At 69.5% G+C, this 54,022-nt stretch carries 63 protein-coding genes, 2 tRNA genes and 1 pseudogene (2 of these 66 running past the window's edge); 28 read left to right on the forward strand and 38 right to left on the reverse strand.

Features of this window, described 5'->3' with window-relative positions; translation table 11 throughout:
* On the reverse strand, positions 1-1,043 hold the 5' portion of the coding sequence (locus FHX45_RS17305; protein ID WP_167102775.1) for an MFS transporter. Its footprint begins 313 nt before the window's first position; only the first 1,043 of its 1,356 coding nucleotides appear in the window; the start codon lies at positions 1,041-1,043; the stop codon falls past the left edge of the window.
* Positions 1,044-1,250: 207 nt separating this feature from the next.
* Here FHX45_RS17305 and FHX45_RS17310 point away from each other — a divergent pair, with 207 nt between their 5' ends.
* A complete protein-coding gene (locus tag FHX45_RS17310; RefSeq protein ID WP_167102779.1) occupies positions 1,251-1,514 on the forward strand; it encodes a DUF3040 domain-containing protein in 264 nt (87 codons plus the stop codon).
* A gap of 37 nt (positions 1,515-1,551) precedes the next feature.
* Here FHX45_RS17310 and FHX45_RS17315 read toward each other — a convergent pair whose 3' ends face one another.
* Both FHX45_RS17315 and FHX45_RS17320 read right to left on the reverse strand, forming a co-directional pair.
* Positions 1,552-2,079: a DUF305 domain-containing protein gene (locus tag FHX45_RS17315; protein WP_167102782.1), complete on the reverse strand. Its 528-nt coding sequence runs from the start codon at positions 2,077-2,079 to the stop codon at positions 1,552-1,554.
* A gap of 54 nt (positions 2,080-2,133) precedes the next feature.
* The gene (locus tag FHX45_RS17320; RefSeq protein ID WP_341771498.1) at positions 2,134-2,481 is read right to left on the reverse strand and encodes a hypothetical protein; all 348 of its coding nucleotides are present in this window, start codon (positions 2,479-2,481) and stop codon (positions 2,134-2,136) included.
* Positions 2,482-2,746: 265 nt separating this feature from the next.
* Here FHX45_RS17320 and FHX45_RS17325 point away from each other — a divergent pair, with 265 nt between their 5' ends.
* The 4 genes from FHX45_RS17325 (at position 2,747) to FHX45_RS17340 (ending at position 7,148) form a co-directional block, all read left to right on the forward strand.
* On the forward strand, positions 2,747-2,989 hold the full coding sequence (locus FHX45_RS17325; protein ID WP_424923814.1) for a hypothetical protein: 243 nt from the start codon (positions 2,747-2,749) through the stop codon (positions 2,987-2,989).
* A gap of 335 nt (positions 2,990-3,324) precedes the next feature.
* Entirely contained in the window at positions 3,325-5,160 is a 1,836-nt protein-coding gene (locus FHX45_RS17330; RefSeq protein ID WP_167102785.1) for a hypothetical protein, read from the forward strand.
* A gap of 90 nt (positions 5,161-5,250) precedes the next feature.
* Entirely contained in the window at positions 5,251-6,909 is a 1,659-nt protein-coding gene (locus FHX45_RS17335) for a hypothetical protein (RefSeq protein ID WP_167102789.1), read from the forward strand.
* 32 nt (positions 6,910-6,941) lie between these two features.
* The gene (locus FHX45_RS17340) at positions 6,942-7,148 is read left to right on the forward strand and encodes a hypothetical protein (protein ID WP_341771499.1); all 207 of its coding nucleotides are present in this window, start codon (positions 6,942-6,944) and stop codon (positions 7,146-7,148) included.
* Between the two features lie 62 nt (positions 7,149-7,210).
* On the opposite strand, the gene FHX45_RS17345 is transcribed toward FHX45_RS17340, so the two are convergent.
* The 7 genes from FHX45_RS17345 to crcB all read right to left on the reverse strand — a co-directional run bounded on the left by FHX45_RS17345 (position 7,211) and on the right by crcB (position 11,115).
* A complete protein-coding gene (locus tag FHX45_RS17345; protein WP_167102792.1) occupies positions 7,211-7,447 on the reverse strand; it encodes a hypothetical protein in 237 nt (78 codons plus the stop codon).
* 95 nt (positions 7,448-7,542) lie between these two features.
* Positions 7,543-8,814: a YeeE/YedE thiosulfate transporter family protein gene (locus FHX45_RS17350; RefSeq protein ID WP_167102795.1), complete on the reverse strand. Its 1,272-nt coding sequence runs from the start codon at positions 8,812-8,814 to the stop codon at positions 7,543-7,545.
* A gap of 71 nt (positions 8,815-8,885) precedes the next feature.
* Positions 8,886-9,269 (reverse strand): GNAT family N-acetyltransferase, encoded by a 384-nt coding sequence (locus tag FHX45_RS17355; RefSeq protein ID WP_341771500.1) that lies wholly within the window; start codon positions 9,267-9,269, stop codon positions 8,886-8,888.
* On the reverse strand, positions 9,266-9,544 hold the full coding sequence (locus FHX45_RS17360; RefSeq protein ID WP_167102798.1) for a DUF6295 family protein: 279 nt from the start codon (positions 9,542-9,544) through the stop codon (positions 9,266-9,268). Before FHX45_RS17360 ends, FHX45_RS17355 begins: the two co-directional genes overlap by 4 nt.
* An 11-nt stretch (positions 9,545-9,555) precedes the next feature.
* Positions 9,556-10,296 carry a dienelactone hydrolase family protein gene (locus FHX45_RS17365; protein ID WP_167102801.1) on the reverse strand — a complete coding sequence of 247 codons (741 nt, stop codon included), beginning with the start codon at positions 10,294-10,296 and terminating at the stop codon, positions 9,556-9,558.
* A 31-nt stretch (positions 10,297-10,327) separates the two neighbouring features.
* A complete protein-coding gene (locus FHX45_RS17370; RefSeq protein ID WP_167102803.1) occupies positions 10,328-10,693 on the reverse strand; it encodes a fluoride efflux transporter FluC in 366 nt (121 codons plus the stop codon).
* Positions 10,690-11,115 (reverse strand): fluoride efflux transporter CrcB, encoded by a 426-nt coding sequence (gene crcB, locus FHX45_RS17375; protein WP_341771501.1) that lies wholly within the window; start codon positions 11,113-11,115, stop codon positions 10,690-10,692. The genes FHX45_RS17370 and crcB overlap by 4 nt, the downstream gene beginning before the upstream one ends.
* Positions 11,116-11,475: 360 nt before the next feature.
* Here crcB and FHX45_RS17380 point away from each other — a divergent pair, with 360 nt between their 5' ends.
* On the forward strand, positions 11,476-11,760 hold the full coding sequence (locus FHX45_RS17380) for a DUF3040 domain-containing protein (RefSeq protein WP_208405966.1): 285 nt from the start codon (positions 11,476-11,478) through the stop codon (positions 11,758-11,760).
* 12 nt (positions 11,761-11,772) lie between these two features.
* Here the strand turns inward: FHX45_RS17380 and FHX45_RS17385 are convergent, their stop codons facing one another.
* The 10 genes from FHX45_RS17385 to FHX45_RS17430 all read right to left on the reverse strand — a co-directional run bounded on the left by FHX45_RS17385 (position 11,773) and on the right by FHX45_RS17430 (position 19,646).
* Positions 11,773-12,288: a DUF6328 family protein gene (locus tag FHX45_RS17385; protein WP_167102812.1), complete on the reverse strand. Its 516-nt coding sequence runs from the start codon at positions 12,286-12,288 to the stop codon at positions 11,773-11,775.
* Between the two features lie 70 nt (positions 12,289-12,358).
* The gene (locus FHX45_RS17390) at positions 12,359-12,871 is read right to left on the reverse strand and encodes a flavin reductase family protein (protein WP_167102815.1); all 513 of its coding nucleotides are present in this window, start codon (positions 12,869-12,871) and stop codon (positions 12,359-12,361) included.
* 13 nt (positions 12,872-12,884) lie between these two features.
* Positions 12,885-13,232, reverse strand: coding sequence for a cupin domain-containing protein (locus FHX45_RS17395; protein ID WP_208405967.1), 348 nt, complete (start codon positions 13,230-13,232; stop codon positions 12,885-12,887).
* Positions 13,232-14,677, reverse strand: a complete 1,446-nt coding sequence (locus FHX45_RS17400) for a 4-hydroxyphenylacetate 3-hydroxylase family protein (protein ID WP_167102821.1) — start codon at positions 14,675-14,677, stop codon at positions 13,232-13,234. The genes FHX45_RS17395 and FHX45_RS17400 overlap by 1 nt, the downstream gene beginning before the upstream one ends.
* Entirely contained in the window at positions 14,677-15,351 is a 675-nt protein-coding gene (locus tag FHX45_RS17405; RefSeq protein WP_167102824.1) for a DUF2848 family protein, read from the reverse strand. Before FHX45_RS17405 ends, FHX45_RS17400 begins: the two co-directional genes overlap by 1 nt.
* Positions 15,348-16,160, reverse strand: a complete 813-nt coding sequence (locus FHX45_RS17410; RefSeq protein WP_167102827.1) for a carbon-nitrogen family hydrolase — start codon at positions 16,158-16,160, stop codon at positions 15,348-15,350. Before FHX45_RS17410 ends, FHX45_RS17405 begins: the two co-directional genes overlap by 4 nt.
* A gap of 97 nt (positions 16,161-16,257) precedes the next feature.
* Positions 16,258-17,271: an AraC-like ligand-binding domain-containing protein gene (locus FHX45_RS17415; protein ID WP_167102830.1), complete on the reverse strand. Its 1,014-nt coding sequence runs from the start codon at positions 17,269-17,271 to the stop codon at positions 16,258-16,260.
* A 42-nt stretch (positions 17,272-17,313) separates the two neighbouring features.
* Entirely contained in the window at positions 17,314-18,060 is a 747-nt protein-coding gene (locus FHX45_RS17420) for an alpha/beta fold hydrolase (protein WP_167102834.1), read from the reverse strand.
* Entirely contained in the window at positions 18,057-18,500 is a 444-nt protein-coding gene (locus FHX45_RS17425; protein WP_167102837.1) for a nuclear transport factor 2 family protein, read from the reverse strand. Before FHX45_RS17425 ends, FHX45_RS17420 begins: the two co-directional genes overlap by 4 nt.
* 126 nt (positions 18,501-18,626) lie before the next feature.
* A complete protein-coding gene (locus FHX45_RS17430; protein ID WP_167102840.1) occupies positions 18,627-19,646 on the reverse strand; it encodes an AraC-like ligand-binding domain-containing protein in 1,020 nt (339 codons plus the stop codon).
* 199 nt (positions 19,647-19,845) lie between these two features.
* On the opposite strand from FHX45_RS17430, the gene FHX45_RS17435 reads away from it, so the two are divergent.
* From FHX45_RS17435 to FHX45_RS17460, 6 genes are all read left to right on the forward strand, one after another.
* The gene (locus FHX45_RS17435) at positions 19,846-20,097 is read left to right on the forward strand and encodes a hypothetical protein (RefSeq protein ID WP_167102844.1); all 252 of its coding nucleotides are present in this window, start codon (positions 19,846-19,848) and stop codon (positions 20,095-20,097) included.
* 139 nt (positions 20,098-20,236) lie between these two features.
* Positions 20,237-20,632, forward strand: coding sequence for a hypothetical protein (locus FHX45_RS17440; protein WP_167102847.1), 396 nt, complete (start codon positions 20,237-20,239; stop codon positions 20,630-20,632).
* Between the two features lie 29 nt (positions 20,633-20,661).
* Positions 20,662-21,807 carry a tRNA dihydrouridine synthase DusB gene (gene dusB / locus FHX45_RS17445; RefSeq protein WP_167102850.1) on the forward strand — a complete coding sequence of 382 codons (1,146 nt, stop codon included), beginning with the start codon at positions 20,662-20,664 and terminating at the stop codon, positions 21,805-21,807.
* 65 nt (positions 21,808-21,872) lie between these two features.
* A complete protein-coding gene (locus tag FHX45_RS17450; protein WP_167102853.1) occupies positions 21,873-23,105 on the forward strand; it encodes a hypothetical protein in 1,233 nt (410 codons plus the stop codon).
* Entirely contained in the window at positions 23,092-23,265 is a 174-nt protein-coding gene (locus tag FHX45_RS28125; RefSeq protein ID WP_243869083.1) for a hypothetical protein, read from the forward strand. The genes FHX45_RS17450 and FHX45_RS28125 overlap by 14 nt, the downstream gene beginning before the upstream one ends.
* A complete protein-coding gene (locus FHX45_RS17460) occupies positions 23,262-23,639 on the forward strand; it encodes a hypothetical protein (RefSeq protein ID WP_167102856.1) in 378 nt (125 codons plus the stop codon). Before FHX45_RS28125 ends, FHX45_RS17460 begins: the two co-directional genes overlap by 4 nt.
* A 273-nt stretch (positions 23,640-23,912) precedes the next feature.
* Here the strand turns inward: FHX45_RS17460 and FHX45_RS28130 are convergent.
* A pseudogene (locus tag FHX45_RS28130) lies at positions 23,913-24,314 on the reverse strand (nuclear transport factor 2 family protein).
* Positions 24,315-24,639: 325 nt separating this feature from the next.
* Here FHX45_RS28130 and FHX45_RS17470 point away from each other — a divergent pair.
* From FHX45_RS17470 to FHX45_RS17490, 5 genes are all read left to right on the forward strand, one after another.
* Positions 24,640-25,146, forward strand: coding sequence for a hypothetical protein (locus tag FHX45_RS17470; RefSeq protein WP_167102859.1), 507 nt, complete (start codon positions 24,640-24,642; stop codon positions 25,144-25,146).
* A gap of 61 nt (positions 25,147-25,207) precedes the next feature.
* Positions 25,208-25,564, forward strand: coding sequence for a tyrosine-type recombinase/integrase (locus tag FHX45_RS17475; protein ID WP_208405970.1), 357 nt, complete (start codon positions 25,208-25,210; stop codon positions 25,562-25,564).
* A 573-nt stretch (positions 25,565-26,137) separates the two neighbouring features.
* The gene (locus tag FHX45_RS17480) at positions 26,138-26,623 is read left to right on the forward strand and encodes a hypothetical protein (RefSeq protein WP_167102862.1); all 486 of its coding nucleotides are present in this window, start codon (positions 26,138-26,140) and stop codon (positions 26,621-26,623) included.
* A gap of 331 nt (positions 26,624-26,954) precedes the next feature.
* Positions 26,955-28,472, forward strand: a complete 1,518-nt coding sequence (locus tag FHX45_RS17485; protein WP_167102865.1) for a hypothetical protein — start codon at positions 26,955-26,957, stop codon at positions 28,470-28,472.
* The gene (locus FHX45_RS17490; protein WP_208405971.1) at positions 28,427-29,398 is read left to right on the forward strand and encodes a DNA adenine methylase; all 972 of its coding nucleotides are present in this window, start codon (positions 28,427-28,429) and stop codon (positions 29,396-29,398) included. The genes FHX45_RS17485 and FHX45_RS17490 overlap by 46 nt, the downstream gene beginning before the upstream one ends.
* Before the next feature lie 77 nt (positions 29,399-29,475).
* Here FHX45_RS17490 and FHX45_RS17495 read toward each other — a convergent pair whose 3' ends face one another.
* The 3 genes from FHX45_RS17495 to FHX45_RS17505 all read right to left on the reverse strand — a co-directional run bounded on the left by FHX45_RS17495 (position 29,476) and on the right by FHX45_RS17505 (position 31,657).
* Positions 29,476-30,288: a phosphotransferase gene (locus tag FHX45_RS17495; protein ID WP_243869086.1), complete on the reverse strand. Its 813-nt coding sequence runs from the start codon at positions 30,286-30,288 to the stop codon at positions 29,476-29,478.
* Positions 30,285-30,956: an HAD family hydrolase gene (locus FHX45_RS17500; RefSeq protein WP_167102868.1), complete on the reverse strand. Its 672-nt coding sequence runs from the start codon at positions 30,954-30,956 to the stop codon at positions 30,285-30,287. The genes FHX45_RS17495 and FHX45_RS17500 overlap by 4 nt, the downstream gene beginning before the upstream one ends.
* Before the next feature lie 630 nt (positions 30,957-31,586).
* Positions 31,587-31,657 (reverse strand) — tRNA-Gly (locus tag FHX45_RS17505).
* Between the two features lie 99 nt (positions 31,658-31,756).
* Here FHX45_RS17505 and FHX45_RS17510 point away from each other — a divergent pair.
* Both FHX45_RS17510 and dcd read left to right on the forward strand, forming a co-directional pair.
* Positions 31,757-32,974: an oxygenase MpaB family protein gene (locus FHX45_RS17510; protein WP_167102874.1), complete on the forward strand. Its 1,218-nt coding sequence runs from the start codon at positions 31,757-31,759 to the stop codon at positions 32,972-32,974.
* Positions 32,975-32,983: 9 nt separating this feature from the next.
* Positions 32,984-33,565 carry a dCTP deaminase gene (gene dcd, locus FHX45_RS17515; RefSeq protein WP_167102877.1) on the forward strand — a complete coding sequence of 194 codons (582 nt, stop codon included), beginning with the start codon at positions 32,984-32,986 and terminating at the stop codon, positions 33,563-33,565.
* Here dcd and FHX45_RS17520 read toward each other — a convergent pair.
* The 7 genes from FHX45_RS17520 to FHX45_RS17550 form a co-directional block, all read right to left on the reverse strand.
* A complete protein-coding gene (locus FHX45_RS17520; RefSeq protein WP_341771504.1) occupies positions 33,562-34,284 on the reverse strand; it encodes a nucleotidyltransferase domain-containing protein in 723 nt (240 codons plus the stop codon). The two genes, dcd and FHX45_RS17520, sit on opposite strands and share 4 nt — an antisense overlap.
* Before the next feature lie 154 nt (positions 34,285-34,438).
* The gene (locus tag FHX45_RS17525) at positions 34,439-36,052 is read right to left on the reverse strand and encodes an acyl-CoA dehydrogenase family protein (protein WP_167102881.1); all 1,614 of its coding nucleotides are present in this window, start codon (positions 36,050-36,052) and stop codon (positions 34,439-34,441) included.
* The gene (locus tag FHX45_RS17530) at positions 36,045-36,641 is read right to left on the reverse strand and encodes a TetR/AcrR family transcriptional regulator (protein WP_167102884.1); all 597 of its coding nucleotides are present in this window, start codon (positions 36,639-36,641) and stop codon (positions 36,045-36,047) included. The genes FHX45_RS17525 and FHX45_RS17530 overlap by 8 nt, the downstream gene beginning before the upstream one ends.
* A 28-nt stretch (positions 36,642-36,669) precedes the next feature.
* Entirely contained in the window at positions 36,670-37,554 is an 885-nt protein-coding gene (locus FHX45_RS17535; RefSeq protein ID WP_341771505.1) for a hypothetical protein, read from the reverse strand.
* A 42-nt stretch (positions 37,555-37,596) separates the two neighbouring features.
* Positions 37,597-38,607: a cation diffusion facilitator family transporter gene (locus FHX45_RS17540; RefSeq protein ID WP_167102887.1), complete on the reverse strand. Its 1,011-nt coding sequence runs from the start codon at positions 38,605-38,607 to the stop codon at positions 37,597-37,599.
* Between the two features lie 20 nt (positions 38,608-38,627).
* Positions 38,628-39,095, reverse strand: coding sequence for a DUF742 domain-containing protein (locus FHX45_RS28135; protein WP_341771506.1), 468 nt, complete (start codon positions 39,093-39,095; stop codon positions 38,628-38,630).
* A 541-nt stretch (positions 39,096-39,636) separates the two neighbouring features.
* The gene (locus FHX45_RS17550) at positions 39,637-39,933 is read right to left on the reverse strand and encodes a DUF7677 family protein (protein ID WP_208405972.1); all 297 of its coding nucleotides are present in this window, start codon (positions 39,931-39,933) and stop codon (positions 39,637-39,639) included.
* Positions 39,934-40,131: 198 nt separating this feature from the next.
* Between FHX45_RS17550 and FHX45_RS17555 the strand changes: the two genes are divergently transcribed.
* The gene (locus FHX45_RS17555) at positions 40,132-40,431 is read left to right on the forward strand and encodes a site-specific integrase (protein ID WP_208405973.1); all 300 of its coding nucleotides are present in this window, start codon (positions 40,132-40,134) and stop codon (positions 40,429-40,431) included.
* Between the two features lie 44 nt (positions 40,432-40,475).
* Here FHX45_RS17555 and FHX45_RS17560 read toward each other — a convergent pair.
* From FHX45_RS17560 to FHX45_RS17570, 3 genes are all read right to left on the reverse strand, one after another.
* Positions 40,476-40,548: transfer RNA gene (locus tag FHX45_RS17560), tRNA-Lys, on the reverse strand.
* A 184-nt stretch (positions 40,549-40,732) separates the two neighbouring features.
* Positions 40,733-41,158 (reverse strand): hypothetical protein, encoded by a 426-nt coding sequence (locus tag FHX45_RS17565; RefSeq protein ID WP_167102896.1) that lies wholly within the window; start codon positions 41,156-41,158, stop codon positions 40,733-40,735.
* On the reverse strand, positions 41,151-41,516 hold the full coding sequence (locus FHX45_RS17570) for a hypothetical protein (RefSeq protein ID WP_167102899.1): 366 nt from the start codon (positions 41,514-41,516) through the stop codon (positions 41,151-41,153). The genes FHX45_RS17565 and FHX45_RS17570 overlap by 8 nt, the downstream gene beginning before the upstream one ends.
* A 576-nt stretch (positions 41,517-42,092) precedes the next feature.
* Between FHX45_RS17570 and FHX45_RS17575 the strand changes: the two genes are divergently transcribed.
* The 6 genes from FHX45_RS17575 to FHX45_RS17600 all read left to right on the forward strand — a co-directional run bounded on the left by FHX45_RS17575 (position 42,093) and on the right by FHX45_RS17600 (position 49,752).
* A complete protein-coding gene (locus tag FHX45_RS17575) occupies positions 42,093-42,584 on the forward strand; it encodes a hypothetical protein (protein WP_167102902.1) in 492 nt (163 codons plus the stop codon).
* Positions 42,585-42,690: 106 nt separating this feature from the next.
* Entirely contained in the window at positions 42,691-44,355 is a 1,665-nt protein-coding gene (locus FHX45_RS17580; protein WP_481726033.1) for a thiamine pyrophosphate-binding protein, read from the forward strand.
* A 182-nt stretch (positions 44,356-44,537) separates the two neighbouring features.
* Positions 44,538-44,741 (forward strand): cold-shock protein, encoded by a 204-nt coding sequence (locus tag FHX45_RS17585; protein ID WP_017985575.1) that lies wholly within the window; start codon positions 44,538-44,540, stop codon positions 44,739-44,741.
* A 163-nt stretch (positions 44,742-44,904) separates the two neighbouring features.
* Positions 44,905-46,296, forward strand: coding sequence for a hypothetical protein (locus FHX45_RS17590; RefSeq protein WP_208405975.1), 1,392 nt, complete (start codon positions 44,905-44,907; stop codon positions 46,294-46,296).
* Complete coding sequence (locus FHX45_RS17595) at positions 46,296-47,252, forward strand: glutamate ABC transporter substrate-binding protein (protein ID WP_167102905.1); 957 nt, start codon at positions 46,296-46,298, stop codon at positions 47,250-47,252. Before FHX45_RS17590 ends, FHX45_RS17595 begins: the two co-directional genes overlap by 1 nt.
* Before the next feature lie 13 nt (positions 47,253-47,265).
* The gene (locus FHX45_RS17600; protein ID WP_167102908.1) at positions 47,266-49,752 is read left to right on the forward strand and encodes a tetratricopeptide repeat protein; all 2,487 of its coding nucleotides are present in this window, start codon (positions 47,266-47,268) and stop codon (positions 49,750-49,752) included.
* A gap of 85 nt (positions 49,753-49,837) precedes the next feature.
* Here FHX45_RS17600 and FHX45_RS17605 read toward each other — a convergent pair whose 3' ends face one another.
* Entirely contained in the window at positions 49,838-50,323 is a 486-nt protein-coding gene (locus FHX45_RS17605; RefSeq protein ID WP_167102911.1) for a PaaI family thioesterase, read from the reverse strand.
* 255 nt (positions 50,324-50,578) lie between these two features.
* Here FHX45_RS17605 and FHX45_RS17610 point away from each other — a divergent pair, with 255 nt between their 5' ends.
* Entirely contained in the window at positions 50,579-51,940 is a 1,362-nt protein-coding gene (locus FHX45_RS17610; RefSeq protein WP_208405976.1) for an MFS transporter, read from the forward strand.
* Between the two features lie 55 nt (positions 51,941-51,995).
* On the opposite strand, the gene FHX45_RS28430 is transcribed toward FHX45_RS17610, so the two are convergent.
* A complete protein-coding gene (locus tag FHX45_RS28430) occupies positions 51,996-52,118 on the reverse strand; it encodes a hypothetical protein (RefSeq protein WP_279588875.1) in 123 nt (40 codons plus the stop codon).
* Between the two features lie 197 nt (positions 52,119-52,315).
* Here FHX45_RS28430 and FHX45_RS17615 point away from each other — a divergent pair, with 197 nt between their 5' ends.
* Entirely contained in the window at positions 52,316-52,477 is a 162-nt protein-coding gene (locus FHX45_RS17615; protein ID WP_208405977.1) for a hypothetical protein, read from the forward strand.
* Between the two features lie 93 nt (positions 52,478-52,570).
* On the opposite strand, the gene FHX45_RS17620 is transcribed toward FHX45_RS17615, so the two are convergent.
* A complete protein-coding gene (locus tag FHX45_RS17620) occupies positions 52,571-53,770 on the reverse strand; it encodes an Ig-like domain-containing protein (protein ID WP_167102912.1) in 1,200 nt (399 codons plus the stop codon).
* 184 nt (positions 53,771-53,954) lie between these two features.
* Positions 53,955-54,022: the end of a hypothetical protein gene (locus tag FHX45_RS17625; RefSeq protein ID WP_167102915.1), read on the reverse strand. Its footprint extends 364 nt past the window's final position; only the last 68 of its 432 coding nucleotides appear in the window; the start codon falls outside the window, past its right edge; its stop codon occupies positions 53,955-53,957.

Genomic DNA, 54,022 nt, shown 5'->3' on the forward strand with positions numbered 1-54,022 from the left:
ATGATCGCGAGCCCGGCGAACGTCGCCACGCCACCGCCGGCGCGGAGCAGCAGCACCGACGGCAACGACAGCACGATCAGCCCGAGGCACCCGGCCAGCACGACCGGGCGCCGCCCGAACCGGTCGGACAGCCGGCCGAGCACGGTCACCACGAACATCAGCAGGACCAGCACGACGATCTGGAGCACCTGCGCGGCGGTCTCCCCGACGCCGTCGTGTCCGTGGCCGGGCAGCGTGTCGGTCAGGTAGGTCGGCATGTAGCTGGTGAGCATGTAGTTCGTCACGTTCCAGGCGAGCACCAGCCCGGCGCACAGCAGCATCGCCGGCCAGTGTCGGGCGAAGATCGTGCGCAACTCGTCCCGGGCGGTCCCGCGCTGCTTGCCCTCGCCGGCGACGAAGTTCGCGAACGCCGGGGTCTCCTCCAGGCGCAGCCGCAGGTAGAGGCCGACCATGCCGATCGGCAGCGCGATCAGGAACGGGATCCGCCAGCCCCAGCTGAGCAGCTGCGCCGGTGTGAGCACCGCGGTCAGGACGGTCGCGATCGTGGCGCCCAACGCGTAGCCGGTGAGCGTGCCGAACTCGAGCCAGCTGCCGAGGAACCCGCGGCGGCGGTCCGGCGCGTACTCGGCGATGAAGGTCATCGCGCTGCCGTACTCGCCGCCGGTCGACACGCCCTGCACCAGCCGGGCGAGGAGGACCAGCAGCGGCGCGGCGATGCCGATGGTCGCGTACCCGGGCACGACGCCGATCGCGAACGTGCCCACCGCCATCAGGATGACGGTGAGCGACAGCACGCGTTTGCGGCCGATGCGATCGGACAGCGGACCGAACAGCAGGCCGCCGAACGGCCGGATCAGGAACGACACCGCGAACAACCCGAACGTCGCGATCGTCGCGACCGGGGCGGGCAGGTCGGTGAAGAACACCTTGCTGATCGTGGTGGTCAGGTAGCCGTAGACGCCGAAGTCGTACCACTCGGTGATGTTGCCGATCGCCGCGGCGCCGACCGCCCGTTTGACGACTGCCCGATCCGCGACATTCACCTCTGGGTCTTGCACCGTCGGCGCGTACCCAGCGCCGTGGCGGGAAAAACCAGCCGAGCGGGCGCCGGCCGGGTGGGTAGCGTCACGGTAACCGCCGCCCGGGTTCACCCGTCCGCGTGACCCAGCGGCCTGTTGCACCCGGATTGACCTGCGCTGATCCGGGTATCCGCCGGAGCGGACCAGTCAGCGGCGACCAGGGGCGGCAGCATGTTGAGCCGGAACGAGCAGCAGCAGCTGAGAGCGATCGAGCAGTGGTTCGAGATCACGGATCCCGAGCTGACCAGATCACTGCGCGACGGGCGGCTCCGTCACCTGGGCCTGCCGCGCCGGCTCCTGTGCCTCGCGCTGATGGTGTTCGGCGGGGCGATGATCGGGGTGGGCGCAGTGGCCGCGAACGTGTTCCTGCTGTTCGTCGGCATCGTCGGCCTGACCTTGGGGGTGTGCCTGCGGATCGGGGCGATCCGGCCGTGACGGCGGGGCGGGCACCGGTCCCGCCCCGCCGCGACCGTCAGCCGAGGATCGCTCGCATCTCGGTGATCTCGGCTTGCTGGGTCTCGGTGATGCGCTGGGCCAGCGCCTTGGCCTCGCCGTTGACGCCCTGCGTCAGCTCGGTCCGCGCCATCTCGACCGCACCCTCGTGGTGTTCGGTCATCATCCGGAGGAACTCCTGGTCGAATTCGCTGCCGGTGGCGTGCTCGAGCATGGCCGTCCCGTCGCCACCCGTGTCACCCGGCATCGAGTGGCCGGCCGGCGCGGCCGGTGCGCCCCAGCTCGTGAGCCAGCCCCGCATCTGCTGGATCTCCGGGGCCTGTGCCCGCTGGATGCGGCCCGCGAGGTCGAGCACCCGCGGGTCGGCGGCACGCCCCGGCGCCAGCTTCGCCATCTCCACGGCACCCTCGTGGTGGGGGATCATCATCGACACGAACCCGACGTCGGCCTGGTTGTGATCGGGCTGCCGCGGGGGTGCGGCGGACTGCCCGGTACAGGCCGTGAGGAGTGCGGCGGTCAGCAGGAGACCGCCGAGGATCTTGCGCATGGAAAAAAGACCTCTCGTGTGTTTGCAGTTGCGAATTCGGCGGGCGAGCGCCGATCACAGCCGCAGCACACACGTGTGGTCGAGCATCGCGCGCCCGGAGGGACGGCCGGGCGCGCGCGAGCGGGGACACCCCGCTGGGCGGCGCGACGGTGGCGGGGTCCGGATCGCGCGCAGCAGCATCCCGAGGCCGAGCACCACACCGGCGAGCAGGACGGCGAGGCACAGGTGCAGCACGTCGTGCCTCATGCCGTGATCCTGGTGGCCGACGGGATGCCCGGCGTCGGCCGGCACGCTCATGGCCGGGCTCTCGGGCGCGGCGGCACCGGCGATGTGGTGCATGCCGACCAGGCCCAGGGCGAGTAGGCACAAGAGCACCACGCGTCGCCAGCCGGTCACCGCCACGCGGTCAGGATATCGGCATCGGCGGACCCGGCGGCGGCATCGGTGGCTCCGGTGGTGTGGGTGGCGGCGGTGGTTCGGGTGGTGTGGGCGGCACCGGTTCGGGACCCGGCCCGGGCGGGATCGGCTCGGGACCGGGAGGTTCGGGATGGACCATGGTGTCCTCCTCGGTCGGCTCTCGCGGTTCCGGAATACCCCTGCCGTGCGCGGGCGAACGCCTAGACTCGACCTCATGCGGCGACACCGGCCGGTAGTCGAGGTGCCTGACGTGGTGGGTCTGGGCGCCGGCGACGCGTGCGCCATCGTGCGCCGCGCCGGGCTGGTGCCGGCCGGCCCGGAGGGGATGCCGGCGCCCGAGGACGGTGTGGTCGTCGCGCAGGCGCCGGTCGGCACCGCCGGCGCCGAGGAGGGCGCGACGGTCGTCCTCGTCACGCAGCACGGGCGCCACCCGGCGGACGACCCCATCACCCCGCCGCCCACCGAAGAGGCCGACACCCTCCAGCCCGCCTGACCCGGACCGTCCACACGCGACGTCGCCGCGGCTGACCGTCCGTATCGGACGACCTGGGAACTCACTCGACAGAGTGAAACGGGGAACTTTTCCTGTGGGTGATTCCCAACCTTTGACACTGGTTTGACGCCCTCTGGGCCAAACGGGAGCATTCCGCTCCATGTTGATCAGTCACACGCTGACAGTGCGGCTGTTTGTCGACCTGCTGCGGCAGTCCAGCGCCCTGTGTCCACACGGCGCCCGTAGCTGACCCGAGCTTCCCCTTTCGGCATTCCGGGGGAGAACTGTGCCCATTTCCGGGCACGCGTTTTCATGGGAACGAACATGGAGAAGGCATGCGCCTGAAATCGCCAGGATGGCGAAAACTGTTGACCGGCACGGCGGCGGTCGCGATCGCCGCCGGTGCCGTGACCTACACGGGCACGAGCAGCGCCTACGCGGACGTGCAGGTCGTCACCGACGCGAAGACCGCCGCGGACGGCAAGCAGTACTGGGTGGAGAACCACCTCGTCGGCGGGGATCTCGCGAAAATCCGCAGCGAGGGTGCGCAGCGCAAGGAATGGCTGCTCGTCTGGGCCGGTGACGAGAACATCGCGGACACGGCCGTCAAGGACGTGAAGAACCTGCCGGGCACCCTCGGCGGCGGCCTGAACAAGGCCAAGAACGCCCTGCCCGGCCCGGACTTCCTCGCCGTCATCGACGCCACCAAGGGTTCGCCGACGTACGGCAAGGTCGTCAACACCGCCACCGTCGGCCCGCTGGTCGAGAACGAGCCGCACCACATGCAGTACGTGTGGCACAAGGGCGACACCATCTACGCCGGGGCGTTGTTCGCCGCGGCGACGTACGCGTTCGACGTGAGCGCGTTGCCGCAGCTCAAGCTCAAGGGCATCAGCCTGCCGACGCAGACGCTCGGCGGTTCCGTGCCGGACGCCTACTGGGTGCTCAAGGACGGCACCGCGTACGGCACGTACATGGGTGGGCCGGTCGCACCCGGCCCGTACACCTACGCCAACGGCCAGACAGTGGTCGGCAACGGGTTCGCCGGCAGCCCCGGCGAGGTCGTGCGCTTCGACCAGAACGCGCGGGTGCTGTCGCAGACCTCGGCGGCGACCCCGCAGGGCGACGACGCGAAGCTGTGCGAGAACCTGCCGACGCTCACCCAGGCGACCTGCGCCAACCCGCACGGCATCCAGGCCCGCGAGGACCTGAACACGCTGGTCACCAGTGACTACGCGGAACCGCGCAACATCATCCTGGACCCGGTCAAGCAGCCGTCGCCGTACCTGCGCCGGCCCACCATCCGGACCTGGGACATCTCCGACCGCAACAACCCGAAGCTCAAGGCGGTGTCGTATCTGCCGGACGGCCCCCGGGCCAAGGACTACGACCCGCTGTACGCGGAGAGCCGCGCGGCCATGGAGGCCACGGTGACCAACCTGCCCGGCCACAAGGGCGCGTTCGCCGAGACCATGCAGGGCGGTTCGGTGTTCTACACGCCGGACATCACCAAGCCGCAGCCCCACTGGTACCAGGTGTGGGACGACGGCGCGGCGAACCGGGCGCTGGGCAACAACGACAGCATCGGCGCCAGCTCCAACGGCGGCTGGATCCAGACCAGCCCGGACGACCGCTTCCTCTACCGCGCCATCCAGGGCCGGCAGAAGGGCACCCTCGGGCCGGACGACCCCGGCACCACCGGGGGCGTCTACGTGCTGAACATCGAGAACCTGCTGGCGCAGGGCCCGGAGTGGGCCGGTCCCGGCATCCAGACCAAGGAGCAGGCGCGCAGCGGCGCGGACAACGGCGTGCTGCCCACGCTCGCGGGTGCCGCGCCGATCAACCCGGGCACCCCGGGTGCCGGCCCGCACTGGGGCGCGTTCGACAACTTCGTGCTGGGCGGCGACGGTTTCTACCACGAGACCAGCTCGCCGGACCGGGTCGCGGTGTCGAACTACTTCGTTGCGCGGTCCGGTTTGGACGGTGACCACAAGGTCAACATCGTGGACCTGTCGCGGGACGGCAAGGCCACCGTGGACCAGGACTTCCGCGACGAGTTCACCGGCGCGGTGGGCATCAACTTCAACCGGAAGTCGTGGCCGCACGGCGAGTTCGGCAACGCCAAACCCCACTCGGAACTGTTCGTCGTCGCCGACGCGGACGTGAAGTGAGCACCGCCGTGCGTGGCCGGGTCCGCCCGGCCACGCACGGCCCGGCGCGCACCCCCCGTTGAACGCCCCTAGCGCTGGAAGAGGTACCTCATGGACCACGGGTCCCATCCGGTCACCGGCTCGGCCGGGCTGGATCTGGCCGCGCTGATCGTGCGGCTGGTGTTGTTGCCCGCCACGGCTTTCGTCGCCGGGATCGGGCTGCTGCGCCCGCAGGTGGACACGCTGCCGCGCCGGCTGGGACAGGTCACGGCGGCGCTGGGCGTCCTGTCCGCGGTGCTGGCCGTCGTGTCGGCGGCCGCGTTCGACGTCAACGTCGTCGCCGCGGTCGTGCACGCGCTGCTGGTGCTGGCCGTGCCGGTGCTGACCACGCGCCGCCCGCCGGTGGGCCGCTGGGTCGCGGTCGGGCTGCTCGTGCTGCTGATCCTGGAGACCGCGCTGGGCCGCAACGGCGTGGAGTTCGCGGTCGACACGGTGTACGTCGCCGGAACGGCCGTCTGGTTCGGGCTGGCCGCGCTGGCGCTGGCGCGGGTGGACACGCCCCGGTTCGGTGCGCTGTCGTGGACCCTCGGCGGCGGCCTGGCGCTGGCGGCCGCCGTGCAGCTGGTGCTGTCCGGGGTGGCCTTCGACCGGCGGGTTTACCAGACGTTGTTCGGCGTCGCGTTGCTGGCCGCTCTCGTGCTGCCGATCGCCGCCACCGCCGCGCGGCGGTTCGCCGTGATCGGGGTCGCCGCGGCGTTCCTGGCCTGGAGCGCGGTCGTGGCGCTGCCGAAGCCGGCCGAGCTGCCGGTGCCCGGGGTCCCGCTGCTCGCCGACGCCGGGGGCGCCCCGGTGCTGGTCAGCCCGCAGCGGCCGGGCGTGAACCTCGTCCACCTGTCCGCGCCGGGTTCGGTGCGGACCGGCGACGGGACGTCCGTCGAGGCGGTCCCGCGGCCGGGCGCCTCCGGTTACTGGGCCGAGGTCGAGCTGCCCGCGGGACGCAGCGAGCTGGTGGTGGGCGACCGGGTCGTGGAAGTGGACGCCGGCACGTCGGTGGGTGTGCCGACGGCTTCCGGACCGGACGGCCCGGAGTGCGCGACGACCGCGCTGGGCGGGCTGGTGGCCGGCCGCAAGGACGTGCTGACGAGCTGCCCGGCCGATGAACTGTCCGAAGAGGATGCCGACGCGCTGCGCAAGCTGGTCGGGTTCCTGGCCGACCGCAAGACCCAGTCCATCACGGTCGTCGACGACACCACCCCGCGCGGCACGGCGGCGGGACGCGTGGTCCGGGAAGCCGCTGCGGCCCACGGGATCGCCGTCCGGCCGGAGGGCGCCGCGCTGGTGGTGGTCTCGGGCTGGGCGCGGGCGGCCTCGGCGCTGGACGGTGCGGCCGCCGCGCAACGGGAACAGCCGGCGTACCCGTTCGGCCTTTACGTCGCGCCGTGGCTGCTGACCGGGCCGCTGGTGAACAGCGTGGCGAGCTCGACGGTGCCGCTGCGGTTCGACCCGCGTGAACAGGCGGCGGTCAGCTACGCGGTGGCGCTGGACAACGCGTTTCCCGGTGAGGCGGCGACCGTGACCGGGTTCCGGCAGTGGCTCGGCCCGGAACAGCCGGCCGCGCCACGGGTCCAGCTGTTCGCGTCGGCACAGGTCAACGCGATGCCGATGTTGCCGGGCCAGCCGCACGCGCCGGGCATGGACTCGCCCGGTGCCGGACCCGGGTTCTTCGTTCCACAGGGGACGGTCGTGCCGGTCAGTTTTCCGCTCGGATGACCCGGGCGGAGCAGGAAAGGAGAGTGCAGGAAGTGCGCAGGAGTGTGGTGAGGGTGCTGGCCGGTGGCGTGATCGCGGCCGCGGCGTTCGGTGCCGGTGGCGGTGTCGCGAGCGCCGGCGAGGTGCCCATCTGGGCCGTGTCCGGGGCGGATGCCGGTCCGCTGCTCGACCCGGCGATCGGGGCGCCGGCCACGGCGCTCGCACCGGTCTTCGGACTGTTGACCGAACTGGCCGGCTGACGCCGGGCACGCGAGAGGGCCCCGCACCAGGTGGGTGGTGCGGGGCCCTCTTGGTGCTCAGCTCAGCCGAAGCTCGGCAGGAGCTTGCCCGGCGCGGCGTTGACGGACCGGACCAGCCCGATCACCGGCACGCCCAGCGGCGCGAAGGTGTAGGCGTTGTTGAGGTTGGTCGTGTCCGGCTCGTCCACGACGGCCACCTCGCCCGGCGCGGGTGCGGCCAGCGCGGGTGCCGCGGCGCCGAACACGGCCGCCCCGGCGAGGGCGCTCGCGACGAGGCCCCGGATCACGGTCTTCTGCATGGTCCCACCTTTCTCACCTGTCGGGGATTGTGTTACCCCGCAACGAGAATGGCAGGACAACCGGGTGGTTGTCCTGCCATTCCAGCGCTTGGGAATCAGCAGATGGAATCCGCCGGCTTCGGGTTGGCGAGCCCGAACAACGGGCGCAGCTTCAGGCCGATCCACGTGCCGCCGAGGGCGAACACGCCCCACAGCCAGCCGTGCAGGCTGCCGGTGGAGATGCCGGCCAGGTAGGCGCCGATGTTGCAGCCGCCGGCCAGCCGGGCACCGATGCCCATGAGGATTCCGCCGAGGACGGATGCGACGGCGGTGCGCCACGGGATCTCGGAGTGGATCTTCCAGGTGCCCGCCGCCGCGGCGGCGACCGCCGCGCCCAGGATGATGCCGATGTCGGTGAGGCTGGTCTTGTCCGTCCAGATCGGACCGGCCAGCGACTTGGCGTTGCTGGTGGTCTGCCAGAACTCCCAGGTCTCCGGGTGCAGACCGAGCAGCTGCAGGAACTTGGCGCCCCACAACGCGAAGGCGAACGTGACGCCCCAGGTGCCGCCGGAGACGAGCACGACCGCACCGGCGAGCACGGCCAGCACGACGGCGCCGGCCAGCAGCGGCCACGAGCCGCGGAAGACGCGCGCGACGCCCTTCGCGGTCGGCGGGACGCCCACCGGCGGCGGGTTGCGGCGCGCCTGCACGATCCGGGTCACGACGACGACGAGCCCGAGCACGGCGACGGTGATCGCCCACGAACCCCACCAGCCGACGTGGTCGGCGAGCAGCACACCGGACACCTGCGGCCAGCCGTTGAAGACCGGGAACGCCCAGGTGTAGAGGACCGACCCGGCGATGAAGCCGCCGAGCGTGAGCACGATCGACGACTGTCCCGCCCCGACCGCGAACAGCGTGCCCGACGCGCACGCGCCGCCGAGCTGCATGCCGACCGCGAACAGCGTTGCCCCGACGAACAACGCCAGCCCGATCGGGCCTGCGGTCGCCTTCGGCGTGGTGCCGAACAAGCCGGTCCCGGTGCCGATGAGCAGCGCGACCAGCGTCGCGGCCGTGCCGAGCAGCAGCGCGTGCGCCCGCAGGCCCTCGCCGTTGCCGACGGCCAGCAGCTGCCGCCAGGCGGAGGTGAACCCGAAGCGCGAGTGGTAGAGGGCAACGCCCAGGAACAGTCCGATGACCAGCAGTGCGCCGAACTTGCCGCCGTAGGTGGCCCAGACGTACCAGCTCAGCGCGACCGCCCCGGCGGCGGAGATCAGCAGCGGGACCTTGCGGACCGGCTGCTCCGGCTCCGGGATCGGCGCCGCGCACGAAGTGGGCGAGCGCAGCAGGAAGTTGCCGGCCGGCGGCCGGTCGGTGACAGCGGACACAGAGCACTCCAAAACGGACCACGGGGATGAGCCACGGACCACGTTAAGACTCCGTGAACCGTTCGCCCAGCTCATCCCACACTGCGGTACGCCATCAGGTGGCTGGGGTCGCGGACGAACCCCAGCCGCTCGTAGAACGGCACGACATCCGGCGCCGCCACGAGCTGCACCCGTCGTGCGCCAGCGACTTCGACCAGCCGCCGCACCATCCGTTGCCCGAGTCCGCGGCCCTGGTGTCCGGGGTGGACCACCACGTCGACGATCAGCAGGTACATCACCCCGTCACCGACGAGCCGGGCCATGCCGGCGAGTTCGCCCCGGTCGCGCGCGAGCACGCCGTGCGCGGAGTTCTCCAGTGCCGCGCCACAGATGTCCGGTCCGGGCGACGGCCACCCCACCGCGGCCCGCAACGCGCGGTACTCGGCCGCCGCCGGCAGGCCGTCCTCGACGGTCACCTCGGCTGGTTCGCCGAGGCCAGCCCCTCCGGTGCGGTGGCGATCGCCCGGTGGATCGCCTCCGCCAGTGCCAGCGCGGCCTCCTCGGTCAGCTCCACCGGCACCCGGGCCGACGGTCCCTCCGCCGGGTTCAGGAAGTCGATGTTCACCGTGTGCGTGTACGGCGCGTGCGTCGGGTGGTCCACGTAGACCGAGGCGTGCGTCAGCGGGATCCACCCGTGTGCGGACTTACCGCTGCCGTCGACCTCGATCTGCTCGGTCAGATAGGTGCACATGCCGGATCTCCTCACGCCGCGAGGTGCTTGCCGAAGAAGTCGACGATCCGCCGCCAGCCGTCCACCGCCGCCTCGGGGCGGTAGCTGGGCCGGTCGACGGCGAAGAACCCGTGCCCGGCGCCCGCGTAGGTGTGGAACTCGTGCGGTTTGCCCAGGCGGTCCAGTTCGGCGGACAACGTCGCGGTCTCCGCGGGCGCGGGAAACTTGTCCTCGGCGCCGAAGAGCCCGAGCAACGGGCAGGACAGGCCCGGCGCGAGGCCGAGCAGCGGCCTCATCCCGGCCATCTGCGGCGGCGGGTCGTTGACGACGAACGCGCCGTAGCAGTCCACGGCCGCGTCGACCTCGATGCTGCACGCGGTGAGGAACGTCTGCCGTCCGCCGGAGCAGTACCCGATCACCCCGATCCTGCCGTTGGCGCCCTCGATGCCCCGGAGATGGGTGATCGCGCCCTGGACGTCGCCGACCAGCCGGTCGTCCGGCACCCCGCCCCGCGCGCGGGCCGTTGCGGCCGCGTCGTCCGGATCGGCGCCCGGAGCTTCACGCCAGTAGAGGTTCGGGCAGATCGCGTGGTAACCGTGCACGGCGAACCGCCGGACGATCTCCTTGGTCGCCGCGTCGTAGCCGGGCATGTGGTGGATCACCACGACCCCGCCGCGCGGCGCCGGGTCGAGCGGCCTGGCCAGGTACGCCTCGATCCCGTCACCACCGTGCCCGGTGATCATGACGGTCTCCGCCCGCATCGCATCGGTCATGCCGCCAGCCTGGCACGCCGCGCGACGCACGTCACACCGGAAAGATCGCCTGGGTGGTGGCGAATCCGGCGAACGCGGCACCGATCCCCGCGGCGATCGTGATCACGACGTTCATCGCCGCGTAGAAGTACGCCTTCTGCTCGATCAGCCGCAACGTCTCGAAGCTGAACGTGCTGTAGGTCGTGAGGCCCCCGCAGAAGCCGGTGCCGAGGAGGGTGAACAGCGGCCCGGGCAGCGTCGCGCCGGCCAGGGCGCCGAGGACGAGGCAGCCGGTCAGGTTGATCAGCAGCGTGCCCCAGGGGAACGGCCCCCCGTGCCGCGCCTGCACGGTCCGGTCGGTGAGGTAGCGCAGCGGCGCACCGACCATCGCGCCGGCGATGACGAGCAGAGCCGTCATCGGCCTGCCAGCCGGCGGGTCAGGGCGGCACCGGCGAAGACGGCGACCATGGCCGCCAGCAGGGTCCCGGCCAGGTAGGCGAACGCGACGGCCACCAGGCCCGGCGACAGGAGGTTGTGGAACTCGACGGCGTAGGTCGAGAACGTGGTGAAGCCGCCGAGGACGCCGACGCCGAGGAAGGGCCGGACCAGCGGGTGGGCCACGCGGATCTCGGTGACGATCACCATCAGGACGCCGATCAGGAAGCACCCGGCGACGTTGGTCGCGAACGTCGCCCACGGGAAGTGGCCGGGAGCCGTCGGCCAGGCACGGGTCAGGCCGAACCGGGCGAGCGCGCCGAGCCCGCCGCCGATCGCGACCGCCGTGACGGTGGGTAGCTGCGAAGGGCGGGGCGGGGCGGTCGCGCGGGGATCACCGCTCACGGCCACCACCGTAACGCGTCAGTCCGCCTGCTTCGGCTCCTCGGTCAGGTCCTCGAGCAGGCGGTCGAAGTCGAACTCCTCGCGCAGTGCCTCGAAGATCGGCGTGTCGTTGCGGACGCGCTCGTCGGTCTTGCTCATTTCGCATCTTCTCCCTCGCCCGCGCGTGCACTCCCGCACGGTTCGTTTTCGCAGGAAGAGCGCTCTCCCCTCGCCCTTGATGTCCTACGATTGGGTTAACGGAAGGTAATATTACCTACCGAGCGTAAACACGCAGGGGACAACAGCGGAAGCACAACGCAGATCACACCGTGACAAGGTGCCGCCGGCGAGCGATACTGGTCAGTAGAGGCGGTGCGGGCGATGGCACTCCACGATGAGGAACAGCGACGGCTGTTGGAGATCGAGCGGCAACTGGCCGCGGAAAACCCACGCCTGGCGCAGCGTCTGGCCGAGCTCCGGCCCATGCGCCTGTCCGGCATCCTGCTGTCGGTGCTCGGCATTCTCTGCTCCCCGGTGGCCGGGTTGTTCCTGCTGGTCGTCGCGGCCCAGTCGCACGTGCTGGTCCTCTACGTGATCGGCACCGTGTTCACCTCCGTCCTGCCCACGGCGCTGATCTGGCGCGCCTGGCTGCACCGGCTGCCCTAGCCCCGCGGACCGCTATTCGGCCCGGGTGGAATCGCTCGGCGGTTCCGGCGAGGGCCGGGTGTCGCGCACGGCCTGGTTCGACAGGAAGTTCGGGGTGACGAACCACAACGTCGCGAAGGTGAGGCCGACCAGCACCGCCACGACCGCCATCGCGACGGGGCCGTAGACGACCTTCGCGATCAGCGACACCGTCGCGGTGATCGCCGCCGCCAGGCAACCCAGCCCGGCCAGCACGGCGCGGTTGCCGGCGCGCAGGATGTCGTCCCGCCGGCCGGCGCGGAACAGGATCCGGTGCCACGCCGCCGGCGCCGACAGCAGCGCCGTGGACAGCACCGCCAGCAGGACCGCGACCAGGTGCACCGCCTTCTCGAACCCGCTGGCCGACCGGAACTGGGCGGTGAACACCACCGACAGCAGGAACCCGAACAGGATCTGCACGCCGGCCTGGGCCACGCGCAACTCGCCGAGCAGCTCGTTCACGTTCCGCGCGAGGCGCTGGTTCGGGGTCTCTTCGTCGCGACCGGCCACAGGGATCAGCCTATGGGAGGATGTGCGTGGTCACCGGGTGGACGGGCCGAGGCGGTGCTGTCGCACGTTTTCAGCAGAACCAGGGCTCGATCTCCTCCCCGTGGGGCTGCACATCGCTGAAGTGCCCGGCGTAGAAACCGAGCGGCTGCCCGTCGTTGCTGCACACCGCGGTGACGGCCCCGAGGACAATGGTGTGGTCGCCGGCCTCGACGGTCCTGCTGACCTCGCAGTCGAGATGGGCGAGGGAGCCCGGGACGACCGGCACGGAATGGCTCCCGTAGGACGGCTCGAGATCCGCGAAGTGGTCCGCACCGCGTTGGGCGAAGCGCAACGCGATCTCCTTCTGGCGGCGGGCCAGGATGTTGACGACGAACCGTCCCGCGTGCTCGACGGCAGCCGCGCTGCGCGCGCCGTGGTTGAAGCAGACCAGGAGCAGCGGCGGCTCCAGCGAGACCGAGGTCAGCGAGTTGACGGTCATGCCGTGCGGGCCGCTCTCGTCCTCGGTGGTGATCACGGCCACTCCGGTGGCGAAGCGGCCCATGGCCCGGCGCATCGTCAGTGGGTCGATCGTGGGGGTGGACATGTGCGCGCTCCCGTCAGGACCCGGCCGGGTAGCGCACCTCGAAGGTGAGCACGCCGTCCTCCGAGCGCCACGGGCCGTGCGGCATGCCCGGCGGCCGGCAGGCGTACTCACCCGCCGTGAAGGTCCGCCCCAGGGTCAGGTCCACGAACGAGCCCTCCAGGATGTAGACCTCCTCCCAGAACTCGTGCCGCTGCACCCCGGTCGCGCTGGAGTCCGCCCCGGGCTCGTACCGCAGGATCCGGGTAGCCACGCCGGTGTCCGGGTCCCGCGACAGGATTCGCTCGGTGATCAGCGGGTTGTCTCCTGCGCAGACGGTGAACTCGACGTCGGTGACCGGGAAGAACTCGTACTCGGGTTTCATCACGCCTCCGTTCCGTAGGAGCCGAGGAAGGCGTCGACGGCCCGCACCGGCGTGCTGTAGTCGAAGTTGCGGAACGCGTACCCCTTCACGACGAACGGGGCGCCGGCGTAGAACAACTCGTACTGCTGGTGCCGCCCGGCGAATTCGCTGCCGACTGCATCCCACGCGAGCTTGAACAGCTTCACCCGTTCGACGGCGTCGACACCCGGGCTGCTGACGTAGCGCTCCATGTCGTCGCGGGTGGTTGCGCCGACCAGCTCCGCGACGCTCGACGGCACCTGCAACACACCACCTCCCGCCAGCTCCCGCAGGATGCCGATGACCCGCGGGTGCACCTCGGCCTGCAGGCCCATCGCGCCGTACAGCGCCTGACCGCCGGGGCGCAGCAGTCCCTGGTCGTCCGGCGCTGCCGTGTACTCGGCGGCCAGCACCCCGGACCGGACGACACTGACCAGGCTGGCGAGCTCGCCGAGCTTCTCGACGACGCCGGGGAACTTGTCCACGCCGTTCACCGCAGCGATCTTGCGGGCGATGCCGGCCAGGAAGCCCAGCTTGGTGGCGAAGCGGATCTGGGCCTGCCAGTTGCCCAGCGCGTGCGCCCCGGTGTCGAAGAACTGCTTCCGCAACCCGGCGACGTCCTTGAAGACGAACACGTCCTTCCACGGGATGAACACGTCGTCGAACACGAGCAGCGCGTCCGTCTCGTCGTACCGCGCACTCAGCGGGTAGTCGAACGCGCTGGTGGTCGCGGTGGCGTAGGGGCGGCGGCAGTACAGCGTCAGTCCCGGTGCGTTCACCGGCACGGTGAAGCTGTTGGCGAAGTCCTGGTCCTCGGCCTGCAACGGCTTGATGCAGGACACCAGGATCTCGTCGGCCACGGCACCGCCGGTCGCCAGCATCTGGGCACCGCGGACCACGATGCCGTCGTCGCGCACCTCCTTGACGCCGACCTGGACGAGGTCCCCCTCCCACGCGTGCGCGGTGGTGGCGCGGGAGACCTGGGGCGGGATGATCGCGTACGACACGTACAGGTCGTTCTCGACGACCCGCCGCTGGAAGTCCAGCACGTTCTGCCGCAGGCCGTGCTCGTCGCCGAACGCCTCCGGGTGGGCGCTGAACGCGGCCAGGAAGGCGCCGACGTGGTCGGGTGAGCGTCCCACCCAACCGTGGGTGTGGTCGGCCCAGACCTGGGCGGCGGTCCGCCACGAGCGCAGGTCCTCCGGCGAGCGCGGCGGCAGGTAGAGCCGGTTCACCGGCTCGCCGGTAACCGGGCCCGGGGCTTGCATCCCGTTGGCGGGATCAGCTGCCAGGTCGAAGAGTTCGGCGATCGTCGCGGCGATCGGGGCGAACGCCGGGTGCGACGAGACGTCGTCGACCGGGGCGCCGTCGACGATGACGCGGCGTCCGTCGTCGAGCGAGGCGAGATAGTTCTTGCCGGTACGCATCAGGTGCTCCTCACTCTTGCGTGGTAGGTGTGTTCGATGGGGTCGAATCCGGGGACGTGCAAACTCAGCCGCCAGTCGCGGCCGTAGCGGAACGCGCCGTCCAGCAGCGGCAGGGTGCCGCCGAACAGGACGAGGACGGAGTGGTCGGAGCCGTCGGTGGGTGGGCGGCCCCGGCTCTCCAGGACGTCGACGGCCGGCAGCAGGCCGGCCAGGGTGCCCTCCTGGTAGGGCTCGTGGTCGACCCAGCTCCGCGCGACGATGTCGTCCCAGGGCAGGGCCGACGGGTCGGCGCCGAGGTCGATCACGGACCGGGCGACGGGCTTGGGGCAGGCCGCTTTGGACCCGGCGATGCTCTGCCGTTCCAGTGCCCGGTCGGTGTGGTCGGAGCCGACGGTGAGGTAGTGGTGCCCGCCGGTCACGATCAGCACGGGCTCGACCTCGCCGGAGGTGCTCGGACCGCTCACCGTCACCTCGGCCGCGCAGGTGAGGAGTCCGGGGTCGAGGTCGAAGAACGCCGGGACCGTTTCCGGCTCCGGTACGCCGATCGCGGCGAGCTCGGCGATGTGGTGCCGAACGGCGGCCTGATCGCGGCCGGTGTAGCCGGCGATCGTGAGATCGGTCGGGGTGAGCAGCACGTCACCCCCACCGGCGATCGTGAAGCGCAGCGCCGTCATGCGAGCACCTCCTCCGCGGGACGGCCGGTCCAGCGTCGGTCGGCGAGTGCCGGGAACTCCGCACGGACCCGGCGGGGCAGTCCGGGATCCAGGTCGACGTGCGTGAAGCCCTCGTCGCGACCCGCCTCGGCCAGTACTTCGCCGGTTGGGTCGACCACCCGCGAGTGCCCACCGAGCTCCACCCCGTGCTGGGTGCCGACGGCGTTCGCGGCGATCAGGTAGGCCTGCTGCTCGACGGCGCGCACCTCGGTGAAGAGCCGCCAGTGCGCCAGCCGGGCAGCCGGCCACGCCGCGCACACGGCGAACTGCTCGGCCCCGGTGTCCACCATGCTCCGGAACAGCTCGGGGAAACGCAGGTCGTAACAGGTCGTGATGCCCGTGGGTACTCCGCCGATCTCGCTCACCGTGACGTCGGCACCCGAGGTCAGCAGCTGGGATTCCCGCGACCCGTAACCGAAGAGGTGCACCTTGCGGTACACGGCGCGGATCCGCGCGTCCGGTCCGAGCACGACCGAGGTGTTGTGCAGCAGGCCGCGCTCGTCCCGTTCGACGAAGCTGCCCAGGTGCACGTGCAGCCGGAACTCGGTGGCCCACTCGCGTGCCGCCGACACCGTCGTGCCGTCCAGCGCTTCGGCGCCGTTTTCGTAGGCGTCGAAGGCGAAGTAGCCCATGGTCCACAGCTCGGGCAGGACGAGCAGGTCGGACTCCCGCAGGTCCGGTTCGGCGAGCACGGCGCGCGACACCCGGCGCAACCGGGCCTGCGGGCTTTCGTCGTCTCGGCTGGCGATCTGCAACAGGCTGACGCGCATGATCAGGTCCTGCTGTCCGGAAAGAACCGCATTGGTCGCTCCGCATCTCTACGCTGGAATTCGGTACGTCGAGTCTGCGAGAAGCACCGGGGCGCAACTACCGCCTGGACGAACTCCCACGATCGGATCCGCGCAGCACGGCCGACGGGGAGACGCCGAAGCGCTGCTTGAACTGCGCGGCGAAATCTCCGAGATGGACGAAGCCACAGCCCAGCGCCGTCGCCGTCACCGTGGTCGCGTCCGGCGCGGCCGCGGCCAGCAGGTCGTGGGCACGGTCGAGGCGCTCCGCGCGCAGCCACTCGCGCGGAGACAGGCCGACCTCACGGCGGAACCCGATCTGCAGGCTCCGCAGCGAGACGTCGCACTGCCGCGCCACATCAGCCAGCGACAACGGCTCGGACAGGTGGGCCAGCATGTACTCCATCGCGCGCCGGACACGGCTCGTTGACGGGGACGCGGCCGTGCCCCCGAACCGGTCGGACAGATTGCTCGGGTGGCTGAGCAGCAAGGTCTCGACCAGCAGCGAGTCGAGCTGGTGGACCAGCCGCAACCGACCGTCGAGGCGCGGGTCGCCGACCAGCCGGACGGCGGCCTCGATGAGCGCCAGCAGCCCGCCGGAGACTCGGTGCACGGCGAGTTCGAACTGGACCGGCACCGACCCGGTGGTGCCGGCGAGCACTGCTGCCGTCCGCTCGACCCGCCGCCGATCCAGCCGCAGCACGATCTGGTCGAACTCGCCGTCGATCTCGAACCGGAAGTCGCCGTACGGGCTGACGACCGACGCCGTACCGGCCTCCAGGATCGCGGCCTGTCCGCCGTAGCGGTACCGGGCCCGGCCGGAGATGGGCAGGGTGAGGAGGAAGTTGTCCTCCTCCGGCGTCACCTCGGAAACGGTGACGTCGGCCCCGTAGTACAGGCGGTTCAGCGAGAGGGATCCGCTGCCGAGGTGATCCAGACGGGTGGCGAGGCGGCCGCCGCGGCCACGCAGCCGCAACGCGTGCGGCCGCAGGGCGGACGTGCAGGCGTCCACCACCGCGTCGGCGTTCTCGGTGGCGGCCAGCAGCCGGGTGCCCTGGCCCCGGACGAGGTTCGCCAGTTCCGCGATGGACATGGTTCAGCTCCTCACGCAAGGGCCAGGGACCCGGTACTGGTCTCAGCCGGCTGTTTCGAGATGCGCCACGAGCTCGTCGTTGAACGGCCGGCCGATCCGCTGGACGGCATGCGGACTGCCCGGGAACAGCACGCGCTTGGCGGGGAGCGCGAGCGCGAGCGCGTCGGCCACGTCCTCGAATCCGGGCGTTCCGCCACCGGTCACGACCAGCTTGGGGAACGGTGCCCTGGCGAGTTTCTCCACGGGCGCCCCGGTCTCCCACGGCCGTTCGGTCGTCAGGTTGCGGACTGCCTCCCGCATCGCCGCCGGGAGCGGCGACGGCAGCTGGAGGTCGATGTCGAGCACCTTCAGGAACCCGGCTGCGAACGACTCCAGGTCCCGGCTGTCCGCCCCGGCCCAGTACTCGCGGAGTGCGACGCCCAGCGCGTCGGCCGCCGGCCGGCCGGCCCCGTTGGGCAGGGCCGGTGGCTCGATCACGGTGAGCGAGCGCACCTTCTCCGGCGCCAGGGCCGCGGCCCGCATGGCGACCACGCCACCCATCGACGTGCCGACCAGGTGGGCACCGTCCTCGCCGAGGAACTCGACGATCTCGGCGGCATCGCGGTCCGGATCGATCCTGTCCGTCATCGGGCTGGGCCGGTATCCACGGCGGTACGGCGCGACGATCCGGTAGCGGTCGGCCAGCACCTGCTGCTCGCCGAACGCGGCAGCCGCGGAACTCAGGCTGCCGTGCACCATGACGATGCGGGGACCGGAGGTTCCCCACCGCTCCGCGGCGAGCCCGCTCATGCCGGCTTCCCGTTGAGGGCCGCCTCGGCCTCAGCCCGGGCGAAGACACCGTTGTCGATGTCCAGCCGCCGGGTCCGGAACCGCCAGCCCTCCGGGGTCCGCTCCACGACGTCGCGGTAGATGCCGGAGGCGATGATGTACGGCGGCTTCTCGACTTGCAGCTTGGTGACGGCGCACGTGATGGTCGCCGTGTCACCGTCGCCGTCGACCACGTAGTTCGTCATGAGGTGGCGGGCGCCGTCCTCCTTGCCGGCCGCGATGTGCGCGTCGATGAACCCGCGGATCGCCGCGTGCCCGGTGAAGGTGCCGTACGTGGCGACGAACTCGCCGTCCGGCAGCCACGCACCCACCCACGCGTCCACGTCGTGGTCGTCGAGCGCGCGCATGTGCGTGTTCGACAGCTCGACGATCGCCAGCTTGTCCGCCACGGATAGGGACATGTTGACTCCTCAATTGCCGGCGGGCTTCGCCGGCAATTCGCCGCCGCGGCCCGATCCGCTCGATTTGGTGCGTTGAGTCTGGGATCGGGGCCGGTCCGCCGATAGCGCGTACGCGAACGACGGCTATCAGGTTCGCGACGAGGCGGTGCCGTACGGAGGCCGGCGGAGCACGGCCGACGGGACCTCGCCGAACCGAGACCTGAACCGGGCAGCGAAGTCACCCAAGTGCACGAATCCGCAGCTCAAAGCGGTCGCGGTGACCGTCACGCCGTCCGGATCCGCCGCCGACAGCTGCGCGTACGCACGGTCGAGCCGCTCGGCGCGCAGCCACTCTCCGGGTGACATGCCGAGCTCGCGCCGAAAGCCGGCTTGCAGACTCCGCAGCGTCACCCCGCAGTGGTGCGCAACCGCCGACAGCGGGAACGGCTCTGACAGGTTCGCCACCATGTACTCCATCGCCTGGGCCACCCGCTGCGCGGACAGGGACTCGGCCATGCCGCCGAGTCGAGCCGTGAGGTTGCTCGGGTACACGAGCAGCAGCGTCTCGATGAGAACCGACTCGAGTTGGGACGCGAGCCGGGACCGGGGGCCGCCGGAACCCGGCTCGAACGCCATCCGGAGCGCGGCCTCGATCAGGTTCAGCACACTTGGTGTGGCGTGACTCGCCGCCAGCGAGAAGTGCACCGGCACCAAGCCGGCCGCCCCCGTGAGGGACCCGGCCGCCTGCTCGACCCGCCGCCGGTCGAAGCGGACCAGCACCTGGTCGAACCCGCCGTCGATGTCGAGCCGGAACTTGCTGTAGGGACTGACGACCGACATGGCGCCAGGTCCCAGCAGTGCCGTCGCACCCGAATACGTGAACCGGCTTTGCCCGGCCACCGGCAGGGCGAGGATGAACTCGTCCTGCTCGGGCGCCGCTTCGGAAATCGTCACGTCCGCGCCGTAGGACAGACGGCTCATCGAGATCGCGCCGCTGGTCACGCACTCGAGGCGAGCGGCGAGGCGGTTGCTCCGATCGCGGACCCGCAGGGTGTGCGGGCGGACGGTCGACGCGCAGGCATCGACGACGGCTTCGACCCGATCGGTGCCGACCAGGAGCCGCGCCCCCCGGCCCCGGACAAGATCAGCGACATCGACGACCGACACGGGCCACCTCCTCGCCAGCCAGGGTAGGCGGCAGCGCTCGGCCACTCCAGCGCGTGCGGGAGCGGCGGCCAGGTTCCGCGGCACGGACGGATCCGGTTCGCGCGGGGGAGCCACGACCAGGTGAAATCCAGGTGAAGTCCGGCGTGGAACGTCGGCCGGTCGGGTACGACCGAACAAAGGGCGGACGAGGGGAGGGGCGGTGGAAGCGACCCCGGACGACCATCCGGTCTGGGTGACCAGCGCCGAGGGCACCGCCGAGCACGCGGTGCCGGACACGGCGATGGCACCGGGCCTCGAGCTGGAAGCGGTGTGCGGGGCACGTTTCCTCCCGGCCGCGATGACCGCCCCGCCGGGCAAGACGTGTGCCGAGTGCCTGGCGTACTTCCTGGTGCCGGCCCCACGCGAACCCGAGCCACGCCGCCTGTGGCGCCGTTATGCGGCGAAGCACTGAGGCCAGCGGGACGGGGACCCCGCACGGGATTCCGCTGCGCCGCCACGTTCCAGGAGAACCCGGTCCACTTCGGACTCCGGAACCACTGATCCGGTGACGGCGGCCCGCGCGGCCCGGCGCAAGCACCCATACTGGGGACATGAACCAGCCGGAGCCGTTGTTCAGCTCGTCCCGGGCCTTCCGCTTGTGGCGCTACAGCGTTGAGCACTCGGAGCTGGTCCTGCGCACCGACGACGACCCGGAGGACCTCGTCGAACTGTTGTTCGAGGGTGTCCTGTCGATGCGCTTCGACCAGCTCCGGTTCGCCGACATCGTGGTGGGCCGGGCCGAGGACCACGTCCTGCAGAGCCCGACGGTCGACATCCCGCACCTGTGCATCGAGCTGGGAGCGGCCGGTCACAGCGCCGAGGTGGTGTGCCGCCGCCTGACCTGCGTCGGCGGTACGTACCCCGACGGCAAGGTCCTGTGGATGGTGTCCGCCGGGCGGCCCCGCTCGCGCCGCCACGCCGAGATCCCGGCGGTCAAGCGCACCTGAGGCACGGGTGGCCGGGGTCACCGGGGACAATGGCGGACGTGACCGCGACCCTGAGCAAGCCCGCACTGAAGATCGGCCCGTACCAGGTCGATCCCCCGGTGGTGCTCGCCCCCATGGCCGGCATCACGAACGTGGCGTTCCGGCGCCTGTGCCGCGAGTACGGCGCGGGGCTGTACGTGTGCGAGATGATCACCGCCCGCGCCGTCGTCGAGCGTCATCCGGGCACGATGCACATGATGACCTTCGACCGGGGCGAACACCCCCGGTCGATGCAGCTCTACGGCGTCGACCCGAAAACCATGCGGGAAGCGGTCAAGATCATCGTCGGTGAGGGCCTGGCGGACCACATCGACAGCAACTTCGGCTGCCCGGTCGCCAAGGTCACCCGCAAGGGCGGCGGCGCGGCCCTGCCGTACAAGCGGAAGCTCTTCGCGCAGATCGTGCGGGCCTCGGTGGAGGCCGCCGGCGCCGCGGGTGTGCCGTTCACGGTGAAGTTCCGCATCGGCATCGACGACGACCACCACACCTTCCTCGACGCCGGCCGCATCGCCGAGGCCGAGGGCGCGGCGGCGGTGTCGCTGCACGCCCGCACGGCCGCGCAGCGCTACTCGGGCAAGGCGGACTGGAGCGCCATCGCCCGCCTGAAGGAAGCCGTGCAGACCATCCCGGTTCTGGGCAACGGCGACATCTTCACCGCGGACGACGCGCTGCGGATGGTCGCCGAGACCGGGTGCGACGGCGTGGTCGTCGGCCGGGGATGCCTCGGCCGGCCGTGGCTGTTCGGCGAGCTGGAGGCGGCGTTCGCGGGCCGGCCGATCCCGGCCGGGCCCAGCCTCGGCGAGGTCGCGCAGGTGCTGCGGCGGCACGCGGAGCTGCTGGTCCAGCACGACGGCCACGACAAGGCGATGCGGGACCTGCGCAAGCACATGGCCTGGTACTTCATGGGCTTCCCGGTCGGCTCCGAGCTGCGCCGCCGGTTCGCGATGGTGTCGTCGATGGCCGAGCTCGACGAGCTGATCGGCCAGCTCGACCACGCGGCGCCCTTCCCCGCCGACGCGCTCGGCCCGCGCGGCCGGCAGGGCTCGCCCGGCAAGGTCACGCTGCCGCACGGCTGGCTCGACAACCCTGACGACGACCTGGTGCCCGAGGCCGAGGACATGCACTCCGGCGGCTAGCGACCGCCCCGGCGATCCGATCATTTCGCCCGATCGGTGCCGCTTTCTGGTAGACACCATGCTCGATGGGCAAGCTGACTCACCGCGCCAGGGCGAAGGCCGACTACCTCTGGTTCATCGGATCTCGTGAATGGCCGGTGTTCGTCTCGGCGCTCGGCGTGCTGCTCGGCCTCGTCACGCTGGTGCCGAGCGCGGTCGGCATCGTGCTGTCGGTGGTCGCACTGGCCCTCGGTGTCCTGACGCTCGTGCGCGACGTGCGGATGCTGCGCGGCCGCTGGGCGGCCTACGAGTTCGCCACGATCGCCGCACCCTTCCCGCACGCCGACGTGCCACCCCCGGCCGGCTACCCCGCCGCCCGTTACCTCGACCTGCCCGGACGCGGAACCGCACTGGTCAGCGACCAGATCGACCGGACACTGTGGACACAACGGTTCCCGGTCGAGGTCGCGCCGGAGCCCTACCGGCTGCCGGCGGAGCTGAAGGCGACCGCGCCGTACGTGCTGCCGCTGCGGGCGCACGGGAGGTTGCTGTTCAACGGCAGGGTGCTCGGGATGCGGGGTGAACCGCTGCCGTCGGTCGGTCACGGCGCGCCGGTCCGGCTGCAGCGCACCCGGTTCTTCGACGCGCAGTGCTCCAACGAGCTGGCCACGCTGCGGATCGCCCGCCGGGACACCGACCAGGTCTTCGACTTGCGCCGGCACCTGATGGTCGACACCGCGGGACGCCTGCGCACGCTCGCCGAGAGCCGGCTGGCCGACATCGTCGGGGTGTCCACGGTGGCGGTCACGACCGACGGGTTCGTGCTGGTGGTGCTCCAGTCCCACCGCAACTCGGCCAGCCAGTCGCTGCTCGCGCCGTCCGGCAGCGGGTCCCTGGAGCCGCGCGACCTCGGCGGCGACCTGCACGAGGTGGTGCGGGCGGGCATGGAACGGGAACTGTGCGAGGAAACCGGGGTGGGCCGTGACGAGATCCGGCGGACGACGGTCGTCGGGTTCGCGCGGTGGATGGACCGCGGTGCGAAGCCGGAGTTCTTCGGGCTCACCGAGTTGTCGGTGGGCAAGCAGGACCTCCTCGGCCGCCGGCCGAGCCGGTCGGAGCGCCAGTTCACCGCGGCCGTGCGGTTCGAGGAGATCGACCTGGCCGCCTGCGGGCGCGAGCTGGCGGCCGGCGCGGAACTGCCGTCGTTGCCCGCGCTGGTCGAGCAGAGTGGTTCACTGCCCCTGCTGCTGGCCCTCCGCGCGGCCGCGTTGTGGACAGTTCGTACCGGTCTGGAGGAGGACGACCGTGTTCACCCCTGACCGCCGCGCCCGCCTGCGCGACTTCCTGATCGCCGCGGCCCAGGCCGACCACCGGATCAGCGGTGCCGCACGGACCGGATCGGCAGCGGCCGGGCGAGAAGACCAGGCCGCACCGCTACGGGAGATGACCCGGCGCCCACACCGGGAGGCGCGCTCGTGAGCTGGCGACCACCGGACGGATCGCCGCCGGACAATCGACGGCTCGAACGGTACCGGCGCCGGGCCGGGCGGGTACACCGCGGCTCGGGTGGTGCGGGCCTGATCTTCGTCGAGCCCGAGGTGCGCTGGACCCAGGTGGGCGGCGCGCTGTGGTGGCGGCGCTGGTCGGCCCCGCACTACGCCGCGCACCTGTGGATGGCGTTGCCGTGGCTCGGCGTTTCGGTTACGGACACGATCGTCGACGCCCGTTTCCTGGAAGCCGAGTTGGCCGATTGGGATGCCGGACGATTCGCACTACACTGCGAATCGCTCGCGGTGGAGTGGTTGAGCCTGGAGGAATCCCGCGAGCTCGCCAGGATCGAATTCGGTTTGTGACTCACACCTGAGCCGCAGCGTTTCGCGCCGGTAGCTTGTGTCGGATGTGGGACCTTCTCGGCGACCTGGTGGGTTCGCTGCTCGGCGCTCCGTCGGTGGAGCGGGATCCGGGTCAACCGCGGCGGCGGGAGCGCGTGTCACGGAGGCAGGAGCAGTTCGTGTCCGGAGGCGAAATCCGGCTCCGGTGCGCGATGCGATGGCCCGCCGGAGGCGTACCGCGGTGGCGTGCCGGCACACTGCGGTTGTCCCGGCAAGGCAGCGAGATCCGGATCATTACTGTCCTCGGCGCGCTGACACCTTGCGGTAGCTGATGCGCCATCCCTGTGGTTCCCGGCGGAGCACATCTTCATACACCGCCGATCCGCTCGTCCCGTCGGCAGCGATCACAAGCGCTTTCGAGCGCGCCCTCACCCTCCCGTCGTCCAGGTCTGCGATGACGGTATTGGTGACGTGGTGCGCCAACGGCTGTTCCTACTGATCGCGGCTACCACGCACCAATTCCCGCATGGCCCGCAGGCCGCGCAGCGTGCCGTACCCGTAGTCCGTGACGTCGAAGACGACATCGTCGGTGAACACCTCATCGAGCCGATCCCAATCCCGATCGTCCGCCACATGTCCGTGCAAGGCGATCACTTCATGAATCGCGACCCGGTCCTCGGCCGTGATGTTCAGCATCTGCGCCCCTCCGCCGCTTCAGTGGGCCAACTCGGCGAGCAGGCCGACAGTCCGGTTTTGTTCGGCTGCGGTTCCGTAGGGCGCGGCCATGAACTCGGTGACACCAGCATCGCGGAGCCGGGTGAGGGCCCGTGCCTGGCGAAAGCCTACGCTTGCCGCTTCTCTACCTCGTGGATCTGAGGGGCCTGATGACTGACGTGAACGAAGCGCCCAACAAGCAAGGCGTACCCGCAAGAGAAATCAGAACAGCGCAAGCTCGCACTTTCGCAAGTCTCGTCTCGCTCGCGAGTGACCTGAGCTTGTAGTCGAGGCTTCTAACCGCCTCATGGCGGAGTTCGAGAAAGCTGAAGAAGATCACGATTCGCTCCTAATCAGGGCGATGTGGTCTTCGGCGTTGGTTGCCTACAAGCGGTGTTTCGAGCGAGGCAAACGCACTGGGTTAACGATCGAAGATGTCCGCTCGTTAGCCCTTCAGGGTGAGGTTGAGGGATGGCATCAATTCCTCCTCGACATGAGGGACAAGCACGTCGCGCACAGCGTTAACCCGTTTGAAGAGGTGCGAGTTGGCGCAATCATCGACGAGGAGGGCCACGGCGTTGGCGCTGCCTTTGTCTCATTGTTTTACATGTCCGCCACACCCGAAGGCGTATGGCAGTTGGGCAAGTTGGCTCACGAGCTTTTGCAGCTAGTGCGATCACGGTGTGAAACGGAGTTCGACGTTCTAGCCGAAACTGTCACGCAGATGAGTCGCGAGTCTTTGGCTGCGCTACGGCCACTGGAACACGTGATCCCCGCTCCAGAAACGGCCGGGACACCGCGTCCGTCTGTCTAAGTGGCCGACCCCACCGGCCGAAGCGGAGCGGCAGGCCGTGTGGTGGTCGGCAGCGGCGCGCTTGCGCACCGCCCTTGACACCTACGTGAAGCCGGATCAGCTCGCGCTGCTGTTCACGGGCGAGCGGGACGGCAACGCATTGCGTCGGCCGAACTTCAACCAGCGGTCTCGCTGGACCGAGGTCGTCGCGAAGATGGGGCTCAAGGGGCTGCACTTCCACGACCTGCGGCACGCGGGCAACATCTGGGCCTCCAAGGCCGGAACCTCCACCAAGGACCTGATGGCCCGGATGGGGCACGACGACATGCGGGCGGCCCTGATCTACCAGCGGGCGACCAGCGACGCTGACGGGCGGATCGCGGACCGGCTCTCCCGGCTCGTCGAGGAGCACCGGCAGGGGGCCACGGATGAGGGCTAATGGCACGCTAATGGCACGCGAGCCGAGTCGATCAAGGAACGACGAAGGCCCAGGTCCGGAGTAGACACCCTCTGACCTGGGCCTTCGCGCGAAGAGCGGATGACGGGAATCGAACCCGCGTTCTCAGCTTGGGAATCATGCTGGCCGCCCTGGAAATCGCCCCTGACCTGCGGTTCGTCGTGACCGCGGGGTGTCTCCGTTGACCGTGGTTGACCGCCATTAATGGCCCGCTAATGGCCCGACGGGCAGCGCTCCCACCTGCACACTTCCGGCTGAGGTGATCTCCTCGCGGCGCGGGTTCACCCCTGCCAGGCCGGGTGGTGCCGGTCAAGGGTCTGCCGGAGGCCGCGAAGCGCCCTTCACCGGTGCCGGCCGGGCTGGCTGCCCTTGGGCGCGCCGTGAGGAGGTTACCGGTGGTGGCCTTTCCCTGATCTCCGGAGCGGTGCCGGGGTCCGGGGCGGAGCCCTGGCCGCCGGAGGTTGGCTTAGGAGCGTTGTAACGGTCGACCGGTCGTTTGCAGATGACCCTGTTAAGGGGCTGAACTGGTCCTGCGTGGCGCGTAGGTGAGGATGTATGGATCCGAAGACGGCACGTCGCCTTGTCAAGATGCGCAAGTGCTCGTGTTTGACGTGCTTCTACTGCGACGAAACCTTGGACGACCGCCATGAGCACGACCACTTCCCCGTGCCGAAGGTTGCCCGTGGAACGGCAATAGTGGCGGCGTGTTTGGACTGCCACGACCTCAAGGACCGGATTCTGTTCAACTCGTGGCCCGCTGGGGCGTGTGTCGAAGCTGTTCAGGGTCTATTGACCGGGATTGAGCTGTCAAAGCAACGATCGTCGTCGATTAGCGAGCTCGTTGCTTGGGTCTCCGGCAACCCTAGCTTCGCCGATGCTGAGGTGTTGGGTCGCTGGGCGACGCTGCCAGCGCTTACCCGGATCCTGTACGGCAAGCTCCGGTCAATCGAGGAGGAGCGCCGGTACCGCACAGGGCAGCCATACGACCAGCCATCTGCGTTGGCGGCGCTTTTGAGCCGTAGCCCTCTTCTAGATCAGTGAAGTGGCAGGTTACACGAGGAGGGCGCACCAGGTGCCTCGGTGCGGCCGCCGGCCGAAGCGAAGCGGCAGGCCGAGCGGCCTGCGGCGCGCCTGCGCGCCGCCTTGATCCCATAGAGCCGGATTCGGCAGTAGGAAACTGTGCAACTCGCCGCGACCGCCCTAGAACACCTCCAGCTGTCTCTTGACGGTTAGGGTCGGGAACTTGGCGATTCGTCCGTTCGGGTAGCGTTACTGGGCCGTGATCAACATCAGGTGACGTCCATCTCGATCTTCGAGTTGTCGCGCGATAGAGTTGCAGGGCAGGTGCGGAAGTCGTTTGATGCGGGGGGACATGGCCAGGAAAGCCCAGGTAATTCCGGTATCCAAGCTGTTGCTTGATCAGTCAAACGCGCGCCTCGGCGAAGTGCAACCGGATCAGCCCTCGACAGTGACTGCACTCGCCAATAAACTTGGCAGCCAACTGGTGGAGATCGCTACCGACATCGTACAGTACGGCCTTGACCCGACGATCTCACTAGCCGTCACGCCAGAAGACGCTCCGGACGGCAAGTTTCGTGTCATTGAGGGCAACCGACGCTTACTCGCGTTGAAGAGCTTGAAACGTCCTTCGATACTTTCCGAAACTCAGCTCACGTCCGCGATACGAAAAAGAATCTCGGCCTTAGCGGCGGAGTTCTCCTCGAATCCCGTAACTTCGGTGTCGTGCGTTGTCTTCGAACGCGAGGAGGACGCCCGCCACTGGATCGAACTTCGCCATACTGGAGCGAATGGCGGTGTCGGACTCGTTGAATGGGATTCCAATGAGAAGGATCGTTACCTGAGCCGCCACGGCGCTCGTGGAAAGATGCGGAGCGCAGGTGGTCAAGTTCTTGACTTCGTCGACCGAATGCAGCCGCTTAGCTCCCCTAGCAATAACCGAATTATTACGACGCTGCAACGATTGGTCGCCGATCCTGCCGTACGCGAGAAGTTGGGGATCGAGCTGACCCGCGGAGTCGTCCTGTCAAAATACCCTGCAATAGAGGTGCTGAAGGGACTTCGCGCGGTTGTAGAGGATTTTCGCACCGCCCGCAAAAAGGTAGCCGACGTTTATCACAAAGAAGACCGCGAGACATATCTGCAAGAATTTGGGCCAGACCGCCTCCCGACTCGCGGCACCGAGCTGGCCACACCGGTTCCCCTTGCCGAATTGAATGTCAGCTCAGGGAGCCATCAGGGTAATGATTCTTATGGCGCGGCGAACAAAAGTGAAGAAGGCAGCTTCAGGGCGCAAGCGCCGACCGATTCGAGCAATGGCCACGATGGCGATGGAAACTCTACCTCCGCGAATGGCCCCGATAATCTCTCAGGCGCTTCATCTGAGGATCCGTCAGACACCAAAGCCAGTAGAAGTCGCTCTAAACCAATTTCGCAAAGGTCGACGGTAATTCCCTCCAGCTGCAATCTATGGATTACTGACGGACGCGTCAACGCGATCTACCATGAATTGCGCAAGCTGGACACCAACCTTTATCCAAACGCATCGGCGGTAACTTTGCGAGTGTTCGTCGAGTTGAGTATCGATCACCATCTCGCTGCCAACAATCTTCTCGACGAGAATCAGCGACGAAATTTGCCGCTTGCGCGCAAGATGAAAGAGGTAGCCGCACATCTTCGGAGTGTTGGTAAAATAGATCAGGCGCTCGAAAGGACGGTGGGAAGAATCGCTGACAGTGCGACAGGTATGGCTGGGAGCGTTGTAACCCTGCACCAATACGTTCACAACCGTTACTCGTTTCCTATCTCGACCGATATTCGTGCCGCATGGGACGAGATGCAGCCATTCCTGATGTCAGTATGGGAACGATGAAAGAATCAACGGGACGACAGAAGTTTGCTCGCTACGTCTCACCTCTACGGTACCCCGGCGGCAAAGGGAAGGTTGCTAACTTCATAAAATTGCTCGTCCTGGAAAATTCGTTCCAGGGTAGAAAATATATCGAGCCTTATGCCGGCGGCGCAAGTGTGGCCTTATCGCTTCTCCTCGAAGGGTACGTCAGCACCGTTCATATCAACGATTTGAATCGTGGCGTATACGCTTTCTGGAAGACCGCTTTGAGGAAGACCGATTTCTTTTGCGCAAGGATCATGGAAGTTGACCTATCTGTGTCCGAGTGGCGACGGCAGCGTGAGATATATGCGGACCCGTCGTCTTCCCTCGAAGATCTGGGCTTCGCGACGTTCTACCTGAATAGGACTAACCGCTCAGGGATCGTTGCAGGCGGAGGATTGATTGGCGGATTGGCTCAGGACGGCAAGTGGAAGATGGATGCGCGATTTGATCGAGCTTCCTTGTGTGAGCGCATTTCCAGTATCGCGAAATATCGACGTAAAATTACTCTGAGCAGGATGGATGCCGGTGCTTTGATCCGAAGTCCGGAAGTTCGATCTGGAGAATCACTTATCTATTTGGATCCCCCATACTATGTCAAAGGGTCTGGACTTTACGACAACTTCTATACTCATCAAGACCACGTGAATATCCGGGCCGCACTGGAAGACGTAACCGCACCTTGGATCGTGTCATACGACGCGGCACCTGAGATACTTGAGCTGTATAAAAGCTGCTCCAGTATCCGCTATCAGCTTGGCTATAGCGCTGCAGCGGCAGGGAAGGGAACAGAGGTCATGTTCTTTTCGGACGACCTTAAACTTCCTGAGGTCGCATCGCCTGCCGGAATCACTTCCCGGCATATCCGCCAAGCGCGGGCGCGTTTTGATGCAGCTGTGTCTTAATTGTTGAAACCACACAAAGACGCAGAATTAGAGACTGCTCTTGTTTTCTACATCGCACGTTTCGCTTCCTCTGTGCGTCAAACGCGGGCTGCGCGAACGATTTTCCCCCATGCCGACCTCCGTGTGAGGTCCAGTGCCCCGACAGTGGTGAGCGGCGCCGCGACGTCAGGAAGTCGTAGGAAACGCTCAAGCTTGTAAGCCATGACGGCGGCGTCGTATTCGGGTTCGCCTTGCATGCCGCGGGGGTCGATGAGCTTCCACCGGCCGTCGGGGCCTGCGAGGACGTTCCAGGGTGAGGCGTCGCCGTGGCAGAGGGCGGGGCGCATGTCGGCGCTCAGCTCGTCGAGGAGTTCGAGGGCGTGGACTCGTTCAGCCTTGGGGGCTACCTGCTCGCCGACTGGGAGTTCGGTGAGGTTGTCGTCGGTGAGGCGGTCGCGCAGCCAGTCAGTGATGAGCGGCAAGCCGGTCGATGGGGCGGGTTGGCCGGCCATTGCCCGAAGGGGGCAGGCCAGGGCCTCGATGTCGAGGGTTGCCGGGTTGGCGTCGGCGAGTGGGGTTCCGGGGATGACCTGCTCCATGACCGTCCATGAACCGGTGTCGGTGCTGGTCGTGAGGTGGATCTTGGGGCCGACGCCGAGGTGGCCCAGCGTTTCGGCAACCGTGGCTTGGTCGAGGGCTGCCGGGTCGGGTGAGGCTCGGAAGATAAGTGGACCGCGCGGGCTGGTCGCAGTGACCACGAAGGCGTACCGCGCTGGTAGGACGCGCTGGGGTGTCGCGGAGTGCTGGCGGGTCAGTTCGTCGAGTTCGGGGCTGATGCTGGTCAGCCAGGCGTCCGCGCGGTCGGGCCAGCGTTTCCGGACGGAGTCGGCGAGCTTGTCCGGGGCCTTCATCGGACTGCGGCCAGCTCGGTCAACACCTCGGTGATCGCGTCGGCTCCGGCGTTCGTGAAACCGTCGCGCTTGCCTGGCTTGTTCGCGTAGCCGATCGAACTGACATCGGCCGCCTTGGCGGCATCGACGTCGGTCAGGGAGTCGCCGACGAAGACGCATCGCTCAGCGGGGATGGCGAGTGCCCGGACGGCCTTGTTGAGGAGGTGCGGGCGCGGCTTGAGGAGCTGGACGTCGGCGCTCTCGCGGGCGGACACCACATTGACCAGTGAGCGGAGGCCGTAGAAGCCGAGGTAGGCGCTGATCGCGGCGGCACTGTTGTTGCTGACGATCGCCAACGGCCGGCCGGAGCCGTGCCATGCGTGGATTAGTTCGTGAGCGCCCTTGGTCGGTGTTGCGGTGGCCATTGCTTCAACTTCGTGGGCCGTGAACGCGGCCTCGACGTATCGGGCGTCCTCGTCACTCAGGGAGGCGGCGTACTCCAGCACATTAAAGGGGTCGGTACTGGTGGCGACCTCGCTGGGGAAGTCGTTGTGTCCGGCGTCGGCGAGGACTGCTCGGAGTTGGTCGGCGACTACGGCTGCGGGTATTCCGGCGAAGACCGAGCACACTGGTCCGTCGAAGTCGAGGAGCAGCGCTCCGGCCTGGTCAAGCAGCTCCGCGGCGGTCATCGCTGGAAGTCCTTACCGACGCTCGACCACATGGTTTCAGGTAGAAAAGCCGAAGAACGCTTCCTCGTCGTTGATCAGCTAGAGCTTAGAGGTCGGGGGCACGTTGTGCACGGGGATTTCGTCCAACCTCTCGTTGATCAAGTCCAGGTCAGCACGTTCCGGCGGCGTGTGGCACACCGACCATGACAAGGGCGCTTGTGAGGACGTCTCGATCGTTGACCTGCAGAGGCTGGGATGCCGCCCGACGAGCAGGCGATGAAGGTGGCTGCGTGACTACCCGTGCTGAGCGGATGCGGCTGCCGCTGTCCACCGAGGTCATGAAGGCCACTGCGGAGAAGCACGGAGTGTGCGTGCGGGGCCGTTCCCGATGCAGGCCGGAGACCCCGACACGGACGAAGTGCGGCACGTCGCGGTGCAGTGCGGTTCGACCGTTGAGTCGGGCGTGGGCCGAGTGCGAAAAGGCCAAGGCTCTCGGATGATCGACCAGCGGGCCACGAGCGAGGCCGATCAGCACATCGCGGACCGGCTCTCGAAGGTCCTCGAAAGCACCGCGAGCGCCCAAGTGATGTTGCTGGAGATAGCAGAAGGGGTGCCTCCAAGATCGGGTGGCACCCCTTCTGACCTGCGAAGAGCGGATGACGGGAATCGAACCCGCGTTCTCAGCTTGGGAAGCTGATGTTCTACCATTGAACTACATCCGCAGCGACGCACAGCATACACAACGTCCTCTCCTTGCGAAGCGACCCCCTTGACTCCGCGGTGCGCAAGTGACAACACTCGTTGTCGAAAGGGAGGTGCGCATGGACGAGCGGCTGCCGGATCCCGAGTTGTTCCGCAGCGGGGGTTTTCGCCTGGCGGCGAAGGTGTTCGTCAAGGACGACCTTCGCGCCACGGAGCGGCAGCTGCGCCGGTTCCGGGAGTTCGCCCAGGTGGAGGATCCGCTGGCGGATGCGGTCGTCGCGTTGTTCAGGCGGCTGCCGAAGAACCACGGGCGCCGCCTGTTCGAACACGCCCTCACCCACGGCGTCCACGATCTCGACAAACCGCCGAAGGAGCTTGTCGACTTCTTCGAGCACGTCGAGGCCACCCCGTACTGGGTCGACCCGGCCCGGCTCGACCGCGGCGCGAGGGCGATCGTCCGCACCGGGGTGCTCGGGCTGTTCCCGCTCGGCGACATGTCGCTGATGGGCGGTTACCTCGCCTCCCGCGCCATCAAGACCCTCGTCGCCACCGGGGAGATCGAACGCAAGGCCAGCCGGCGGCTCCTGGAGACGGCCGTGTGGTGGATGGACGTCACCACCCCCGGCGCGCTGGCCGTGCACGCCGCGGGCTACGCGTCGGCCCTCCGCGTCCGGCTCGTGCACGCCCACGTCCGCGCCGCGATGCACCGGCGGCCCGACTGGGACTACGACGAGTGGGACCAGCCGGTCAACCAGGTGCAGACGGCCGGCACCCTACTCCTATTCTCCCTCGTCTTCGTCTACGGCACCCAGCTGCTCGGCATCCGTTTCAGCGAGCGCGAACGCGCCGACATCCTGCACCTCTGGCGCTACGCCGGCTGGCTGCTCGGCGTCGACGAGGAACTCCTGCCCGCCACCGAGGAGGACGCGTGGCGCCTGTTCTGGCTGCTCGCGTCCACCGAGTTCATCCCCGACACCGACTCCAAACGGCTCGCCAAAGCCCTGATCGAGACGCACGCGGCCATCGGCGAGGGCCGCGGCGCCGTCGGCAAGGTCCTGTCCCACCTCTCGGTTGCCGTGCACTCCTCCATCAGCCGCCTCGTGCTCGGCAGAGCCAACGCGGACTTCCTCGAAATCCCCGACGACCCGGTCGCCCAGGGCGCGATCCTCGCGGTCGCGGCCGGCAACTTCGCTGCCGAGACCGCGCGGCGCTTCATCCCCGGCGCCACGGCGCTGCGTGAGTACCTCGGCGCCCTGGAACGCCGGCGCTACGTCGAACGCCTCGGCCGGATCGCCAAGCTGGATCCCACCTACGCCCGGCACATGCAGGCTGCCTAGGGTTAGCGTGTGCTGCTCAGTGACCGTGACCTTCGCAAAGAGCTCGAGGCCGGCCGGCTCGGCATCGACCCGTTCGACCCGGCGATGCTCCAGCCGTCCAGCATCGACGTGCGGCTGGACCGGTTCTTCCGCGTGTTCAACAACAGCCAGTACACGCACATCGACCCGAAGCTCCAGCAGGACGAGCTCACCTCGCTGGTCGAGAAGGACGGCGACGACGCGTTCGTCCTGCACCCGGGCGAGTTCGTGCTCGCGTCCACGTTCGAGCTGGTCTCGCTGCCCGACGACCTCGCCGGGCGCCTGGAGGGCAAGTCGTCGCTGGGCCGCCTCGGGCTGCTCACCCACTCCACCGCCGGGTTCATCGACCCCGGCTTCACCGGGCACATCACGCTCGAGCTGTCGAACGTGGCGAACCTGCCGATCACGCTCTGGCCCGGCATGAAGATCGGGCAGCTGTGCCTGTTCCGGCTCACCAGCCCGGCGGAGAACCCGTACGGCTCACCCGCTGTCGGCTCCCGCTACCAGGGTCAGCGCGGCCCGACCCCGTCGCGGGCGTACCTGAACTTCCACCGCGTCGACACCGACCGCTAGAGCCCGAACAGCTCGCGCGCCCGCCCGGCGGCCGCGTGCAGGTCGCCGGCGCCGGAAAGCACCGCGTCGACACCGCGCAGGCCGGCGCGGTCGAGCAAGCGTTTCTCGTTGACCACCCACTCGCCGCGGGACGCCAGGATCGCGTGCCCGGCCTCCATCGCCGCCGTGGCGAGGGCTCCGGCGAACTCGGTCACCCGGCCCTTCGGCGCATACGCCTGCTCGGCGTAGCTCAGGGTCAGCGCCGCACGCTCGCGCCAGAACGCCGTCGCCGACGAGCGCAGCGCGGCCGGGAACTCCGGCCGCGGCAACGCACCCGCCAGCACCCGGTTGACGGCCAGCTCCGCGACCACCAGGTAGCTGGGGATACCGGCCAGGTGGAACATCAGCGGTTCCCAGTGGAACCGGCCTTGCCCGGCCTCGGCCAGCTCGTGCTCGACGACGTCCAGGTCGCGGTAGTGGACGTCCACCTTGCCGCCCTCGATCGTCAGCCACGCGCCGCCGTTGAAGACGCCGCCGCCCCACGCGCCGATCGCCGAGACCTCCCCCGGCCAGACGAGGGCACGCAGGTCCTCCGGGTCGAAGACCCCGCGGTAGTAGACCGCGAAGTCCCAGTCGCTGTCCGGGCCGGCGGTGCCCATCGCGCGGGATCCGCCCAGCGTGACGGCCTGCACCGCGGGCAGGCCCGCCAGCCGCGCGGCCACGTCGTTTTCGAAACTCACGTCGTCGAACTCTCGTGGTCGGTGGGTCGTTTCGCCCAGCGGTACCGCAGGACTGGACCATTCTCGCGGTGGCCCCCGACCGGACGCATCCTCTTTTCGGTCCCGGTCGCGCTCAGGTGCGTGCGGGAGACGAAGGGCGCCGCGATCGAGGACGTCAGCCGACGAACGCCCGCTCGATGATGGCCCCGGTCTGCACGCCCGGGGGGAGCGTGCCGAAGGCGTTGCCCCAGTGGCCGCCGAGCCGGGACGCGCAGAACGCGTCCGCGACGGCCTTCGGGGCGAAGCGCACCAGCAACGAACCCTGCAACGCCAGCGCCATCATCTCGGCCAGCTGCCGCGCCCGGTACTGGAGGTCCGTCAGATCCGCCAGCTCCTTGCGCACCCGCGCGATGGCGTCGTCCAGCCGCGGGTCCGCACCGGCCGCCAGGTCGAGCTCGGCGAAGAACGCCTCGACCGACTCGGGTTGCTTGCCCATCGCGCGCAGGGCGTCCAGCGCGGCGACGTTGCCCGAACCCTCCCAGATGGACAGCAGCGGCGCCTCGCGGTAGAGGCGTGGCATGCCGGAGTCCTCGACGTACCCGTTGCCGCCCAGGCATTCCAGCGCCTCGGCGGTGTGCGCGGGGCCGCGCTTGCACACCCAGTACTTGGTGACCGCGAGCGCCAGCCGCCGGAAGGCCTGCTGCGACGGGTCCTCGCTCGCGCCGGCCAGCCGCATCGCGACCGTCGTGGCCGCCTCCGACTCGAGGACCAGGTCCGCCAGGACGTTCGCCATCGCGGGCTGGTCGGCGAGCTTGGCGCCGAACGCCTCGCGGTGACGCGCATGGTGCACGGCCTGGACGACGGCCTGACGCATCAGCGACGCGGTGCCGAGGACGCAGTCGAGGCGGGTGTTGTTGACCATCTCGATGATGGTCGGCACGCCGCGGCCCTCCTCGCCGACCAGCCAGCCGACCGCGCCGTCGTACTCGATCTCGGACGAGGCGTTGGACTTGTTGCCCAGCTTGTCCTTCAGTCGCTGGAAGAAGATGCGGTTGCGGGTGCCGTCCGGCAGCACCCGCGGCAGCAGGAAGCAGGACAGTCCGCCGGGCGCCTGCGCGAGCGTGAGGAACATGTCCGACATCGGTGCCGAGGTGAACCACTTGTGGCCGGTGAGCACGTACGTGCCGTCGCCCGCGGGCCGGGCTGCGGTGGTGTTGGCGCGGACGTCGGAGCCGCCCTGCTTCTCGGTCATCGACATACCGGCGATGAGCCCGCGTTTCGTCGTCGGCACGCGCAGGCCGAAGTCGTACTCGGTGGCGGCGAGCAGCGGTTCGTAGGTGGCGGCCAGCTCCGGGTTGTGGCGCAGTGTCGGCACCGCGGCGTAGGTCATCGAGATCGGGCACATGTGGCCGGGCTCGGCCTGGTTCCACACGACGATCTTCGCGGCGCGGGCGACGTGCGCGCCCGCCCGGTCCTGACGCCACGGGGTGGCGTGCAGCCCGTGCCCGACGGCGACGGTCATCAGCTCGTGCCAGTACGGGTGGAACTCGATCTCGTCGACGCGGTGGCCGTAGCGGTCGTGTGTGTGCAGCTTGGGCGGGTTCTCGTGCACGACGCGGCCCCACTCCTGACCCTGGGCACTGCCGGCGAGGCGGCCCAGCTCGTGGACCTCGTCCTCGGCCCACGCGGCGCCCGCGCGGCGCAGACCGTCCAGCAGGGCGGGGTCGGCGGCCACGTCATAACCGACCAGCGGCGGGACCTGGTTGCGGACCTCGTGGGTGTCAGGCATCCGGACCTCCCAATGCGCGGAAGATGAACGTGCGGAGCGAGCCGATCGCGTCGGTGCTGTCGGTGGTCAACGGGCCGATCAGGACCTCGGCGGCGCCACCGACCAGTGCGGCGGCGGTGAGGTCGGCGTCCTGCGCGGGCAGCAGCCCGGTGCGCACGCCCTCGCGGACGTGCCGGGCGAGCTCGTCGCGGAACACGCGCCGGAAAACCATGCGCTCGGTCTCGATCGGCGCGTCGACGGGCTCGGCGAGCAGCGCGTACGCCTGGCGCGGCACCTTCAGGGCGCGCTCGGCGAAGGTCTCGATCACGGCGGCGACGCGCTCGGCCGGGGTCCCGGGGCGGTCAGCGGCCTTCTGCACGGCCTGGACCTCGTGGTTGACGATCCGCTGGAACAGCTCGACGACCAGCTCGGCCTTGCCGGGGAAGTGCCGGTACACCGTGCCCGTGGCGACCCCGGCCTGCTCAGCGACGGCGTTGACCGAACAGCCGGCGTAGCCGCGTTCGGCGAGGACCGCACCCGCCGCGGCCAGGATCGCCTCGCGCTGGGCGTCGAGGCGAGCCTGGACCTGCGGTGTGCGGCGGTAGGGCATGAAAGAAGTGAAGCACTGATTCAGTGCTTCAGGCAAGGGCTTGCCGGTACACCTTCCCGGTCAGCTCGGTGATCCGGTCCGCCGATTCCCGCCAGCCGAGGGTGGTCGGCTCGGAGGTCAGGACCGCCACGATGCGGCGGTCACCCTCGCCGACCGCGCCGGTGGTGTGCATGACCCGGTTGGTCAGGTCGACATCGCCGCTGGACGCGACCGCGGTCGCGGAACGCACCTCGGGCGAGGCGAGCACGCTGCGCGAAGTGCTGGAAACGCATTCCTCACCCGGTGCCGGCGCCGCGCCGTAACCGGACCAGCCCTGCTTCACGCCCTGCGGCTTCGGCAGCGCGCTCGGGATGCCGAAGGACTGGTCGAACCCGTCGGCACCGCACCGCGTCGAGGCGTGCAGGTTGTCCATGATGAAGTCGCGGACCTTGGGGTGCGCGTCCTCGAGGATGTACTCGTACGTCTTGACCATGTCGGCGGCGCTGGTCGCGGTGTAACCCCAGGTGCCGCGCTTCTCCGCGGGCGGCGGGGTCGTGTCGGTGAGACCGATGCGGGCGACGGTGCGTTTGATGATCTCCTCCCAGCCGTCCCGCACCCAGAGAGTGCTGGCCGCGTCGTCGTTGCTGGAGCGCAGCATCGGCTCGAGCAGGGCCCGGTCGTCGTCCGGGATCTCGTAGCCGGGGCCGCGCGCTTCCAGGTAGTCCAGTGCGATGAGCACCTTCACCAGCGAAGCCGAGCGGTACTGCCGGTGGGCGTCGGCACCGTGGGTCTTGCCGGTCGTGCGGTCCAGCACGAGGTATCCGGCGGTCATGCCCTCGGGCAGGTCACTCGTCGCGGCGGTAGCGGCCGTGGCGGCCGTGGTCGGCGCGACGAGCATGGCGACAGCAGCCGCGCAGGTGAAAAACTTGCGCACATTGATCCCCAGTGGTTGGTGACAAATCGGATGATCCGGAGCTTATCGGGTCCGTCCGTAGCGCCTCGCGATGTCGCCGTACCTGGCGAGCACCGCCGCGCGCAGCTCCGGATCGCTGCGCGGCACGGGCTCGATGAAGACCTCGGTGACGTCGGAAAACTCGTCGTGCAGCTCGCCCGCCAGCCGGACACACGCTCGCTCGACCGCCGCCGCGCCCAGCGCGTCGTCGAAGTCCACCCGGGCGCACACCAGGACCTGGTCGGTGCCCAGCAGCATCGTCTGCAGGTCGACCACGGCCTCGATCTCCGGCGCCGCCGCCAGGTGCTCGCGGATACCGCGCACCACCGTGAGATCCGCCTGCCGCCCGATCAGCAGCCGCAGGTTCGTCAGACCGAGGATGAACGCCACGACGGCCAGCAGCAGGCCGATCAGGATGGACGCGATTCCGTCGTACACCTCGGAGCCGGTGACGTGGTGCAGGAACAGCCCGGCGAACGCCAGCACCAGACCGATCAGCGCCGCCGAGTCCTCCAGGAACACCGTCTTCGGCGCCGGGTCGTCGATGTAGCGCAGGAACCGCCAGATCGTCCGGTTCTGCTCCGCCGCACCCCGCCGCACCTGGTTGAACGCCTGCGACCACGACACCGACTCCATCGCGAACGCCAGTCCCAGCACGACGTACCCGACGATCGGCTTGGTCTGCACGACCGGCTCACCGAACACCGTGGCGAAACCCTCGTACAACGCGAAGGTCGCCCCCGAAGCGAAGATCGACACAGCGGCGAGCAGCGACCAGAAGTACCGCTCCTTGCCGTAGCCGAACGGGTGCATGACATCCGCCGCGCGGCCGGAGCGGCGCAGCGCGGTGAGGAGCAGGATCTCGGTGAACGTGTCCGCCACCGAGTGCGCCGCCTCGGAGAGCAACGCTCCGGAACCGGTGATCACGCCGGCGACCGCCTTCATGATCGCGATGGCCAGGTTCACGCTCCCGGCCAGCACCACGGTCAGGGTGCTTTCACCCCCGGCGTCCGGACGTTCCGATTCCTCGCTCACCGGCCGATCGTACGAGTCGATCAGAGCCGCTGCAGGCCGTCGAGGACGCGCTTCATCAGCTCCAGCGGCGGGCGCCCCTCGGCGGTCCGCTCGATGCCGTGAATGCGCAGCAGGCCCAGTTCGGCCATGTCGGACAGCAGCACACGGGCCACGCCGAGCGGGATCGACAGCAGCGCCGCGACCTCGGCCAGCGAACGCGGGCTGTCGACGATCGCCCGCACCGGCTGGTACTCGGCGCTGAGCGCGGGTCCGGTCCACTTCGCGTCGGCGCGGATGGACACCATGGTCTCGATCGCCAGCTCGTACGCCGAGTGCGTGCGCCCCTTGGTCAGCACGTACGGCCGCACGCGCAGCCGGTTGTCGTCCTCGGCGTCGAGCAGCTCGGCGGGCACCGGCTCGCCGGCCGGCTCGGGGCGGGGCCGCGGCGAGGGCTGGAACTCCTCGTGCGGTTCGGGGTCCGGCAACGGTTCGGGCTCCGATTCAGGCACGGGCCGCGGTTCGGCTGCTCCGGTGTACCGCGCGAGCTGCTCCTCGGCGGGGCACCGGGCGCCGGCGGCCCGTTGGGTTTTCGTGGTCTCGGTCTCGGTGGGGGGCTGGCCCGGGACTCGTGGTTCCGGACCGGGGGTTTCGGCGTGTTCGCCGGTCGGCTTCCGCAGCCGGGTCGGGGACAGGAGCCGGGCAACGGCGGGCCCGGCCACCGGCTCTCCAGCCGGTCCGGTCTCGCCGGGTTCTCCCATGCTCGGCCCCGTTTCGCGCGCGTCAGCCTCCTCCGCGGGCGGCATCGGCAGCGTGACGCACAGGATAACCCGGGTGTCGAGACTCCCCGGCGGTAACGGTAGGGACCGAGAGCAAGGCCGGCAGGGTGTTGATCCGTGCGGCCAGTACCGCGTCCATCGCGCCGACGACTCGGACGCAGACTGCGGCCGGCACGTGAGGTCCGGATCGGCCGAAATCTCCTCGAGGGGCGGTGCTGGGTCCTGGCTCGGAAACGTCGAACCGGTCCTGGTCCGTGGCTGCCCGGCAATGCGGTCAGTGCAGCGTGACTTCCCAGTCTTCGAACGGAGGGTCGACGCTGTAGTTGTGATCGAGGTAGGACCGGATCCATTGCGCGGCGCGACGCGCGGCCCAATCGTCGTTGGTGGGTCTGCCCTGGTCGTCGTACTCCAGAACGTTGGTGTAGATCGCGAACACCTTTTCCAGTGCTGAGCCGTACTCGAAGAGCGCTGGCCGGTAGTCATCGACGTCGCGCAGGACCTCTTGGCACAGGGTGCCGTTGGCGACGAAGAAGGCGAAGAAGCGGATCGCCCCACGGACGTCCTCGGGCAAGTGGTTCATGCTCCGGGACCTGTCATGCCGCCTTCTCCACCGTCCTGTGCGGAGGATTTCCTCGCCGCTGGTCCTTGCGGGTCATCGTGGTGCCAAATCACCTTCTTGTAGCTGGGCACCGGTCCTCCTTCGTGTGTCTCCCGGCATCGTCCCTGTTGAGATGATCTCCTAGCGGCGCGGGTCCATCCCCGCCGGCCGATGGTGAGCCCCGTCTTCGCCGGCATCGCCGGCGGCCTGCGGGTCATCCGGCAGACGTGGGGCCGCGAGGAGTTCCTCTGGGTCACCTCGCACACCTTCCGCAAGACGACGGCGACCGCGCTGGCCGATGCGGACGTGCCGAGGCGGTTGATCGCTGATCACCTCAGGCCCGCGCGGGTGTCGATGACGCAGGACGTCTACCTCGGCCGGAAGTCGGTCAACCCGGCGACGGCAGCGGCCCTGGAAGGGCTCCTGGGTAACCCGTCCGCCGGCAAAGGCAGGGATAAAGCGGGGAGATGATCCTGTCCCGGGCGCCGCGCTACCGCTCTGACCAGGCGGAAGAGTGGGGCGCCTGGGGCTCGAACCCAGAACCTACGGATTAAAAGTCCGCAGCTCTACCAATTGAGCTAACGCCCCGTGAGGTCAGCTTAGCGACCATCGCCGCGACCTGGGCGAAGGGGTGATGTCCGGGACGCCGCGAGCGTCGCGTGCGTCTCGGAGGCCGTGGTCAAGGCGTGACACACGGGCCGGGATCGGCGACGGCACGGTGGCCGGCCCCGGTCGTGCGCGTGCGCACCGGCGAGCGCGGCTCGGACGCGGCCTAGCGGCGTGCGGTCCGGCGCAGCCAGAGCAGGCCGATCACCGGCAGCACCAGCGGGATGAACAGGTATCCCTCGCCGTAGCCGGACCACACGGTCGCGTCGGGGAAGGCGGCCGGGTCGAACACGCTCAGCGTGCCGACCACGAGCACGCCCAGCAGCTCGGTGGTGCACGCCGCGACCGCGAGCCGGAACGAGCCGCCGCCGCGCCGGGCCAGCGCGACCGTGGCGACGATGTAGATCACCGCGGCCACCGCCGACAACGTGTAGGCCAGCGGCGCCTCGTGCCACTTCGTCGAGATCTGCACCGCGGCCCGCGACGTCGCGGCGAGCGCGAAGATCCCGTACACGGCGACCAGGATCCGGCCCGGACCGGTCGCGGCGGTCCGCTGCGACTTCTGCGTCTTCTGCTCGGACGGCTCAGCCATGCCCGGCACCCCATATCTGGTGGATCCGCTCGACCATCACCGGGATCGCGAGGCAGGCCACGCCGAGGATCACGGTGCTCGACCGGCTGCGCTCGGCCAGCGCCCACGCCGTGCCCACCGGCAGGATCACCAGGGCACCGACGAGGTAGGCCAGGTAGGTCACCATGCTGTGCGGGCGGTCGCCGGCGATCAGCAGCACGATTCCGACGACCAGCTGCGCGACGAGCAGCGCCTCGACGACGGCGAGCGCGGCCAGCAGCGGGCGGCCCGGCTCGCGGCCCCGCGCGGCGGCGACGAACGCCCACACGGCGACCAGCGCCGCAGCGACCGCGACGGCCACGCCGAACCCGGTGATCACCCGTTCAGCTTAGCGACGTGGTGCGGGCCACCGGCCGTCAGGAGCGCGCTCGGCGGAAACTAACCGACCATCTCCGCGTTCACCCGGATGGCGGGCACGGCGCCCGGCGCGCCTGGCGCCGCCGGGATCAGTGCGGAAGGACCCCGCGCTCGCCGGACGGCGCGGCGAACGGGTGGTGGAAAGTCCACCGGATCACTCTGCGTGAGCGGAAAAAGGCCGGGCGGGCCGCCGGTTCGGCGGTTCGGCACGCGCCCGGCCACGGGGACCATGAACTCCGGGCACGCTGGTCGGCGACGGCAGGAGAGGAATCGGGTGATCTTCGAGTTGAGCTGGCGGGGAAACCCGGAACGGATATTCACGGCGATCGTTTCCAGGGCCACGGCCCGCACACCGGCTCTGCGCCCGCCCGGCCGCTGCCCGCAGCGCACCTGCCCGTGGTGCCGGCGTGACGATCGTGCCGGCAGGTGATTCCCGCACCGAACCCGTACACCGTTTCTTCCTGACGTGGTCAGCGGCCATCGGCGACGGGCGCACCCTGCCGGTGCGCTGCCACCGCGCCTCGGCAGGATGTGCCCGGTGGAATCACCGGAACCGATCACACCACGGGTGAAGTCCTGGGCTGGTGCGCGTCCCGTGCGGATGGCGATGGCCACGCTGGCGGCCGCCGGGGTCGTCCTGGCGGCAGCACCCACCGCCACGGCCGGTGAGCCTCACTTCTACCGCTCCTGCGCGCAGGCCGATTTCTCCTGCCAGAACGGCGCCAAGATCTCGGGCCCGACCGACTACGACCGCTGCGACACGGGCTGGACGACCAAGGTGTGCGTCAAGTACGACGGCGACGTCGTGTACGTGCAGGACGGCTCGGCCGACGGGAGGTCCGCGCTCGGCGTCATCGAGGCGTCCAGCGGGGTGCGGGCGCGGGTCTGCCGCAACCCGCACGGGCACGGAACCTGGGCGAGGTGCAAGTTCGACTGGAGCGAGGGCGCCGCCAAGAAGGTCGAGGGTGGCGTCCTGCTGAGCTTCGACGAGATGCATCTCGGGACGCTCTGGTCGTTCACGCAGAACTGACGAGGTCGCTCCCCGCCCCGGAGCCTCTACTCTGGGGTGATCGTTCACCCGTCGGGAATCTCAAGATCACTTGACCGGACCAGCGCCGCGCTGGGACCCTTCTCGCATCGAGTACCGAGAGGGATGGACCGTCGCCGAGATCACGGCCCGCGTGCTGGTCGACGCCGGAGTCCGGCGCGCCTACACCGTGGCCGGCAGCGCGTTCCTCGAGTTCCTCGACGCCATCCGGTTCGAACCGCTGATGGCGCTGGTCACGGCACGCCAGGACACCGGTGCCGCGTTCATGGCCGAGGCCGAGGGCAAGCTGCGTGAGGTCCCCGCGCTGCTGCTCGGCGGGCCGGGCCCGGGCATCGCGGACTTCCTGGTGGCGGTGCGCTCGGCCTACCAGGACGGCACGCCGATGGTGGTGCTGGTCGAGGAGCGCGCGAGCGTCCGGCTCGCCGCCCCGGGTATCCAGGACGGGCTCGCCGAGCTGGACCCGCTCACGCTGTTCGGACCGTTCGCGAAGTGGACCGGCCGCGCCGGGACGGCCGCGCAGGTGCCGGTGCTGGCCGCGCAGGCCGTTCGCGCCGCGCGGGAGGGGCGCCGCGGACCGGCGGTGCTGGCGGTGCCCGCCGACTTCTGGGTGGCGCCGTTCCACGACGTCATCCCCGACCCCGAGCCGCGTCCGGACGACACAGGCGCGGCGCTGCGGTCCGCGCACGAGGTCGCGGCGCTGCTGGCCGACTCGCGCTACCCGGTGCTGATCGCCGGTGGTGTCGGGCGTGCCGCGCGCAAGGACCTGATCGCCGCCGCCGACCAGCTCGGCCTGGCCGTCTACACCGCGTTCCGCCGGCAGGACAGCTTCCCCGAGAACCACGCGCGCTACGCCGGCCACCTCGGCGTCGGCATCCCGGCGGGGCAGCTGGACGCCCTGGAGCGGGCGGACGTGGTGCTGGCCGTGGGCACCCGGCTGGACGAGGTGACCACGCAGAACAACCGGTACCCGCTGCCGTCGCAGACACTCGTGGTGATCGGTCCCGGCCTGCCGGCCACGCACCGTCGCGGGTTGACGTTCCGGATCGACTGCGAGGTCGGCTCGTTCCTGCGGCAGCTGGTCGCGGTGGGCGTCACCCGGTCGCGGCGCAGCTCGGCCGCCAACGCGGTCACCCACACCCACATGACCCCGCCCCGCACCAGCCCGGACCACCCGCTGGTGCATCCCGCGGACGTCGTCCGGGTGCTGCGCAAGGTCGCGCCGGAGGACACCGTGGTGACGGCCGATTCGGACCCGACCGCCCGGTTCGTGCACCGGTACTGGTGCTTCACGCAGCCGCACACCCAGCTCGAACCGCCGGAGGGGGTGCGTGGCTACGCGGTGCCGGCCGCGCTGGGCGCGAAGTTGGCCGCGCCGAGGCGGACGGTGGTCGCGGTGGTCTCCGACGCCGCCGCCATGATGACCGGACAGGAACTGGAGACCGCGGTGCGGCACCGGGCGCCGATCCTCGCGGTCGTGTTCCAGAACGGCCTGTTCGCCGACCTGGCCACGCACCAGGCCGCCAAGCACGGGCGGCTGCACGGGGTGTCACTCACGCCGGTGGACTTCGCGGCGTGGGCCCGCTCGTTCGGCGCCGCCGGTTACACGATCGAATCGCCCGAGCAGCTGGAGCCGACGTTCACGCGTGCCCTGCAGCACCAGCGGCCCAGCGTCGTCGACGTGCGCACGGACCCGGACGTGATCGATCCGGACACCCGGTTGTCCGCGCTGTTCCAGCGGCCGCGCAAGACCTAGCGTTTCCGCCGGATGTGTGATCTACTGGTGGTGGTCTTCGACGATTTTGTGTTCGTGTTCAGGCACGCTCGCAAGATTTGGCGGGCGTAGTGGTTCCCCGTTCGGGGAGGCAAACCGATCCGCCGGTGACCCGGTACATCGAACCGGTGTGCCGTTTGTTTGCAGTATATGGAGATTTTTGCATGGCTCAGGGCACCGTGAAGTGGTTCAACTCCGAGAAGGGGTTCGGCTTCATCACTCCCGACGATGGCGGCGGCGACGTCTTCGTCCACTACTCGGAGATCCAGGGTCGCGGCTTCCGCACTCTGGAGGAGAACCAGCGGGTTGAGTTCGAGATCGGCCAGGGCCAGAAGGGCCCGCAGGCGACCGGCGTTAACGTCCTCTGATTCGACTTCGAACGACAGCCCCCGTCTTCTCGTGAGGCGGGGGCTGTCTTCGTTTCCACCTCGTGTCCGAACGGTGTTCACCAATCGTCCCGACCTCGGTCCGCAAGATCGTGCCGTCCGGTACCTTCATGCGGGTGTGGTTCGAGGGCGAGGGGTGGAACCGATGACTGCGACCGCGACGCGGCCCCCCGCGCCCGGCGGCCCTGGCGGTCGGATCCCCGAACCCGCCGCGTCCCCGAACGCGCCGCGCGCCGGTCTGGCCGGCCTGGCCGAGCTGCCCGGCGCCGCCGTCCGCTCGGTGGTGCGCTCGGCCCGCACCACTCCGGGCCGCCTGACGGTGATCGCGGTCGGGCTGGTCGTGCTGGCCCTGCTCGCCGGGGTGGTCGCCACGATCACCCTGCAGGAGCGCAAGAACACGATCAACGACCTGATCGACCACCGGGAACCGCTGGCCGCGGCGTCGCAGGAGGTGTACCGGTCGCTGTCGGACGCCGACGCGACCGCGGCGAGCGCGTTCCTCGCGATCGGCGTGGAGCCGGCTGCGCTGCGCCAGCGCTACGACACCTCGATCGCCCGGGCCGGTGTCGCCCTGGGCAAGGCCGCGTCCGACTCGGCGGGCGTGCCCGAGGCGGCCGCGCAGGTGCAGACCCTGACCCGGCAGCTGCCCGTCTACACCGGCCTGGTGGAGACGGCCCGGGCGAACAAGCGCCAGGGCTTCCCGGTCGGCTCGTCCTACCTGCGCGAGGCGTCCGACCTGATGCGCAGCACCATCCTGCCCGCGGCGCAGGACCTGTACCGGATCGACACCGACCGGCTGGCCGGTGAGCAGGACGACGCGAGCGGTTTCCCGTGGGTGAGCACGCTGCTGGTGCTGGCGCTGCTCGCGGCGCTGGTCGCGACCCAGGTGTACCTGACCCGCAAGACCAACCGGGTGCTCAACGTCGGCCTGGTCGTCGCGACGGCGGCCACGGTGCTCGCGCTGCTCTGGGGCGCGGCGGCGGTCATCGTGCAGAGCGTGCTGGTCGGCAGCGGCGCCACCGACGGCAGTCACCAGGTCGACGTGCTGGTCCGCACCCGGATCGCAGCGTTGCAGGCCCGCGCCAACGAGATGCTGACGCTGGTCGCGCGCGGTGACGGTGGCACCTACGAACGCGACTTCGACGCGCTCGCGCCGCAGGTCACCGGCCTGCTCGCGGAGGCGAAGGGCTTTGCCACCGGCGACACGGCCCGCGAGGTGCAGGGCGCGGCCGACAGCGCGCAGCAGTGGCTGTCCACGCACCAGGAAATCCGGGCCAAGGACGTCGACGGTGCCTACTCCGACGCCGTGAAGCTCGCGGTCGACTCGTCGGTGCCGGGCGGCGCGGCCACCACCTTCGCGCACCTCGACGACGCCCTCGTCGCGGCGATCGGGTACGGCCGCCAGGCGTTCCTGGACGACACCCGCGGCGGCGACCGTGCGCTGACGCTGCTCGCGCCCGGTGTCGCGGTGCTGGCCGTGGTCGCGGCCGCGGGCGCCACGATGGGGATCAGGGACAGGCTGAGGGAGTACCGCTGATGGCTCGGGGGAAGGTGGCCGCGCTCGTCGCGGCCGTCGCACTGCTGGCCGCCGCCTGCGGCAGCGCCGGGACACCGGCCGACCCCGCGCCGGTGGGGGACGTGCGGGCGCCGTTGCCGGCCGGGACCGGCGGTGGCGACCAGGGCGCCGGCAGCGGCGCGGACAACACCTGCGACACCCGCAGCCTCTCGCCGAACGGGTCGATCCCGTCCGGGTCGACCATGGACAAGATCCGCAGCCGCGGACGGCTGATCGCCGGGGTGGACCAGACGAACTTCCTGTTCGGCTTCCTCAACCCCGCCAGCGGTAACCTCGAGGGCTTCGACATCGAGATCGCCAAGCAGATCGCGGCGTCGATCTTCGGCCGGTGGGAGGGGCACATCCAGTGGGTGGCCATCCCGTCCTCGGCGCGCGAGAACGTGTTGAAGGATCACCAGGTCGACATCGTCGTGCGCACCTACAGCATCACCTGCAGCCGGATGAAGGACGTCGCGTTCTCCGCGCCGTACTACCAGACCGGTCAGGAGGTGCTGGTGCCCAAGAGCTCCGGGCTGCGTGGCATGGCGGACCTCGGCGGCAAGCGGGTGTGCGCGGCGAAGAACTCCACCTCGCTGTCGACGATCGGCCGCGCGCAGCCGCGGCCGATCCCGGTGTCGGTGAACAACTGGTCGGACTGCCTGGTGCTGCTCCAGCAGGGTCAGGTGGACGCGGTGTCGACCGACAACGTCATCCTCGCCGGCATGGTGCGCCAGGACCCGAACCTGGAGGTCGTGGGGGAACCGTTGACACGCGAGTACTACGGCGTCGGCATCCCGCTGGGCCAGGACGACATGGTCCGGTTCGTCAACGCCGTCCTGGAGAACGTCCGCACCGGCGGCGCCTGGCAGAACACGTACAAGTACTGGATCGAGCCGGCACTCGGCCCCGGTTCGCCGCCGGCCGTGTCCTACCGCTGAGGGGGCGTCCACAGTGTCCGAAGAGGAGCGCCGTTCGCGCCACGCGCGCCCGGACGACCAGCCGATCACCGGCTCGTTCGCCGGCGAACCCGGCACCGGCTGGAGCCGTCCGGTCGACGAGCTGAGCGGTGACCGGCCGGCCCCGATCGACGAGCCGGTGCCCTCGGCGGCCCGCACGCAGATCATCGAGCCGGTCCGGCCGCCCGCGGAACCCGTGGAGCCGGACGACGTCCAGCTCACCAGCGTGCTCGCCTCGCCGGCCCCGATGACCGAGATGATCCGCCCGCCCGCACCGCCGCCCGAGCCGAGCGGGCCCGGCGTGCTGCCCGAACCGGGCACGGACAGTGTGCTGCCGGAGCGGTCCGGTGGGCACACCGGACCGGGCAGCCGGGGCACCGGGTCCGGCGCGTTCCCGGGCACCTCCCGGCGCACGGGGCGGCGGACCTCGCGCCGCGGCCGTCTCGGCGCGGGCCTGGTCGAGGTCCCGCCGGTGCCCTACCGCGACCCGGCTTCGGCCGTCCTCACCAACCCCGTGGTGTCGGAGGAGAAGCGGTACTGCGGCAACTGCTCGGCGAAGGTCGGCCGCGGCCCGGCCGGCCCCGAAGGCGTGTGCGAGAAGTGCGGCACCGCCTACTCGTTCCTGCCCACGCTGCAGCCCGGCGACCTGGTCGGCGGGCAGTACGAGGTGCTCGGCGCGCTCGCCTACGGTGGTCTCGGCTGGATCTACCTCGCCAAGGACCGCAACGTCAACGACCGCTGGGTCGTCCTGAAAGGACTGATCGACACCGGTGACCCGACCGCGGTCGCGGCCGCGGTGAACGAAACCCGGTTCCTGTCCGAGGTCGAGCACCCGAACATCGTCAAGATCTACAACTTCGTGCAGCACCCGGACCCGCGCACCGGCCGCGCCATCGGCTACATCGTGATGGAGTACATCGGCGGTCAGTCGCTGCGCCAGCTCGCACTGGCCCACCAGCGCGCCGCCGGGCGGCCGGAGCCGCTGCCGGTCGCCCAGGTGATCGCCTACGGCCTGGAGATCCTGCCGGCACTCGGCTACCTGCACAGCCAAGGCCTGCTGTACTGCGACCTCAAGCCGGACAACGTGATCCAGACGCACGAGCAGCTCAAGCTCATCGACCTGGGCGCGGTGCGGCGCATCGACGACTACACCAGCCCGCTGTTCTTCACCACCGGCTACAGCGCCCCGGAGCTGACCACGCACGGCGCGTCGATCGCGTCGGACCTCTACACCGTGGGCCGCACGCTGGCGGTGCTCAGCTTCGAGTTCAACGGCTACACCACGAAGTACAAGGCCGGACTGCCCACCCCGGACGAGATCCCGCTGTTCAAACTGTTCGGGTCCTACTACCGGTTCCTCAAGCGAGCCACGCACCCCGACCCGGACCGCCGGTTCGTCTCCGCGGAGGAGATGGCCGACCAGTTGTCCGGGGTGCTGCGTGAGATCATCGCGATGGGCACCGGGAAACCGCGTCCGGCCGTGTCCACTGTGTTCGGTCCGGAGACCAACACCTTCGGGGTGGACCTGGTCGTGCCGGAGGCGGGCTGGACGGTGCCGCTGCCGGACGTCGTGGAGGTGGTGTCCGGTCTGCCGATCCCGCAGGTCGACACCGACGACGCGGCCGCGGGTGTGCTCGCGACGGCGACGGCGCTGGACCCGCGGGCCGCGATCGACGCGCTCGCCGGCGCGCCGCCGGACTCGATCGAGGTGCGGCTGCGCATCGTCCGCGCGCGCATCGAGCTGGGCGAGCTGGCCGAGGCGAGCCGTCAGCTGCAGGCCGCGCAATACCTGGCGATCCGGGCCGGGTACCCGCACGACTGGCGCATCGACTGGCACCGGGGCCTGATCGAGCTCGCCGGCGGCCGGCCACGGGTGGCGAACGTCGCGCTCGAGACGGTCTACGACGATCTGCCCGGCGAGATCGCCCCGAAGCTCGCGCTCGCGGTGAGCGCGGAGGGCATCGGCGACTACTTCACGGCGGCGCGGCTGTACGAGCAGGTGTGGCGCACGGACCGCTCGTACGTGAGCGCGGCGTTCGGACTGGCGCGGGTGTACCTGGCGCAGGGCGCGCGGGCCGGGGCGATCGAGGTGCTGGAGTCGGTGCCCCCGGCCTCGACGCACTACATCGCGGCGCAGGTCGCGGCGATCAAGGTCAAGATCCGGGCCAGTGGGCCGGCCGCGCGGATCGGCGAGGCGGACCTGGTGGACGCCGGTGTGAAGCTGGAGCAGCTGCGGCTGGACGCCGAGGGACGCACGCGGTTGTCCGCGGAGGTGCTGGAGGCGGCGTTCGCCCACGTGCAAGCCGCCCCGGACGGCTACCGGTCGGCTGCCCGGGTACTCGGTTGTGCACTGTCCGAACGCGACATCCGTTTCGGGCTGGAGCGGTGCTACCGCACGCTGGCGCGGCTGGCGCACACCGCGGCCGAACGCATCGAGCTGGTCGACCGCGCGAACTCGGTGCGCCCCCGCACCCTCACCTGACCCCCGCACCGGCAAACACGCCGCCGGGAGCGGCAAACACGCCGCCGGGAGCGCCCCGCAACGTGCTGTCGGGCGGCGGTGCGGGTCAGGGGTTGATGTCCCAGTCGTCGTGCCGCAGCCGTGGGGCCTGGGTGAACTTCGCCAGCGCGTCCGCGTCGCCGTGCGTGGTGAAGTGCTCGAGTCCGACCTGGACGAACAGTCCCCGCGCGCGCACGGCCACCGGGCCGTCCGCCGAGTCCAGGTGCCCGTCCGCACTCGCGTAGATCTTGCGCCCGGCCACGCCGTCCACCCGCGCTGCGATGAACAGCGTCGTCCCAACCGGAACGGGGAGCAGGAAATCGGTTTCCAGCTTGCCGGTCACCGCGGGGCGGCGAAGCAGGTTCCCGACCGTGGAACCGAGCGCCTCGTCGAAAGCGCACGCCAGCAATCCACCGTGGGCCAGCCCCGGTGCGCCCTGGTGCGCCCGGGTGACCGGGAACCGGGAGTGGACCACACCGGACTCGCCGACGGTTGAGTGGATGTGGAGTCCGTTGTCGACGTCGCCGCAGCCGAAGCACTCCGTGTAGTGCATCTCGAGATCCGTACCCGGCCCGGGTGCCTTGCGGTGGATCTCCGGCGGTTCGGTTTCCACCGGAGGCCAGGGATTCGCAGGTCGGCGCTTGTCGCTCACATCGGACACGGTAACCGGATCTACCGCGGGAACGCGCGGTCACCCCGCCGCCGGAGAGACAAAAGCCACGGCACGAGGGAAAATTACCAGCCGATGGCACTAAGGTCGCATCCTTGACCGCGCTGGAACGAAAAGTTTGAGGAGGTCGGGGCGAACATGACAGACGCTGCGCAGGCGCCCGAGGTGGACGAGAAGACGGTCAGAAGAGCCGTTCTCGCATCCGCCATGGGTAACGCAACAGAGTGGTACGACTACGGCGTGTTCACCTCGGGCGCGATTGCCGCCAGCATCGGCACCGTGTTCTTCCCTGGCGAGGGGAACGCGATTCTGAAATCGCTGGCGCTGGTGGCGATCGGGTTCGTGGTTAGGCCGTTCGGCGGAGCGTTCTTCGGCCCGTTGGGGGACAAGATCGGCCGGCAGCGCGTGCTGGCGATCACGATCCTGCTGATGTCCGGCTGCACGTTCCTCGTCGGCTGCCTGCCGACGTACGCGGGCGATTACGCGATCGGGATCGGCGCGCCGATCCTGGTCCTGCTGCTCCGGCTGATCCAGGGTTTCAGCACCGGCGGTGAGTACGGCGGCGCGGCGACGTTCATCGCCGAGTACGCGCCGACGCGCAGGCGCGGGTTCTGGGGCAGCTTCCTGGAGATGGGCACGCTGGGCGGGTACGTGCTGGGCAACCTGGTCGTGCTCGCGGTGACCCTGTCGTTCACCGCGGACCAGGTGGGCAGCTGGGCGTGGCGGATTCCGTTCTGGGTCGCGCTCCCGCTCGGTCTGATCGGTCTGTACCTGCGGAACAAGCTCGAGGACACCCCGGAGTTCCGGCGTCTGGTGGCGGCCGGCGAGAAGGCGGAGAAGGCGCCGCTGAAGGAAACCCTGTCGCGCAACTGGCGCATGATCCTCAACCTGATCGGGATCGTGCTGCTGCTCAACGTCGCCGACTACATGTTGCTGACGACGATGCCGACGTACTTCACGGACACGTTGAAGATCAGCGACAACACGGCGACGGTGATCATCATCCTGGTGGAGCTGATCCAGATGGCCCTGATCGCCCCGGTCGGCGCGCTCTCCGACCGGATCGGCCGAAAACCCCCGCTGATCGCCGCGGCCATCGGCTTCCTGGTGCTCAGCTACCCGTCGATCAAGCTGATGCAGAGCGGCAACACCGTGCTGCTGTTCCTCGGGTTCCTGATCATGGCGCTGCTGCTGGTGCTGATCCTGGCCGTGATCGGGTCGACGTTCCCGGCGATGTTCCCGACGCGCGTGCGGTACGGCGCGTTCGCGATCGGTTACAACATCTCGACGTCGCTGTTCGGCGGAACCTGCGGGGTCGTCGTGACCGCGCTGATCCACGGCACCGGCAACGAGGACTGGCCCGCCTTCTACCTGATGATCGCGGCGGCGATCGCGCTGTTCCCGATCTTCAAGATCCCGGAGACCGCGCGGGTCCCGATGGACCACATCAACGACGAGGGTGTGACGACGCCACCGGCGGCGCGGGCCGCGACGAACTGAGGCGGTCCCGGCCGGACCGACGCGGACCGGGTCCCGTTCGGGGCCCGGTCCACGCTCACTCGGTGATCTCGGCGGTGGCGTCGGCGCGAGGAGCGAAGCGACGCCGGGCGAAGGTGGTCAGAGCCGATGCCACCGCGACCGCCACACCGGCTTCCACCAGCAGAGCCGTGAACACCATTGCTTCCTCCTCGTGAGTTCTTCGGGCACGCTTCACCGCGCCGTGCTACAGGGATGTGGTCGGGGATGGTCCCCGGGTTACTCATCGCCACCAAGTTCGTGAATATTTCGCCGGTCGGCCCCCGTTGAGGGGTGATCTCGACCACGGCAGAATGAACGGTGGTGAGAACCGAGCGCCATGAGGGAGGCGGCTGCGGCATGGGCGAGCAACGTCGGCCGGATGTGCGTGCGGCGGCGCGGCTGCTGGACGACATGACCCAGCAGATGGTCGCGGTGCCACCGTTGCTGGACGAGCCCGAACCGGGCGAGGCTCCACTGGGGTCCGCGCCACCGCCTGCCCTCGACGGGCACGCGCTCTAGCCGTTCCGCACGGGCACCCGGGGATCTTCGAAGCGCTGAACGCAGTGAAGGCCACCCCCCGAGCGGGGAGTGGCCTTCACGCCATGGCGGGAATCAGCTCGCGAGCGCGGACAGCTTCGTCCACTCCGCCCAGGAGTAGGTCCAGTCGGAGTAGTCGCCGTCCCGCGCGGACAGCGTCTGGGTGCTGCCGGTGATCTCGACGGGGTCGCCCACCAGCGCGCCGTCGTAGTACTCCTTGGCGCGCGCCGGGGACAGGTTGAGGCAGCCGTGCGAGATGTTCTGCTTGCCCTGCGCCCACACCGACTCGGCCAGGCCGTGGATGAACTCGCCGTTGTTGGAGATCCGCACCGCCCACGGGACGTTCACGTCGAAGTAGTTGTAGCGCGGGTTGTTCATCGAGTAGGTCGCGTGCTTGGACATCACGACGTGCACGCCGCTGTGCGTCACCCGGCCCGGGTCGGAGTCCAGGCCGTAGCTGACCGGGTAGTCGGCGATCTGCACGCCGTCCCGGATCACCTGCATGTGGTGGGTGCGGGTGTCGCCCTTGACGATCTGCGAGCGGCCGATGGAGAACGACGCCGTCACGTCCTGCTTGCCGTAGATGCCTTCGCCGATCTTCCGGCCGTAGAGGTTCGCGGTCACCTTGACCTGGGTATTCGGCTGCCAGTAGTCCTTCGGCCGCCAGTGCACGGTGGTGTCGGACACCCAGGCCCACGAGCCCTCGGTCTTCGGCGTCGTCTCGACGGTCAGGGCGCGCTCCACGGCTGCCTTGTCGGTGACCTTGGTGCCGAACGTCAACGCGATCGGCATCGCGATGCCGTAGGTCTGGTTGTCCCCGACGTTCAGGGTCGCCGCCAGCTGCCGGCGCGGGTTGACCGTGGTGAACGAGCCGTTGATGGTGTTCTGCTTGCCGTCCGCGCCGAGCGCGGTGCCCGACCACGTGTACGTCTTCCCGTAGCCGAGTGGTTCGGTGACCGTCCAGCTGCGCTTGTCCGCGGCGAGCCGGCCGGCGACCTGCTTGCCGTCCGGGTTGGTGAGCGTGACCGCTTGCAGCTCGCCATCGGTGATGCTGACCTGCGCGGCGTCCGCGGGAGGGACGTCCCGCGCGCCGTCGGCGGGCTGCACCATGAGCTTGGCGGACGTGGCTGCGGTCTGCTGCGCGTCGGTGGAACCCGGCTGCCCCGGGCCGCCGCCCGGCGACCCGTCACCGCTGCACGCGCTCAGCGTCAGCATCGCGGCCAGCCCCAGCGCGACCAGCGCGAGCGGGCCGCGTCGCTTGTGGAGTTTTGTCACTGTCGAAGCCCCTTCTCCCCTGTCGTCAGACAGACGCGCGCCGGTAGGCGATCGTTGACGCAGAGGAGTGTGACTCCCGCCACTATCGAGGGGTTCCGGTGTCAGAAAGCCGCGCTTGGCCGCGAGTCGACCAGCCGATCGAGCGGAGTCTGCCGGAGATCGGGTGACGTACTGCGGCACCGGGTCACTGGTGCGCGGGGCTCCGGCGGTCCCAGTTCTGGTCGAAGCGATGCTGGTCGGTGTCGGCGACAC

This window comes from Amycolatopsis granulosa, from assembly GCF_011758745.1.
GTDB lineage: Bacteria > Actinomycetota > Actinomycetes > Mycobacteriales > Pseudonocardiaceae > Amycolatopsis_E > Amycolatopsis_E granulosa.

Excerpts from the sequence above, each read along its gene's own strand:
- FHX45_RS17310 (WP_167102779.1), top strand. The coding sequence starts at position 1,251 with ATGTTGAGCCGGAACGAGCAGCAGCAGCTGAGAGCGATCGAGCAGTGG.
- FHX45_RS17315 (WP_167102782.1), bottom strand. The coding sequence starts at position 2,079 with ATGCGCAAGATCCTCGGCGGTCTCCTGCTGACCGCCGCACTCCTCACG.
- FHX45_RS17330 (WP_167102785.1), top strand. The coding sequence starts at position 3,325 with ATGCGCCTGAAATCGCCAGGATGGCGAAAACTGTTGACCGGCACGGCG.
- FHX45_RS17335 (WP_167102789.1), top strand. The coding sequence starts at position 5,251 with ATGGACCACGGGTCCCATCCGGTCACCGGCTCGGCCGGGCTGGATCTG.
- FHX45_RS17345 (WP_167102792.1), bottom strand. The coding sequence starts at position 7,447 with ATGCAGAAGACCGTGATCCGGGGCCTCGTCGCGAGCGCCCTCGCCGGG.
- FHX45_RS17360 (WP_167102798.1), bottom strand. The coding sequence starts at position 9,544 with ATGTGCACCTATCTGACCGAGCAGATCGAGGTCGACGGCAGCGGTAAG.
- FHX45_RS17365 (WP_167102801.1), bottom strand. The coding sequence starts at position 10,296 with ATGACCGATGCGATGCGGGCGGAGACCGTCATGATCACCGGGCACGGT.
- FHX45_RS17370 (WP_167102803.1), bottom strand. The coding sequence starts at position 10,693 with ATGACGGCTCTGCTCGTCATCGCCGGCGCGATGGTCGGTGCGCCGCTG.
- FHX45_RS17380 (WP_208405966.1), top strand. The coding sequence starts at position 11,476 with ATGGCACTCCACGATGAGGAACAGCGACGGCTGTTGGAGATCGAGCGG.
- FHX45_RS17390 (WP_167102815.1), bottom strand. The coding sequence starts at position 12,871 with ATGTCCACCCCCACGATCGACCCACTGACGATGCGCCGGGCCATGGGC.
- FHX45_RS17395 (WP_208405967.1), bottom strand. The coding sequence starts at position 13,232 with ATGAAACCCGAGTACGAGTTCTTCCCGGTCACCGACGTCGAGTTCACC.
- FHX45_RS17400 (WP_167102821.1), bottom strand. The coding sequence starts at position 14,677 with ATGCGTACCGGCAAGAACTATCTCGCCTCGCTCGACGACGGACGCCGC.
- FHX45_RS17405 (WP_167102824.1), bottom strand. The coding sequence starts at position 15,351 with ATGACGGCGCTGCGCTTCACGATCGCCGGTGGGGGTGACGTGCTGCTC.
- FHX45_RS17410 (WP_167102827.1), bottom strand. The coding sequence starts at position 16,160 with ATGCGCGTCAGCCTGTTGCAGATCGCCAGCCGAGACGACGAAAGCCCG.
- FHX45_RS17415 (WP_167102830.1), bottom strand. The coding sequence starts at position 17,271 with ATGTCCATCGCGGAACTGGCGAACCTCGTCCGGGGCCAGGGCACCCGG.
- FHX45_RS17420 (WP_167102834.1), bottom strand. The coding sequence starts at position 18,060 with ATGAGCGGGCTCGCCGCGGAGCGGTGGGGAACCTCCGGTCCCCGCATC.
- FHX45_RS17425 (WP_167102837.1), bottom strand. The coding sequence starts at position 18,500 with ATGTCCCTATCCGTGGCGGACAAGCTGGCGATCGTCGAGCTGTCGAAC.
- FHX45_RS17440 (WP_167102847.1), top strand. The coding sequence starts at position 20,237 with ATGAACCAGCCGGAGCCGTTGTTCAGCTCGTCCCGGGCCTTCCGCTTG.
- dusB (WP_167102850.1), top strand. The coding sequence starts at position 20,662 with ATGGCGGACGTGACCGCGACCCTGAGCAAGCCCGCACTGAAGATCGGC.
- FHX45_RS17450 (WP_167102853.1), top strand. The coding sequence starts at position 21,873 with ATGGGCAAGCTGACTCACCGCGCCAGGGCGAAGGCCGACTACCTCTGG.
- FHX45_RS17470 (WP_167102859.1), top strand. The coding sequence starts at position 24,640 with ATGGCGGAGTTCGAGAAAGCTGAAGAAGATCACGATTCGCTCCTAATC.
- FHX45_RS17480 (WP_167102862.1), top strand. The coding sequence starts at position 26,138 with ATGGATCCGAAGACGGCACGTCGCCTTGTCAAGATGCGCAAGTGCTCG.
- FHX45_RS17485 (WP_167102865.1), top strand. The coding sequence starts at position 26,955 with ATGGCCAGGAAAGCCCAGGTAATTCCGGTATCCAAGCTGTTGCTTGAT.
- FHX45_RS17490 (WP_208405971.1), top strand. The coding sequence starts at position 28,427 with ATGGGACGAGATGCAGCCATTCCTGATGTCAGTATGGGAACGATGAAA.
- FHX45_RS17495 (WP_243869086.1), bottom strand. The coding sequence starts at position 30,288 with ATGAAGGCCCCGGACAAGCTCGCCGACTCCGTCCGGAAACGCTGGCCC.
- FHX45_RS17500 (WP_167102868.1), bottom strand. The coding sequence starts at position 30,956 with ATGACCGCCGCGGAGCTGCTTGACCAGGCCGGAGCGCTGCTCCTCGAC.
- FHX45_RS17510 (WP_167102874.1), top strand. The coding sequence starts at position 31,757 with ATGGACGAGCGGCTGCCGGATCCCGAGTTGTTCCGCAGCGGGGGTTTT.
- FHX45_RS17525 (WP_167102881.1), bottom strand. The coding sequence starts at position 36,052 with ATGCCTGACACCCACGAGGTCCGCAACCAGGTCCCGCCGCTGGTCGGT.
- FHX45_RS17530 (WP_167102884.1), bottom strand. The coding sequence starts at position 36,641 with ATGCCCTACCGCCGCACACCGCAGGTCCAGGCTCGCCTCGACGCCCAG.
- FHX45_RS17555 (WP_208405973.1), top strand. The coding sequence starts at position 40,132 with ATGGTGAGCCCCGTCTTCGCCGGCATCGCCGGCGGCCTGCGGGTCATC.
- FHX45_RS17565 (WP_167102896.1), bottom strand. The coding sequence starts at position 41,158 with ATGGCTGAGCCGTCCGAGCAGAAGACGCAGAAGTCGCAGCGGACCGCC.
- FHX45_RS17585 (WP_017985575.1), top strand. The coding sequence starts at position 44,538 with ATGGCTCAGGGCACCGTGAAGTGGTTCAACTCCGAGAAGGGGTTCGGC.
- FHX45_RS17590 (WP_208405975.1), top strand. The coding sequence starts at position 44,905 with ATGACTGCGACCGCGACGCGGCCCCCCGCGCCCGGCGGCCCTGGCGGT.
- FHX45_RS17595 (WP_167102905.1), top strand. The coding sequence starts at position 46,296 with ATGGCTCGGGGGAAGGTGGCCGCGCTCGTCGCGGCCGTCGCACTGCTG.
- FHX45_RS17605 (WP_167102911.1), bottom strand. The coding sequence starts at position 50,323 with ATGCACTACACGGAGTGCTTCGGCTGCGGCGACGTCGACAACGGACTC.
- FHX45_RS17610 (WP_208405976.1), top strand. The coding sequence starts at position 50,579 with ATGACAGACGCTGCGCAGGCGCCCGAGGTGGACGAGAAGACGGTCAGA.
- FHX45_RS28430 (WP_279588875.1), bottom strand. The coding sequence starts at position 52,118 with ATGGTGTTCACGGCTCTGCTGGTGGAAGCCGGTGTGGCGGTCGCGGTG.
- FHX45_RS17615 (WP_208405977.1), top strand. The coding sequence starts at position 52,316 with ATGGGCGAGCAACGTCGGCCGGATGTGCGTGCGGCGGCGCGGCTGCTG.